At 60.4% G+C, this 50,781-nt stretch carries 38 protein-coding genes and 1 tRNA gene; 17 read left to right on the forward strand and 22 right to left on the reverse strand.

The window, feature by feature from the left end; translation table 11 throughout:
* Positions 1-704: alkaline phosphatase (locus tag AACS24_RS21860; protein WP_258223130.1), on the reverse strand; the 704-nt coding region annotated here is incomplete at its 3' end.
* A 332-nt stretch (positions 705-1,036) separates the two neighbouring features.
* Here AACS24_RS21860 and ylqF point away from each other — a divergent pair.
* Together ylqF and AACS24_RS07140 are read left to right on the forward strand one after the other, a co-directional pair.
* The gene (gene ylqF / locus AACS24_RS07135) at positions 1,037-1,987 is read left to right on the forward strand and encodes a ribosome biogenesis GTPase YlqF (protein WP_033114400.1); all 951 of its coding nucleotides are present in this window, start codon (positions 1,037-1,039) and stop codon (positions 1,985-1,987) included.
* A 294-nt stretch (positions 1,988-2,281) separates the two neighbouring features.
* Positions 2,282-3,430 carry an MFS transporter gene (locus AACS24_RS07140; protein WP_108572894.1) on the forward strand — a complete coding sequence of 383 codons (1,149 nt, stop codon included), beginning with the start codon at positions 2,282-2,284 and terminating at the stop codon, positions 3,428-3,430.
* 137 nt (positions 3,431-3,567) lie between these two features.
* Here the strand turns inward: AACS24_RS07140 and AACS24_RS07145 are convergent, their stop codons facing one another.
* The 3 genes from AACS24_RS07145 to dinG form a co-directional block, all read right to left on the reverse strand.
* Positions 3,568-4,464 carry a histone deacetylase family protein gene (locus AACS24_RS07145; protein ID WP_108572968.1) on the reverse strand — a complete coding sequence of 299 codons (897 nt, stop codon included), beginning with the start codon at positions 4,462-4,464 and terminating at the stop codon, positions 3,568-3,570.
* A gap of 81 nt (positions 4,465-4,545) precedes the next feature.
* Positions 4,546-5,205: a YccT family protein gene (locus AACS24_RS07150; protein WP_041209892.1), complete on the reverse strand. Its 660-nt coding sequence runs from the start codon at positions 5,203-5,205 to the stop codon at positions 4,546-4,548.
* Between the two features lie 158 nt (positions 5,206-5,363).
* Positions 5,364-7,436: an ATP-dependent DNA helicase DinG gene (dinG, locus tag AACS24_RS07155; protein ID WP_108572896.1), complete on the reverse strand. Its 2,073-nt coding sequence runs from the start codon at positions 7,434-7,436 to the stop codon at positions 5,364-5,366.
* 400 nt (positions 7,437-7,836) lie between these two features.
* Here dinG and AACS24_RS07160 point away from each other — a divergent pair, with 400 nt between their 5' ends.
* Both AACS24_RS07160 and AACS24_RS07165 read left to right on the forward strand, forming a co-directional pair.
* Complete coding sequence (locus tag AACS24_RS07160; RefSeq protein ID WP_108572898.1) at positions 7,837-8,961, forward strand: porin; 1,125 nt, start codon at positions 7,837-7,839, stop codon at positions 8,959-8,961.
* 160 nt (positions 8,962-9,121) lie between these two features.
* On the forward strand, positions 9,122-9,247 hold the full coding sequence (locus tag AACS24_RS07165) for a hypothetical protein (RefSeq protein ID WP_258223131.1): 126 nt from the start codon (positions 9,122-9,124) through the stop codon (positions 9,245-9,247).
* Positions 9,248-9,894: 647 nt separating this feature from the next.
* Here AACS24_RS07165 and tyrA read toward each other — a convergent pair.
* The 12 genes from tyrA to hinT all read right to left on the reverse strand — a co-directional run bounded on the left by tyrA (position 9,895) and on the right by hinT (position 22,187).
* The gene (gene tyrA, locus AACS24_RS07170) at positions 9,895-11,022 is read right to left on the reverse strand and encodes a bifunctional chorismate mutase/prephenate dehydrogenase (protein WP_108572900.1); all 1,128 of its coding nucleotides are present in this window, start codon (positions 11,020-11,022) and stop codon (positions 9,895-9,897) included.
* A gap of 70 nt (positions 11,023-11,092) precedes the next feature.
* The gene (locus AACS24_RS07175) at positions 11,093-12,166 is read right to left on the reverse strand and encodes a 3-deoxy-7-phosphoheptulonate synthase (RefSeq protein WP_108572902.1); all 1,074 of its coding nucleotides are present in this window, start codon (positions 12,164-12,166) and stop codon (positions 11,093-11,095) included.
* Positions 12,167-12,521: 355 nt separating this feature from the next.
* Positions 12,522-13,799: a glucose-1-phosphate adenylyltransferase gene (gene glgC, locus AACS24_RS07180; protein WP_033113376.1), complete on the reverse strand. Its 1,278-nt coding sequence runs from the start codon at positions 13,797-13,799 to the stop codon at positions 12,522-12,524.
* Between the two features lie 276 nt (positions 13,800-14,075).
* Positions 14,076-14,993, reverse strand: a complete 918-nt coding sequence (gene secF, locus AACS24_RS07185; RefSeq protein WP_181364337.1) for a protein translocase subunit SecF — start codon at positions 14,991-14,993, stop codon at positions 14,076-14,078.
* 156 nt (positions 14,994-15,149) lie between these two features.
* Positions 15,150-16,952 (reverse strand): protein translocase subunit SecD, encoded by a 1,803-nt coding sequence (gene secD, locus AACS24_RS07190; protein ID WP_033113378.1) that lies wholly within the window; start codon positions 16,950-16,952, stop codon positions 15,150-15,152.
* A 157-nt stretch (positions 16,953-17,109) separates the two neighbouring features.
* The gene (locus tag AACS24_RS07195; RefSeq protein ID WP_108572906.1) at positions 17,110-17,529 is read right to left on the reverse strand and encodes a hypothetical protein; all 420 of its coding nucleotides are present in this window, start codon (positions 17,527-17,529) and stop codon (positions 17,110-17,112) included.
* Between the two features lie 97 nt (positions 17,530-17,626).
* Positions 17,627-18,484 (reverse strand): DUF6279 family lipoprotein, encoded by an 858-nt coding sequence (locus AACS24_RS07200; protein WP_033113380.1) that lies wholly within the window; start codon positions 18,482-18,484, stop codon positions 17,627-17,629.
* 3 nt (positions 18,485-18,487) lie between these two features.
* Positions 18,488-19,309, reverse strand: coding sequence for a phosphotransferase (locus AACS24_RS07205; RefSeq protein WP_108572970.1), 822 nt, complete (start codon positions 19,307-19,309; stop codon positions 18,488-18,490).
* A gap of 13 nt (positions 19,310-19,322) precedes the next feature.
* Positions 19,323-19,919 carry a penicillin-binding protein activator LpoB gene (lpoB, locus tag AACS24_RS07210; protein ID WP_033113381.1) on the reverse strand — a complete coding sequence of 199 codons (597 nt, stop codon included), beginning with the start codon at positions 19,917-19,919 and terminating at the stop codon, positions 19,323-19,325.
* Positions 19,919-20,317 carry a YcfL family protein gene (locus tag AACS24_RS07215; protein ID WP_108572908.1) on the reverse strand — a complete coding sequence of 133 codons (399 nt, stop codon included), beginning with the start codon at positions 20,315-20,317 and terminating at the stop codon, positions 19,919-19,921. Before AACS24_RS07215 ends, lpoB begins: the two co-directional genes overlap by 1 nt.
* 83 nt (positions 20,318-20,400) lie before the next feature.
* Positions 20,401-21,837: a COG3014 family protein gene (locus tag AACS24_RS07220; RefSeq protein ID WP_181364338.1), complete on the reverse strand. Its 1,437-nt coding sequence runs from the start codon at positions 21,835-21,837 to the stop codon at positions 20,401-20,403.
* A complete protein-coding gene (gene hinT, locus AACS24_RS07225; protein ID WP_108572910.1) occupies positions 21,837-22,187 on the reverse strand; it encodes a purine nucleoside phosphoramidase in 351 nt (116 codons plus the stop codon). The genes AACS24_RS07220 and hinT overlap by 1 nt, the downstream gene beginning before the upstream one ends.
* A 240-nt stretch (positions 22,188-22,427) precedes the next feature.
* Here hinT and AACS24_RS07230 point away from each other — a divergent pair, with 240 nt between their 5' ends.
* Positions 22,428-24,440 (forward strand): methyl-accepting chemotaxis protein, encoded by a 2,013-nt coding sequence (locus AACS24_RS07230; protein ID WP_108572912.1) that lies wholly within the window; start codon positions 22,428-22,430, stop codon positions 24,438-24,440.
* A 69-nt stretch (positions 24,441-24,509) separates the two neighbouring features.
* Here AACS24_RS07230 and AACS24_RS07235 read toward each other — a convergent pair whose 3' ends face one another.
* Positions 24,510-25,385 (reverse strand): 6-pyruvoyl trahydropterin synthase family protein, encoded by an 876-nt coding sequence (locus AACS24_RS07235; RefSeq protein WP_181364339.1) that lies wholly within the window; start codon positions 25,383-25,385, stop codon positions 24,510-24,512.
* A 79-nt stretch (positions 25,386-25,464) separates the two neighbouring features.
* On the opposite strand from AACS24_RS07235, the gene AACS24_RS07240 reads away from it, so the two are divergent.
* The 4 genes from AACS24_RS07240 (at position 25,465) to AACS24_RS07255 (ending at position 29,062) form a co-directional block, all read left to right on the forward strand.
* On the forward strand, positions 25,465-26,808 hold the full coding sequence (locus AACS24_RS07240; RefSeq protein WP_108572914.1) for a dihydroorotase: 1,344 nt from the start codon (positions 25,465-25,467) through the stop codon (positions 26,806-26,808).
* 113 nt (positions 26,809-26,921) lie between these two features.
* Positions 26,922-26,998, forward strand: a tRNA-Pro gene (locus AACS24_RS07245).
* Between the two features lie 168 nt (positions 26,999-27,166).
* Positions 27,167-27,598, forward strand: coding sequence for a CC0125/CC1285 family lipoprotein (locus tag AACS24_RS07250; RefSeq protein ID WP_108572916.1), 432 nt, complete (start codon positions 27,167-27,169; stop codon positions 27,596-27,598).
* A gap of 204 nt (positions 27,599-27,802) precedes the next feature.
* Positions 27,803-29,062, forward strand: a complete 1,260-nt coding sequence (locus tag AACS24_RS07255) for a dicarboxylate/amino acid:cation symporter (protein WP_033113388.1) — start codon at positions 27,803-27,805, stop codon at positions 29,060-29,062.
* Positions 29,063-29,150: 88 nt separating this feature from the next.
* Here the strand turns inward: AACS24_RS07255 and AACS24_RS07260 are convergent, their stop codons facing one another.
* A complete protein-coding gene (locus tag AACS24_RS07260; protein WP_108572918.1) occupies positions 29,151-29,753 on the reverse strand; it encodes a DUF924 family protein in 603 nt (200 codons plus the stop codon).
* 251 nt (positions 29,754-30,004) lie between these two features.
* Between AACS24_RS07260 and AACS24_RS07265 the strand changes: the two genes are divergently transcribed.
* Both AACS24_RS07265 and AACS24_RS07270 read left to right on the forward strand, forming a co-directional pair.
* Complete coding sequence (locus AACS24_RS07265) at positions 30,005-30,919, forward strand: DUF808 domain-containing protein (RefSeq protein ID WP_108572920.1); 915 nt, start codon at positions 30,005-30,007, stop codon at positions 30,917-30,919.
* A gap of 84 nt (positions 30,920-31,003) precedes the next feature.
* Positions 31,004-32,806 carry a M3 family oligoendopeptidase gene (locus AACS24_RS07270; RefSeq protein WP_108572922.1) on the forward strand — a complete coding sequence of 601 codons (1,803 nt, stop codon included), beginning with the start codon at positions 31,004-31,006 and terminating at the stop codon, positions 32,804-32,806.
* A gap of 56 nt (positions 32,807-32,862) precedes the next feature.
* Here the strand turns inward: AACS24_RS07270 and AACS24_RS07275 are convergent, their stop codons facing one another.
* Positions 32,863-34,269: a nucleobase:cation symporter-2 family protein gene (locus AACS24_RS07275; RefSeq protein ID WP_108572925.1), complete on the reverse strand. Its 1,407-nt coding sequence runs from the start codon at positions 34,267-34,269 to the stop codon at positions 32,863-32,865.
* A 479-nt stretch (positions 34,270-34,748) separates the two neighbouring features.
* On the opposite strand from AACS24_RS07275, the gene ycfP reads away from it, so the two are divergent.
* Entirely contained in the window at positions 34,749-35,288 is a 540-nt protein-coding gene (ycfP, locus tag AACS24_RS07280) for an alpha/beta hydrolase YcfP (RefSeq protein WP_033113393.1), read from the forward strand.
* 75 nt (positions 35,289-35,363) lie between these two features.
* Positions 35,364-36,656, forward strand: a complete 1,293-nt coding sequence (locus AACS24_RS07285; RefSeq protein ID WP_033113394.1) for an NAD(P)/FAD-dependent oxidoreductase — start codon at positions 35,364-35,366, stop codon at positions 36,654-36,656.
* A gap of 82 nt (positions 36,657-36,738) precedes the next feature.
* Here AACS24_RS07285 and AACS24_RS07290 read toward each other — a convergent pair whose 3' ends face one another.
* The 3 genes from AACS24_RS07290 to AACS24_RS07300 all read right to left on the reverse strand — a co-directional run bounded on the left by AACS24_RS07290 (position 36,739) and on the right by AACS24_RS07300 (position 41,275).
* Positions 36,739-37,380, reverse strand: a complete 642-nt coding sequence (locus AACS24_RS07290) for an energy-coupling factor ABC transporter permease (protein ID WP_108572976.1) — start codon at positions 37,378-37,380, stop codon at positions 36,739-36,741.
* A gap of 95 nt (positions 37,381-37,475) precedes the next feature.
* Positions 37,476-38,273, reverse strand: a complete 798-nt coding sequence (pflA, locus tag AACS24_RS07295) for a pyruvate formate lyase 1-activating protein (RefSeq protein ID WP_042033423.1) — start codon at positions 38,271-38,273, stop codon at positions 37,476-37,478.
* 65 nt (positions 38,274-38,338) lie between these two features.
* Positions 38,339-41,275 (reverse strand): sensor domain-containing phosphodiesterase, encoded by a 2,937-nt coding sequence (locus tag AACS24_RS07300; protein ID WP_108572927.1) that lies wholly within the window; start codon positions 41,273-41,275, stop codon positions 38,339-38,341.
* Between the two features lie 135 nt (positions 41,276-41,410).
* On the opposite strand from AACS24_RS07300, the gene AACS24_RS07305 reads away from it, so the two are divergent.
* The 4 genes from AACS24_RS07305 to pbpC form a co-directional block, all read left to right on the forward strand.
* Positions 41,411-43,099, forward strand: a complete 1,689-nt coding sequence (locus tag AACS24_RS07305; RefSeq protein ID WP_108572928.1) for an FAD-dependent oxidoreductase — start codon at positions 41,411-41,413, stop codon at positions 43,097-43,099.
* Positions 43,100-43,285: 186 nt separating this feature from the next.
* A complete protein-coding gene (locus tag AACS24_RS07310) occupies positions 43,286-43,948 on the forward strand; it encodes a DedA family protein (RefSeq protein WP_108572930.1) in 663 nt (220 codons plus the stop codon).
* Between the two features lie 166 nt (positions 43,949-44,114).
* The gene (locus AACS24_RS07315; protein ID WP_108572932.1) at positions 44,115-49,004 is read left to right on the forward strand and encodes an alpha-2-macroglobulin family protein; all 4,890 of its coding nucleotides are present in this window, start codon (positions 44,115-44,117) and stop codon (positions 49,002-49,004) included.
* A gap of 10 nt (positions 49,005-49,014) precedes the next feature.
* Positions 49,015-50,781, forward strand: a 1,767-nt coding sequence (gene pbpC / locus AACS24_RS07320; protein WP_258223133.1) for a penicillin-binding protein 1C, incomplete at its 3' end; no start/stop codon positions are given.

A 50,781-nucleotide genomic window follows, 5' to 3' on the forward strand; every position in this document is an offset into this window, starting at 1 on the left:
TCGGCCTTGTTCAGCTCGTCCAGATTGCTGGCAAACTGGTAACCCTTGGCCTGCATCTCGGAGATGAGGTTGCGGCCATCCTCGCGCTTGCCCTTGTCGGCTTTAGGCAGGAAGAAGCTGCTGCCGCCACCGAGCACCACGTCTACCCCCCCTTTAAGGGCGCTGTTGTAACCGGCCCCGCCGGGCACCAGCTGGGCGGCGATGTCGGCTTCCAGATCCCGGTTGCAGAGGTGGGCATAGGTGGCAGCCGGGGTGGCGTGAGTCACCCGGGTGGTGGTGACCACCCCGGTACCGCGGCCGGCGGCCTTGGCCAGTTCCAGCAGGGTGGTGACCGGCTTGCCGGCGCTCTTGCTGCAGTTGCTCTCCTGAGTGGCGTTGCTGTCCATGCTGATAACGCCGTTGTTGCTCTTGATCCCGGTCATGTAGGCGGACATGGAGGGAGCCGAGTCGGTCACCTGAGAGTCGTGGGAGAAGGTCTTGATGAAGGCCGTCTCCGGCAGGGTATCGATGGTGAGGCTGCCCTCTTCACCGACACCGTAGATGCGGGCGGCGGTCAGGGTGTTGAGCCCCATGCCGTCGCCAAGGAAGAAGATCACGTTCCGGGCGCCAGAGCCGGGTTTGTTCTCCTGCGAGTTGTTTTTTGAGTTGCAGCCGGCGACCAGTGCGGCCCCCATCATCACTGCAACACCTGCCATTTTTTTCATCGAGGTTCGCTCCTTGTAAAACCTGAGCGCAGCCTAGAGGTCGCAGATGACACTTTTAGTGAGAGTGAATGACAATCCGGTGAAAGTGATATCTGAATGTGATGTTGTATCAGTCACTTATCTATCAATAATCGGACTCTGCAGCGCAGCCTGACAAGGCTGACAAACGGGAGGAAATCTGGCCGGTTTAGGGCTAGCTGGCTAGAATAGCCTGTCAAATCGGGGCGGGTGCAGGTAAAATGCGCCCCCTTGCGACGCCCTGCGTCCACCACCGCTCGCCGCTCGCTTCATTGCAAGCCCGCGCCCGCAGTCCCTAGATGAGAGTAACGGATATGTCCATCAACTGGTTCCCCGGTCACATGCACAAGGCCCGCAAAGAGATTGCCGAGGTCATGCCCCAGGTCGATGTCATCATCGAAATGCTCGACGCCCGCATCCCCTTCTCCAGCGAAAACCCGCTGGTGCCCGAGCTGCGTGGCGATACTCCGGTGATCAAGGTGCTCAACAAGGCGGATCTCGCCGACCCCGAGATCACCGAGCTGTGGGTGGCTCACATGGAAAAGGAGAAGGGGATCAAGGCGTTGCCCCTGACCCAGCAGGAGCCGGAGAAGATCAAGCAACTGCTGACCCTTTGTCACGAGATGCTGCCGGAGCGCAATCTGGAGCTGCGCGGCGTGCGCGCCATGATCATGGGTATTCCCAACGTGGGCAAATCCACCCTGATCAACACCCTGGCCGGGCGCATCATCGCCCGCACCGGCAACGAGGCGGGGGTAACCAAGTCCCAGCAGCGGATCAAGCTCGACAACCACGTCATCCTGACCGATACCCCGGGCTTTTTGTGGCCAAAGCTCAACCCACCCTCCTGCGGTTATCGGCTGGCCATCACGGCGGCCATCAAGGATACCGTCTATGACTATGCGGACATCGCCATGTTCGCCGCCGATTACTTCCTCAAGGCGTATCCGGAGCGGATCAAGGCGCGCTATCAGATTGAAGAGCTGCCCGAGACCGAGATCGAGCTGCTGGATCTGATCGCTCGCCAGCGCGGCTTCATGCGCAAAGGCGGGCTGGCGGATCTGCACAAGGCGTCCGAGATCCTGGTCAACGAATTCCGCTCGGGGATGCTGGGCCGCATCTCTCTGGAGACCCCGGAGATGGTAAGCGTCGAAATTGTGGAGGCCGATGCCGAGGCCGAGCAGAAGGCCAAAGAGAAGGCGGAGCGGGAAGAGGAGCGCCAGGCGCGGGCCCGTCGCAAGTACGCCAAGAAGCGTCAGCGTTAACCGGCATTGAGCTCGGTATTAAAGAAGAGGCGGCCCACGGGGCCGCCTCTTCTGTTTATGGCCGCAAAAGCGAGACAAGGCAGCGCGAAGGGATGATTTTCAACTGGCCATATCCCGGTTTTATGGCCAAATCTCTCGTTAATCAAAAGGATACCGCTGGTGTTAAATGGGGGCATATCTCGCAGCAATCACTGCGTGCAACAAAACCTTGCGACTTGGCTGCAGCGCCGATTGACAATGGATTTGGCAGTGGCATGATGCGCTCGGATTTTGACTCTCCTCACGGTTCTACTCATGACCACATACACCCGGCCAGTGCTGTTACTGCTCTGTGGCCTGTTGCTGCTGACCCTCTCCATCGCGGTGCTCAATACTCTGGTGCCGCTCTGGCTGGCCCATGACAATCTGCCGACCTGGCAGGTAGGCATGGTCGGCTCCTCCTATTTCAGCGGCAACCTGCTGGGGACCCTGCTGGCGGGCACCCTGATCAAGCGCTTTGGCTTCAACCGCAGTTACTACCTCTCATCGGTCATCTTTGCAGCTGGTTGTGTCGGGCTCGGCATTACCCTCGGTTTCTGGAGCTGGCTCGCCTGGCGATTCATTGCCGGCATCGGCTGCGCCATGATCTGGGTGGTGGTGGAGAGCGCTCTGATGTGCAGCGGCAACGCGCACAATCGGGGGCGACTGCTGGCTGCCTACATGATGGTCTACTACCTGGGGACTGTGCTTGGGCAGCTGCTGGTCAGCAAGCTGCTGACCGGCCTGATGGACGTGCTGCCCTGGGCAACCGGACTGGTATTGGCGGCTATTCTGCCGCTGTTGTTCACCCGCATCGTCAGTGAGCACAGCGAAGCACAGGGAACGACCCGGGTCTGGCCGATGCTGCGGCTGCGGCAGGCGCGGCTCGGGGTCGATGGCTGCATCATCTCCGGCATCGTGTTGGGGTCGCTCTATGGTCTGATGCCGCTCTACCTCAATCATCAGGGGGTGAGCGATGGGGAGATCGGCTACTGGATGGCGGTGATGGTGAGTGCCGGCATTCTGGGGCAGTGGCCGGTCGGCCGTCTGGCGGATCGCTTCGGGCGCCTGCCGGTACTGCGGGTACAGGTGCTGGTGGTGATCCTGGGTTGCGCAGCCATGCTGGGTGGCGTGGCGATGGGGCCGGCCCTGTTTATCCTGGGCGCTGCCGGTTTTACTCTTTATCCGGTGGCCATGGCGTGGGCCTGCGAGAAGGTCGAACACCATCAGCTGGTGGCGATGAATCAGGCACTGCTGCTGAGCTATACCATCGGCAGCCTGCTCGGCCCAGCCTATACTGCGCTGCTGATGCAGCACCTTTCGGACAACTTGCTCTTCATCATGATCGCCGGCGTGTCGCTTATCTATCTGCTGATGCTGCTGCGCCCCATGGGGAAACATCCGACGCCGGTGGCCCACGCCTGAACGAGAGCTGCAGCAGGGCGCCATCCTCGATTCCCGAATAAGGGATAAATACGGCGCAATGACGTTCGATATAACGTAGAGGCGGCCCTTGGGCCGCCTTGTTGTTGTCTGCAACGGTGGTTATCAGAGATTAACGGCTAGCCATAACGCTTTTTTGCCTCTTCAAACAAGGACATATGCAGCGGGATCAGCTGCTGCCAGTCGCGCCGGTAGCCACCACCCGGTACTGCCGCAATGGGCAAGCCGTGCTGCCGGGCGCAGTCAAATACCATGGCATCGCGCAGGCGCACCCCCTCATCGCTCAAGGCGAGATAGCCAAGCTCGTCGCCCCGGTGTACGTCCACGCCAGCCTGATAGAGGATGAGGTCAGGGGTGTAGAGCCGCAGCGCCAGGTTGAGCGCCTCCGCCAGCGTGGTGAGGTAGGCATCGTCCTGCATGCCGCTTGGCAAGGGAAAATCCATGTGGGAGGCGGGCTTGTGACGGGGGAAGTTGTGCTCCCCGTGCAGGGAGAGGGTAATGATGTCGCGCCGCTCTTGGCACAGGGCGGCACTGCCATCCCCTTGATGGACATCGAGATCGATGATCAGTACCTGCTCACAGCGCCCTTCGTCCAGGCAGGTCTGGGCGGCGATCACCAGATCGTTGAAGAGACAAAAGCCGCTGCCAATATTCCGGTGGGCGTGGTGATAGCCACCGGAGATCTGCAGGCCGCAACCCTGCTCCAGGGCGTGGCGGCTGGCGGCAATAGTGGCACCCACCGAGCGCAAGGTGCGTTCAATCAGCAAGGGAGACCAGGGGAAACCAAGTTGACGGATGGCGCTCGCATCGAGGGTGCCGGTGAGGGCCGCCTCCACATAGGCTGCATCATGCACTCTCTCTATCTGCGCACGACTGGCGGGCGCGGCCTCTGCCAGCGGATAACCGAGGCTGTCCAGCTGCTCAAACAGCGCCTGATACTTGGCCAGCGGGAAGCGATGGCGCTCTGGCAGGGCCAGGGCAGAGTAGAGGGGGTGATAGAAGATGCACAGTGACATGACGGCAGGGCCTTTGCAGATATGAAAAAGGGGAGCCTGGCTCCCCTTGTCTCTCCCGGCGATGCGGGATGAATCATCCAATTACTGCTGCTGGATAACCCAGATCTGGAACGCTTTGCGGGTCTCCGCATCGGCCTTGTTGTACCAGTTTTGCAGCTGTGTCAGGGCTTCCGGGTTGCTCTCGGCCTTGCTCGGAGCGACCTGAACCGGTGCACTGGCCGCGGCCATGACGGCAGCAGAGGAGATGGCGACAGTCTTGGGCTGGTTGAATGCCTTGCCCATGTTGATCAGCTCTTGCTGGTAGTCACGAGTCAGCTGGAAGCCTTCAACTTTCGGCATCACGAACTGCTCGCTGGCCACGGTCTGACCGCTGGCGGCGTCTTTCAGAGCAACTTTCTGATCCTTGACGAACTGCTTGGCTTCCATTTCATTGCGGGGCTTTTTGAAGTCCAGCACCAGCTTCTGGTTGTCGGCGGCAGTAAAGTTGAGCACCAGTGGTTCGGCAGTTACCAGCTTGATGTCGTTGCGGCTGGAGTAGTTCCCTTCAAAAGCAACAACCAGCTGATGTTTGCCAGCGCTGAGCGGGAAAGTGCTGGTTTTGTCGAGTAGTTTGGGGTTGATAGGTTGGCCGTCGATCAGCTGGGCAACATAAGGGGCACTTACTTCGACCTGGGTATTGGCCAGGGCGCTACCCGCAAACAACAGACCAGCCAGTGCCGGTACCAGAACAGTCAGTTTCATTTCATCTCCTTGAACAGTCAGACGATTGCCTGCTGAAAACAGGGGCTCATTTTTACAGGTTTGGCCCACTGCGGCAATTGCTCTTTGAGGTGGTCAAAATAGGCTCTGTTACCATCTTCTTTCTCATTAGCGTTGAGCGGCTCCGCGATTCAGGAGTGTCATTCAATACGCCGTTTGAACGGGGGCAGGGCATCGAGCAGCCCCTTGCCATAGCGTTTGGTCAGCAGGCGGCGATCGAGAATGGTGACCCGTCCCCGATCGGCCTCCTTGCGGATCAGGCGACCACAAGCCTGAATAAGCTTGCGCGACGCCTCCGGCACAGTCAGTTGCAAAAAGGGATTACCGCCCCGCTTCTCGACCCACTCGGCAGTGGCCTCTTCCACCGGCGAGTTGGGCACCGCGAACGGCAGCTTGGTGATGACCAGGTTGGTGAGGTAGTGACCGGGCAGATCCAGCCCCTCGGAAAAGCTGCCGGTACCGAACAGGATGCTGGCCTGGCCGCCGTCGCACTTCTGCTTGTGCAGGGTGAGCAGGGCGTTGCGGGAGGCCTCGCCCTGTACCAGCAAAGAGAGCCCCTTTGCCCTGAGACCAATGGCCACCTCGTTCATCTGTCGATAGGAGGAGAAGAGCACCAGGCTTGCCTCTTTGCCCGCCAGAATGCGGGGCAGCACGCTGATCAGCTCTGTGGTAAAGGCCGGCGAGTTGGGTTCGTGTTCCATCTTGGGCAGATAGAGCTCGGCCTTCTGATAGTCAAAGGGGGAGCGCAGGCGCAGATAGCGGGTGCCGTCGTGCTCTTTGAGCCCCACCTGATGGCGGAAATAGCTAAATGAAGAGAGGGCGGTGAGGGTCGCCGAGACCAGCACGGCCCCCAGACACTTGGACCAGAGCCACTCCTCCAGCAGATAACCCACCTCTATCGGTGAGGCGTGCAGCCAGATATCGCCATCGTCGCTCTTGGCCATCCAGCGGGCGAGCGGGGTCTTGCCGGTCGGGACATGGCGCCCCAGCATCTCCCACAAGGCGCAGAAACTCTCCAGCCGCTGCAGATGAAAACCGCTCTCGGCCAGTAGCGGCTCGGCCTCCTTGCGACGGATCTCGCCATCTTTCAGGGCTTCACCGATGGCTGCCTGCATTCTGTCCAGCGCTCGCAGCGCCTTCTTGCTCGACTCCTTGAGATTTTCCGCCAGCATCGGCAGCGGGTCTGGCAACACCCCTTCGCCAAAACGGTAGTGCATCTCGCTGCCAAACAGCCGGTCATTGCTGGCGAGCCACTGCTCCACCGCCTTGAGGTCGGGTTGGATGGATGCGAGGGCATCCTGCAACTTCAATTGCGGGTCGATAAGGCTCTCTTTATTGAGCGTTCGAGTCAGCTTGCCGGCACTTTGCACCAGTTTTTCCAGCCAGCGGCGGGAGCCTTTGACGCTGGCCGAGGCGGCGCCGTGATCCCGGGCAATGGTGGGCAAATGGTGGGCTTCGTCCAGCACATAGATGCACTCGTCGGGTGGCGGCAGGATGATGCCGCCACCCATGGTGAGGTCAGAGAGCAGCAGCGCGTGGTTGACCACCAGCACGTCGGCCGCATCCATGTCATTGCGGGCGCGGTGGAAGGGGCAGTGTTGATGGTGAGTCAGGGCTTTGTTGCAGGTGTGGCGATCGGCGGCGATACGGTCCCAACAAAGGTCGGGAATGGGTTTGGGCCAGTTGTCCCGATCGCCATCCCACTTGCCTTCGGTGTAGGCCTGCCATAGCGCCTGATAGCAACTCTTGTCGGCTTCTGACGGCTTGTGTTTGCTCAGACTGCCGAAGTCGAATTCGAAGTTGGCCATCTCGCTACCGCTTGCAGCCTGCTCCAGCAGATGTTCGCAGCAGTAGCGCTGGCGCCCCTTGACCAGCATAAAGCGAAACGGCAACTCGCTGTGGCGGTGATAGAAGGGGAGATCCTTGTGGATCAGCTGCTCCTGCAATGCCACGGTGGCGGTGGAGATCACCAGCTTCTTCTGGGTCAATCTCGCGACGGGGATCGCTCCCTGAGCATAGGAGAGGGACTTGCCGATACCGGTGCCTGCCTCGGCCACCAGAATACGGCGCTGCTTGTCATACTCCCCGGTCAGCGTCTTGGCTATCTCGGCAACCAAAAAATTCTGCTCTTTACGCGGCACAAAACCGGGCAAGCCATCCGAAATCTGGCGGTAGGTTTGACGAATAGTGGCTTTGAGGCGAGTTGACAGCATAAAGAGGAGGCCAGTTTGGTTGTTGCGCGGGGAAAGGCTAAGGATACCCGTATCCCCTTGTCGGGGTCGAGGGGCGCTCTTTCATCACCCTCATTTCGCACTGGTCTGATGAGGTTGGTTGTTTATCAGGGAGTTAGCTGCAATTACCTAAAAAACAGGCTGTGCAAGTATAAAAAAGCAGCAAAAAGCGTTGTAAACGTTTTCCTTTGATGGGCGGACAATGTGAGACCTGGCTCACATTTCTGTCTCGGTGACTATGCTTTTCATAAAAAGTTCCAAGTTTTTTCGTTGCGGTTGTGAAAACCCGGTGCTAGTCTCGCCGTCATAGTGATGCAAAGTACATCGCTAACACAGGGAATAACAAAGACTTAGTGTTTAATTACAGTAGGCATTGGAAACTATGAAAAAGACAATTCTGGCTATTGCTATCCCGGCTCTGTTTGCATCCGCAGCCAACGCTGCCGTTGTTTATGACAAAGACGGTGTGACTTTCGACGTATACGGCCGTGTACAGGCTAACTACTACGGCGATCACAACAAATCTGTTGCTGCAACTAAGGATTCTTGGAGCATCAACCAAGAGACCGGTCTTAACGAGAAGACTCCTGGTACTGCTGCCCATTACTCTGACGTTGACGGTGAGCTGATTGGTTCTTCCCGTCTGGGTTGGTCTGGCAAAATCGCCCTGAACAACACTTGGGCTGCTATCGCCAAGACCGAGTGGCAAGTTTCTGCTGAAAACTCTGACAACAAGTTCAACTCCCGTCACGTCTATGTCGGCTTCGACGGCACTCAGTACGGTAAGATCATCTTCGGTCAGACCGACACTGCTTTCTACGACGTTCTGGAACCGACCGATATCTTCAACGAGTGGGGCGATGCCGGTAACTTCTACGACGGTCGTCAAGAAGGCCAGATCATTTACTCCAACGCTATCGGTGGCTTCAAAGGCAAGCTGTCTTATCAGACCAACGATGATAAAGCAGTTGTTGTTACTGACGTAGGTCAAAGCATCAAAGAGAAAGCCGCATACGGTGACAACGTTAAGCGTAACTACGGTTATGCAGCTGCTGCTGGCTACGACTTTGACTTCGGTCTGGGCTTCAACGCTGGTTATGCCTACTCCGACCTGGAAAACACTGTAAGTGGCACCACCGGTGACAAGAAAGAGTGGGCTCTGGGCGCTCACTATGCCATCAATGGTTTCTACTTCGCTGGTGTATACACCGAAGGCGACCTGAAGTACAACTCAGCTACCGCTGGCGACAAAGACAAAGGCCGTGGTTATGAACTGGCTGCGTCCTACAACGTAGACGCCTGGACCTTCCTGGCTGGCTACAACTTTAAAGAGTCCAAAGTCAAAGCTAACACTGCCGGTTCCAGCTACAAGGATCTGGTTGACGAAACTCTGCTGGGTGTTCAGTACTCTTTCACTCCGAAGCTGAAAGCTTACACCGAGTACAAAATCCAGAGCATCGAGAAGCTGGACGACGAGTGGACTGTTGCTCTGCAGTACAACTTCTAATAAGAAGTTGCTGACAAGCAATATCCAAGCTTGAGTCTTTGATCAAGCGATAAAATGGCCGGATTGATATCCGGCCATTTTCTTTTTGGCGTCTTGCTGTCTTGATAGTGATTGGATGAGCGGCTGGGTAAGCCGCATAGCTGTCCCGGTTGTCAAAGCTGTGGTTACGATTAATCTCTCCTACTCCTACTCCTACTCCTACTCCTACTCCTACTCCTACTCCTACTCCTACTCCTACTCCTACTCCTACTCCTACTCCTACTCCTGCTCCTGCTCCTGCATGTAATGAATGTCTTCAGGCTAATAGCGTTACGTTCTGTTGAGTGAAAGCCCAAATTCAGGCGCAGCCTCCATCCGGTGGAGAATGGCAGTGCGAGGAGTTGGGGGAGGAATATATGTGCGGTATAAATAAAAATTTGGTCATTTGGTGAAAATACATAAATTAAATTTATGGCGACCTTCTTGGTCTGTTGACGGGGTCTGGATCATTGTGTTCAACGTAGTGAGGGATGTGGCCGACCTTAAAGGGTTGTCTAATTGAGAACCTTTTCGACGGATGCCAGACCCTTGGTGCATGTGTGTTGGTTTTACTCCTCCTCTGAGCCGTGGTAGAGGGCAATAACCGATATGGCTGATTGGGCCTGTGGCTTGTGGCTGTTCGGTTGTATTGCAATGCGATGTTTGATTGCCGATTGCCGCCAGATGGATGGCAAGCAAATGACCATTAGCAGTGGGCAAGAAACTGATGTCGCTATTTTCAGCTGATGTGCGGGGAAGAGAAGTGCGTGGTCTGCAAAAGGATCAACCGCTTGCGCTTTAGACTGGGGGGCTTTTGCCTAAAGTGCGAATAAATAACGTGCCGATAAATGGCGTACCAATAAAAAGGGAAGATGAGAGGCATCTTCCCTTGGTAATCGGTTGGCGCGGGTTCGATCAGCTGTGCTGGCGGCGATCGTTGGCTTGTGCCAGCAGGGTGCGGCTTTCGCGCAGGAACTGGTCGGCATGGTCACCAAAGAAGCCGGAAACCTGGCTGAACGCCTCGATAAAACCGTCCCTGTCTCCACGCTCCAGCAGACCCAGCGCCTCGCCGAAGTTCTGGTAGTAGCGCCGGATCATCGCCAGGTTCTGCGGCGACGACAAAATGATGTCGGCGTAGAGGTGGGGATCTTGGGCGAACAGCCGTCCCACCATGGCCAGCTCCAGCCGGTAGATGGGGGAGCTCAACACCAGCAGCCGCTCCAGATTGGCTCCTTCCCGGGAGAGGTGCCAGCCATAGGCAAAGGTGGCAAAGTGGCGCAGCGCCTGGATAAAGGTCATCGCCTCATCGTGGGCCTTGGCCTCCACCTGCTGCAGGCGGGCTCCCCAGATGGTCATCTGCTCCAGCAGCCACTGGCTGGCGGCTGCATCACGTCCCTGACAGCAGACGATCACCTGTTTGGCAAGGCTTGCCACATCCGGTCCGAACATGGGGTGCAGACCCAGCACAGGCCCCTGGTGCACCGCCAGCATGTGCTCGAGCGGAGCGGATTTGACGCTGGTGACATCCACCAGCAGGCAATCTGCGGGCAGGTTGCCGAGCCGGTCGATGATCTGGCAGGTGATGTCGATGGGCACCGCTACCATCACCAGCCCGGCGCCTTGCAGGATCTCGTCCGCTCTTGGCCAGTCGGCCTGTTCGAGGGTATCGACATGATAGCCCGAGAGGGTGAACATATGGCCAAACAGGCGGCCCAGCTGTCCCTGACCACCGATGATCACCACCTTGCCCAGATCTGGCTTCATACACTTGAAGCCGGTATCTTTTTCACTGGCGTAAGATTCGCGCATCACCCGGCGCAACACGTCTTCGATCAGATCGCCCGGCACTCCTTGTAATTCGGCCTCGGCACGGCGGCGGGCCAGCATGCTGGCCTCCCGATCCGGCGCGTAGATGGGCAGGCCGTGGCGGCTCTTCACTTCACCGACTTCTCCCACCAGCGCCAGACGGGCAGCCAGCAGATCGATTAGCTGCCGGTCTACCGCATCAATCTTGTCCCTGAGGGCATTCAACTCTTCTGCCATCTTCAGTCCCTGTGGGGGCCGCCAGCGGCGGCACCTTGTGATTCAATATGTTGCATCAAGATATCACGGCTTAACGGCCAGTTCTGCTCTTGAGTGGCGCCGCCAGCTGGCTGTGGCAACGGGCCAGCAGCGCATCAGTGGTCTCCCAATCGATGCAGGCATCGGTGATGGAGACACCGTAGCGCATCTCGCACTTGGGTTGCTCGCTCGACTGGTTGCCCTCGAACAGGTTGGATTCGAGCATCACCCCGATGATGGAGCTGTTCCCCTCCAGGATCTGGTGGATGACGTTGTCAGCCACCTTGGGCTGCAGACGGTGATCCTTGCTGGAGTTGCCGTGGCTGCAATCCACCACCAGCCCCGGTTGCAGGCCCGCTTTTTCCAGCGCCTCTTCCGCCAGCGACACATTGACCGAGTCGTAGTTGGGATGTTTGCCACCGCGCAGGATCACATGGCCATCCGGGTTGCCCTGGGTCTGCAACAGCGCGACCTGGCCCTGCTGGTTAATGCCCATAAAGGCGTGGGGAGAGGAGGCCGATTGCAAGGCGTTGATGGCGGTGCCCAGATTGCCGTCGGTGCCGTTCTTGAAGCCGACCGGCATGGAGAGGCCGGATGCCATCTCCCTGTGGGTCTGGGATTCGGTGGTACGGGCGCCGATGGCCGACCAGGAGAAGAGCTCGGCCAGGTATTGCGGGCTGATGGGGTCGAGCGCTTCGGTCGCCAGTGGCAGCTCCATCTCGGCCAGCGAGCAGAGCAGCTCGCGGGCGCGATGCAGGCCGAGCTCTACGTCGAAGGTGCCATCCAGATTGGGATCGTTGATAAAGCCCTTCCAGCCCACCGTGGTGCGGGGTTTCTCGAAGTAGACCCGCATCACAATGTAGAGAGAGTCCTGATAGGCATCATGCAAGGCCTTGAGTCTGGTTGCGTACTCTTTGGCGGCCTCCATGTCGTGGATGGAACAAGGGCCGCAGATCACCAGCAGCCGGTGGTCACGGCGATGAATGATGTCGGCGATGGTATTGCGGGCCCCTTGCACGAATGCCAGCGCTTTGGCGGAGATAGGCAATTTCTCCTTGAGCTGGGCAGGCGTGATCATCACTTGTTCGGACTGGATATGGATGTTGTTCAGGGGATCTCTTTGCATGATGTCGTTCTCTCTGGACTGAATTCTAAAAGCAGTCGTACATTTATATTTACAGTGGTACGTGCTTTGTTACGCAACCGCCCTCACCTTACCAAGTAAAAACAAACAATCAAGTGAAACAAGCGGGTTTACTGCCGTTTATGCAGATTAAAACGCGTTGACATAGGCGTTATGGTAATAAAATAGCGATGGATAGCGTGACGGAGTGTGATTTTTGTAATTAAATGTTTACGGTTCGCTAAGGAGAGCGCAAAAGGAGCATAAAGGGAGAGGTGGCTCGACACCGCAGAGAAACAAGAAAGGGGCCCTGATGGCCCCTTCGGATAGGGGCGAGAGCCCCGTTCAAGATGTGATATTACGCCTTGAGTTTGTCCAGCATCTCTTTGGTGACCAGTACAATGCCCTGTTCGGAGCGATAGAAGCGACGGGCATCCTCATCGGCGTTTTCACCGATCACCATCCCTTCCGGCAGCTTGCAGCCCTTGTCGATCACCACCCGGCGCAGACGGCAGCCCGGCCCGATCTCGACCCCGGGGAAGACCACGGCCTGATCCAGGGTGCAGAAAGAGTGAACCCGCACATTGGTAAAGAGCACCGAACTCAGGATAAAGGAGCCGCTGACGATGGTGCCGCCAGAGAACATCGAGTTGATGGTCATGCCGTGCTGGCCGTTTCTGTCCTGCACGAACTTGGCAGGCGGCGTCATGGTCTGGCTGGTCCAGATGGGCCAGTCCTGATCATAGATATCGAGCTCCGGAGTGACGGAGGCGAGATCCATGTTGGCCTCCCAGAAGGAGTCCACAGTGCCCACATCACGCCAGTAGGGGCGTTTCTCGGCATTGCAGCCGACGCAGGACATGCCAAACGGGTGAGCGTAGGCGGTGCCTTCCCGCACCACGCGGGGGATCACGTCCATCCCGAAATCGTGGTGGGATTCGTCGTTGGTGATGTCTTCATCCAGCAACTGATAGAGATAGTCGGCATCGAAGATGTAAACCCCCATGGAGGCGAGGGAGGTATCTTCCTTGCCCGGCATGGCAGGCGGGTTGGCCGGTTTTTCCACAAAGGCGTTGATCTTGCGATCGCCATCGACCGCCATTACCCCGAAGGCACTCGCTTCACTACGCGGCACTTCGATACAGGCAACGGTCACCTTGGCGCCCATGTTGACGTGGTCGAGCAGCATGGCGGCGTAATCCATCTTGTAGATGTGGTCGCCTGCCAGCACCACCACATATTTGGGGCCATGGTCGCGGATGATGTCCAGGTTCTGATAGACCGCATCGGCGGTGCCCCGATACCAGTTGACCTCGTCCACGCGCTGCTGCGCGGGCAGCAGGTCGATGAACTCGTTCATCTGATAGCGCAAGAAAGACCAACCTGACTGAAGGTGGCGCAGCAAGCTGTGGGATTTGTACTGGGTCACCACACCGACTCGGCGGATGCCGGAGTTGATGCAGTTGGAGAGCACAAAATCGATGATGCGGAATTTTCCGCCAAAGTGGACTGCAGGCTTCGCTCTGTTATCAGTTAACTGTTTGAGGCGACTACCCCGCCCTCCGGCGAGAACCAAAGCCATGGTCTCGTTCAGCAACTGTCTTGCTTTTGCTGTATTGGCAGGTTGTAACAACATCTTGTATCCCTTTGTAGATAAATCACTACAATCTTGCCGCTTTTGAGACCTAAAGAAAGTGCTTTCAGTCACATTTTTGCGGGGTATGCCGTAATAAAATGACTTTTTTGTTATTAATGTGTGGTTGTTTTTTCATCTTTTGCTGTCAATCTGCTCACTCGTAAATTTTCTTCGTAAAAAGAAGCTAACAGCGTTAAAAGAGGGGGCAGTAAAGAGGCCCCTGCCAGTGTGCAGGGGCCGGAAGGTGGGAGGTAAAAAGAACCGTAACAAGGGCGGTTATGCCGCCTCTGCCAGCGGCTCCTCACCCTTCTTCTGATAGGCCTGCGGGCTCAGACCCAGCAGCTCCTGCACGGTGGAGGCCACAGTGATGGAGGAGATGGTCCCCACCAGAATGCCGGTGAACAGAGTGAAGGAGAAACCGTAGAGGGTATCGCCGCCAAACAGCAGCAGTGCCCCGACGGTAAACAGGGTGGTGCCCGAGGTGATCATGGTGCGGCTGAAGGTGGCCTTGATGGCGACATCAGAACATTCGTGGATCCCCATCTGGGTGCGCGAGCTCAGCAGATCCCGCAAGCGGTCCGAAATCACTATGCTGTCGTTGAGGGAGTAGCCGATCACCGCCATCAGACCGGCGATGACGTTGAGATCAAACTCGATGTTGAACAGCGCCAGCAATCCCAGTGCCACGATGGCATCGTGGATCACCGAGATAAGGATGCCGATGGCCTGACGCCACTCGAAGCGAAACGCCAGATAGGCCGAGATGGCAAGGGAGGCGACCAGCACCGCCAGCATCCCCTGCTGGAACAGCTCGGCACCTACCTGCGGGCCGACGATGGTGGTGCGCAGCAGCTCGACCGGCATGCCCAGCTGCTGGGTCAGCATGGTGGCAAGCTCGGTGGCCTGCCAGGGCAGTTCATGCGGAGGCAGCTTGATCAGCCACTCGCCGGGGACACCGGCAGAGCTGAGTTCCACCGCGCTCGCCAGCGGGGAGGTGAGCATGGCGTTGAGCTCATGGGCCTCCTTGAGGGTCTGGATATGAAACTCCAGCAGGGTGCCACCGGTAAAGTCGAGGCCGAGGGCAAGTCCGTTGACCAGCAGCATGGCGATGCTCGCTACTGTCAGTACGATAGAGGCCCACAGGCCGATATAACGCCAGCGGGTCAGACCCATGGCAACAATCATTCTCAACATAGTTCTCTCCTTGGCCTGCCAGCGCCTGGCTGGCGGCCGCATCCCGACGTGCCTTGGCACTGCGGGGGAAATGTCTCTGATCCGGTGCGCCCGGCTGGCCATCTCCATGGCCGGCGGCGGAGCCGGATCCGCTCATCAGGGGGGCGGTTCGCCCTGTTACACCTTCAGCGTGCGCTCGCTGCTGCGGCCCCACAGGGGGTTGATGATGGCGCGTGTGCCCCAGATCCCGGTCACCATGCTGGAGATAAGCCCCAGAATGAGGGTGATGGAGAAGCCTTGCAGCGGCCCGGAACCGATGGAGTAGAGCACCACGGCGCAGATGAGCGTGGTGATGTTGGCATCGAAGATGGTGCGAAATGCCGAGCGATAGCCAAAGTCGATGGCGTTGGCCAGCGAGCCGCCGTCACGCAGGCGATCCTTGATCCGCTCGAAGATGAGCACGTGGGTATCCACCGCCATCCCCACCGTCAGCACCAGACCGGCGATCCCCGGCAGGGTCAGCACGGCCCCCGGCAGCACCGCCAGCATGCCGACCTGCATCAGCAGGTTGGCGACCAGCGCGGTGATGGCGACCCAGCCGAACTTGCGATACCAGGCCATCATGAACAGCATCATACCCGCCATGCCGAAACCGAGGGCGGTGAAGCCCGCTTCGATATTCTGCATCCCGAGGGTCGGGCCAATGCTGCGCTCTTCCAGGATCTTGAGCGGTGCGGTGAGAGCGCCGGCGCGCAGCAGCATGGCGAGCTCCTGCGCTTCCGGCAGACTGCCAATCCCGGTGATGCGGAACTGGTTGCCAAGGGCGGTCTGGATGGTGGCGACGTTGATCACCTCGCTCTGGGCGCGCAGCTTGCCCTGGGCATTGGTCTTGTACTCGGTGAAGACGGTCGCCATCGGCTTGCCCACATGCTGGCGGCTGAACTGATTCATCTTGTTGCCGCCCAGGGTGTCGAGCACGATGTTGACCTGCGGCTGACCCATCTCGCCCATGTTGGCCCGGGCATCGACGATGTGCTCGCCGGTCAATACTGGACGGCGCGCCATGCCAACGGCCTGACCGTTGCGATCGGCGATGTAGAAGTGGCTGTCAGCCTTGGCCTCGTAGAAGGCCAGCGACGCGGTCGCCCCGATCACCTCTTTCGCCTGCTTGGGGTTGTGCACACCCGGCAGCTCGATGCGGATGCCATCCTGACCCTGACGTTGTACCGAGGCCTCGACGATGCCGAGTTCGTTGATCCGCTTCTTGAGGATGGAGAGGTTCTGGGTCACGGCGTTGTTGATGAGCTGGGTGCGTTCGGCCTCGCTCAGCACCAGCTTGAGCTGGTTGCCGCTGCGGGTCATTTTCCACTGATCCTGACGGGTACCGGCGCTCTCCTTGATGATGGTGAGCCAGCCACTCTGATCGTCAGCTTCCGGCAGGGTGACATTGACGCTGCCAAGGTCGGCCCGGGCCACACCGGCACCGCGCAGATTGGCTTCACGGAAGCGGGTGCGCAGGGTGTCGACCAGATTTTTGGTCTGGGCATCGAGGACGAAATCGACATCGACCCCGATCAGCAGCTGGGAGCCGCCGCGCAGATCGAGGCCGAGCTTGATGGGATCGGCGCCAAGGCGGCTGATCCAGGTCGGGGCGTTGGAGTGGAACTCCAGCGTCAGCGCCGCGCTGTCGAGGCCCTGCTGCTCCAGCAGTTGTTTGGCTCGTTGCTGTTCGCTCTGAGTGGCAAAGACCAGCTCGACCCGCTCCGGTTGTTCGATGATCTTGGCCGGGTTCAGGTGGTTGTCGGTCAGCAGCATCTGCTGTTTGGTGGTCAGGCTCTGCTGACCGTGCAGACCAAGAGAGGGCTGCTCACCAAAGAAGGTGGGCAGCGAATAGAAGGTAAAGGTCAGCAGCATGAGCAGCAGTAGGGCGTACTGCCACTTGCTCATGCGGTTAAGAAGGGTATGACTGGTTTTTCTCATGGCAAATTGGCCTCTGTCAGGAGAATGGTGCGCAGGCCGATAGCATCAAGGCTCGGCAAGGCGCAGAAAAATGGATGCATCAAATGCGGATCAGGCCGAAGCGGGATCCGTCAGAAGGAGGAGATGAGCAAACAGTGGATGTGCCAACCCCTCGGGGTCAGGCGCTCAGATAGCTCTGGGTGAAGCGGTACTGCAGATACTGGCGCTGCAGCCGGTGGCGGTGAATCGTGGCGAAGGGATCACGAAAGAGCTGCTTGTGGTAGAGCTGGGCGGCCAGCAACAGCCAGCCAAGCAGCACCAGCAGAATTGCCTGGGCTGACCAGCTCTGGATCAGCTCGTAGACCACGCTCTTGGGCTGGTTGTCGCTGCGCAGGGATTGCTCAAAACGCAGCAGGTGATTCTGGTTGGTCGCAACAAACTTGATGACACCATCGTCGCTCTCGCTCGCTTGCGAGAGGCTCTGGATCTGTTGCTGATCGGGTAGCAGCGGGCCTTCCATCACATTGATGGAACAAAGCAGAGTGAGCGAGACAACGAGTGCCACCAGCCCCAGTTTGACTTTGTCGATAAGGCGCAAAAGGGTATTCCCGATAAATGGAAAAGGGAAACTACCACAGGCAGCGCAGGTGGGACAACCCTTGCCGCCCAATTAGGATTATTCTGAAGCCCCTTGGTCAGCTCCCGGTCATCTGCTGGAAATCGCGAGCATAGCCCTTGAGCAGTGAGTAGAGATGGGCCCGCTGGGCCAGATCCAGTGACTGACTCATGGCGCAGAGCCAGTTGACGGTGCGCTGGCGCGACTGCTCGGTATAACCGGTAAAGCGGCCATCCATCATGCCATCCCCCTGTGCCAGCAGTTCGGTCAGTTCGCGGGTGAAATCGGGGCTTTGGCGCTGCTGCATCAGCCTGTCCAGCTCTTTGGTCCAGGAGGTCTGGAACTCGAGCCAGGGGGGCATCAGCTCGTACTGCCACTCGGCCCACTGTGCCACCAGTGGCGCCTGCGCCGGTTTCACTTCGCCAATCCAGTACTCAAGGCGCTGGTTCATCTTGTCGCGAAACTCCGCCAGCATCTTCTCTTTGGGTTCGCTGGCAAACTCCTGCTGCCGCTCCTGCTGCCGCTTGAGCCGATCGGCCATGAAGCGGGTCACCTGCTCATCGCTGAGAGTGCTCGCCAGCCTGACGGTGCGGGGAATGGCGTTCTCCAAGGTGCGGGTCAGGCTCTGCTGCACCGCATCGAGATTGGTGGAGATCTGCTCCGGTGTCATGGGACTGGCCACCGCTTTGGCGAGGGTATCGAGATCCCGGGCATAGCGGGGCAGCTCGTGCTGGCGGTGCCATGCCATCAGCCCTTTGACCTCGCGGCTCAGCAGATCCTTCTGGGGGGAGGTGAGGACGAAATAGTCGTCCAGCTGCCAGATGATGGCGGTATCAATCCAGTAGTAGATGACCCGGGTCGAGCAGCCGGTCAGCAGCAGGGCAAGCAGTAGCAGCCCCCAGGTTTTTGGCTTGTGCCAGCGCACCTTGTTGATCATCTGTCACTCCAGTCGTTGCCGGTTGAGGGCAATCAGTGCGTCGTAGTCGGGCGAAGCGTCTTGTTCGGCCATCAACAGGGCCCAGAGCAGACCGATATAGTCGACCCAGGGGATGAACGCCTCGCTCTGAAAATCGGGCCACTCATGGCGTAGTAGCGAGCGCAGATAGTGCTCCTCCAGCGCTTTGCGCTGCTCTTCGGGCCAGTCGTGGGTGCGCTGGATGCTGGCCACTTCAAAGCCGGGATGGCCTGCCGCGCCGTACTCCCAGTCGATAACCCAGGGCGCGTGACCCAACAAGTTAGCCGGATTGAGATCATGGTGGCAAGGCCGCCAGCAATCGTCGGGTTCGCGGTTGGCAAGCAGGCTGCGCTCCAGCGTCGGTAGCCAGGTCGGTACCTGAGCCAACCGGGCGCGATAACCGGCGGCGTGGGCGCGCACCGCCATCACCACGGTGGGTAGGGGGAGGCGATGCAGCTTGCGCAGCACCTCAGCCAGCAAACGGGGCTGTTCGGCGACGGCGGGCGCGGCTTCGAGCCAGTTTGGCTCATCGCACCACTCGAGCAGCATCAGGCCGCTGGCGGGATCCTTGTAGTGACAGGGCAGCGCCAGCCCTTCGGCCATCGCTCCCTGATAGAGCTGCCATTCGGTGGCCCGGTCGATGCCAAGGCGCACCGGGTCCGGGTGGCCCTGACGCAAAAAGTAACTGCGCCCCGAAGGGAGGCGCAGTCGATAGTTGCTGTTGGTGAGGCCCGCGCCAAGCGGCTCGAGACTCCCGCCTCGCCATGGGACGGGCAGCGTGGCGAGCAAAGCGTCGGGGGCGAGCATCACCTGGTGAGCATTACCAGCCAAAGGTGGACTTCTTCGCCTGCTTGCGGATCTCTTTCTGGTCAGCCCAGAGCAGCTCGCCGCTTTGCAGATCCATCAGGTTCATGGTCATCTGGTAGTAGACATCCTTCACCTTGCCGTTGTCCTTGACGATGCTGGCGAGGTTGCCATAGACCATGTAGCGGGCGCCGGTCTGCTTGCCCAGCCGCACCATGGAGGCGGGATCCACCATGCCGCTGCTCTGCTGGTATTCGAGCTGCTGCTTGACGGCGGCGACCTTGCTCATGTCGACGAAGCGGAACTTGCCGGCCCGCAGCAACTTGGTGCGGATGGTGTCGGTGATCGCTTCGGTATCGATGTGCTCGGAGGTCTTGTTGCGGATGGAGTCCATGAACATCACCGGACGGCCGCCGGCGGTGATCTCGCTGGTGGCGGGGGAGGCCAGCATGGAATCCGCCATCTTGTCGGCGATGGCCTGCAGATCGCTGGAGCCGTAATCGACGGTGACCGTTTCGGTTTCGGTCGGATCACCGTAGCTGACCGTGGTGCTGGAACAGCCGCCCAGCAGCAAAGCGCCGGTCAGGATCAGCAGGGCATGATTCATTTTCATCAGTAGGATTCCTCAATCACTTCACGTACATAAATCCGGTAACCGCGGGCGGTCGGGGTCGGGGCCAGGGCTGACAGAGTGCGGGTCTGATAGCCGTGCAGCTTGAGCGGTGTCCAGCCACGACCGTCGCTGGCGACCTCCTGACCTGCCTCATCATACCAATAGAACATGTATTGCAGCTTGTTATCGCCGCGCTGGGTGCTGGCGGCGGCCACATTGACCTGCAGCAGGCCATTCTGTTCACGGCGGCTCAGCTCGGTCAGGGTGACGTTGACGTTTTGATGCTGCTCCGCCACCGCTGCGGCGCCCGGTGCCCCATAGAGCGCCACGCCGGAGGTGTTGGTGGCGCAGCCGGTCAGCAGCAGCGCGAGCCCGAGGGCCAACCCGTATGCTTTCATCTTGCTCTCCTTGATTGGAGTGAGTGGGGCAGCACTTGCGCCTGCCCGGTTAATCGTCTTGCTTATCTCTCTTCGCCGTCTGTTCAGAGCGGCATCACCCTAGTCGCCAGACCGGCGCCGAGGCGCTGAACCCACACCAGGGTGGTACGGCCGCTATGAATGGTCAGCGGCAACTGATGCTGGGCGGCACCCGCTCCCAGAGTGAGATTGACCTCACCTGCCGGCACCATCCCCTGCCAGCTCGATGCCTGCGCCGGCAGTGTCAGCCAGCTGCGGGTATCAGCCCGTTCCGAGAGGGTATTGAAGATCCCCACCAGAATATTGCCTACATCACCCCCCTCTTTGGCGGCGGTGCGGCGCATCTGCTCCTTGGCCACCAGCCGCAGCGCCTGGCGGGTCAGCATACCGGGCAGCCGCTCCTGCAGATCCTTGGCGGCCAGCGCTTCCAGCCTGACCAGCTCGCTGGTCTGCTCAACCCGTTTGCCGAGCGTGACCGTGAGCGGCCCCGTGTCGCTGGCCCGATTATCGTAATAGGGGATGGCCACGGTAAAGGTGCGAAAATCGCCGTGGGAGGTGGAGATGGGCAGCGGCAGGAAGAGTTCGCGCCGCGCCGGGATCAGGCCATCTTCAAACAGCACCACCAGTTGGCCCTGATTTTTAGCGGGTGGTGGCGCTTTGCGACCCACCTTTTTCTCGGTCGCGCGGATCTCGTCCGGTGCGCCGCGCAGCACCGCCAGACGCAGCAAGGCATCCTGCAGGCTGCGGTTGTCCGGCGCTATCTGGTAGCCGCGCTGGTAATCGACCCAGGCGTCGTTGAGATCCCCCGCAGCCTCATAGAGCACGGCGGAGAAGTAGAAGGTATAGGCGTTCTGGAAACCGTTCTTGACCTTGCCGATCAGCCGGTCGAGCTCGGGTGCGCCGCGCGACATCAGCTGGCGCATCTCCCCCTCGGTCTCGGCCTCTTCGCTCTCATCCTTCGCTTTGCGCACCTCGTCAGCTCGCCGTTTCAGGGCCTGCTCCTGCACCTGATTGGCCCGGCGTACCTCCACCAGGGCGCCATCGGCATCCCCTCGTTGCAGGTAGTTGAGGGCCAGATAGTGGTGCAGCATGGTGCGTTCGTAATCGGGGGTGAGGTAGGCCATCGACTGGTCGTTGGTGAGCAGGCTGCCCACCTGATCCAGACCGTGGCTCAGCCGGTATTCGGCCTGATTGTCTTCCCACTGAAGGCGGCTGTCGGCGGCAGAAAACGCCTGCTTGCTGCCCGCATCCTGACCGGCGAGCCAGGCGATGCGACCCTCTTCAAGGCGATCGAGGACAAAGGTGTCATCCCCGAGGGTGGAGTCGCGCACCTCGGGTAGCGCCTCGGCGGCATGGCCCAGCAGCAGCTGGTTGCGCAGCGGCACCATCTGATCGGAGTAGGAGACGAACATGTCTTGCCAGCGGGAGGCGCAGCCCCCCAGCAACAGCAGGGCGCCGCAGAGCAACAGGGCGCTGCGGCAGGTTGAGATGTAGCGAGTCATTACAGGCTGAGCAGCGGTCCCAGCGGCTGGCCACCGACCAGATGCATGTGGATGTGGTAGACCTCCTGCCCGCCGTGGCGGTTGCAGTTCATGATGAGGCGGTAGCCATCCTCGGCAATACTCGCGTCGGCGGCGAGCTTGCGCGCCACGGTGAACATCCGGCCAAGAGCCAGTTCGTGCTCCGGCTCCACGTCGTTGACGGTGGGGATCAGCACATTGGGGATGATCAGCACGTGGGTCTTGGCCTTGGGCTGGATGTCCCGGAAAGCGGTCACCAGATCGTCCTGATAAAGGATGTCGGCGGGGATCTCTTTACGGATGATTTTGCTGAAAATGGTTTCTTGCGCCATGGCTAACTCCCTTATGAGAAAAAGAAAATCGAATTTGGATCCCAAGCGGCTCCGCGCTGCACGGCAAGTGTGACACAAGCCGAGATTTGACACAGCTGATGTCCCATTCCCTTCAGTTATTGTTAAAAATACCGATAGCCGGAGGGACGTCATCTGTAGCGCCTGTTCAGGGTGGTCTGCAGGGTATCAAAAGGACGGGGTACTCAGGCAAGGGACTTTTGCATATACAGCGGGATAATAATGAAACAATCAATGTCGGATCTCTCCATCTTGCAGCGGGTCTATCTCGGCTTCGCTATTCTGGTGGCCGTGATGGTGGCCAGCTCACTGCTCACATTTCGTAGTCAGGAGACCCTCGGCGGGGCGCTGGAACAGGTTACCCAGCAGTCGATGCCGCTGGTGATCGCCAGCAGTCAGACCCAGATCTCTCTGCTCAGCGCCAACAAGTGGCTCGGGGATGTGCTGACCGAGCAGGACCCCAAGCAGCTGCCGGCCGAAGTGGCTGAGCTGAAACAGGCCAAGGCGCAGGTCGACAAGACTCTGGCCGCCTTGCGTCAGCAGGTGGCCGAACACCCCGAGCTGCAGGGCGAAATGACCGCCCTTGGCGAGCAGGTGGCGCGTTATCTGGAACTGACCGATACCCTGCCCGGCGAGCACGAGGCGCTGCTCACCCGGCTGCACAAGGTCAATCTGGCCAAGGGGCAGTTTCAGGTCAGCCTGCCCCAGTTCAAGAAGAATCTGGGTGACATGATGATCACCATCGACGACAGCTTCATCAAGATGCTCTCCGAGACCCTGACCACCAAGCTCTCCGCCATCGAACTCTCCACCATGGATGCGCTCAACCAGACTATCCCGGCTCCCATCGAAGGGGCGCTCAAGCGCAACAAGATGCAGATCGAGGGGTTCAACAGCACCATCAAGGATCTGCAGGGTGAGCTCAAGAATTTCGAGAACGACATGGGCCATTATGTTCACGGCTTCGTGCGCGACACCACCGCCAGTGAAGGGGTGCTGGCCCAGTATCTGGCGCTGATGAAGCAGCAGGAGCTGATGCGGGAGAAGAGCAAGCAGGCCAGCGCTCTTATCGTCGAGATCCAGAACCGGCTGGAGCGGATGACCGCGAGCAGCCAGCAGCTGATGAACGGCAGTATCCAGCATGCCAAAGAGGTGCAGCGCCAGAGCACCCTGACTCAGGGGGCGAGCATCGTGGTCGCCATTCTGATCGCCATGCTGGTGGCCTACACCCTGGGCAAGGCGATCCGCCGTCCGCTGCGTGAGCTGCTGCGAGTCCTCTCCGAGGTGACTCGTGGTGACATGACCCAGCGCATCGGCTTTCACAGCAAGAACGAATTTGGCCAGCTGGGCAGCCAGCTCAACCTGCTGATCGAGCAGATGGGGGAGGTGCTGGCCCAGCTCTCCAACGCATCAGCCCAGCTTAACGATGCCGCCCATGGCAACCGCCATACCACCGAATCGGTGCGGGCGGATCTGGAGAAACAGCGTCAGGAGACCGCCTCGGTCGCCGCCGCCATGACCCAGATGGAAGCTTCGGTACGCGAGGTGGCGCAGGCTGCCAACCAGACTCTGGAGCGGGTGATGGATGTGGAGAAGGCCTCCGAGATGGGGCGCAAGGTGATGGCGGGCAATATCACCACCACCCATCAGCTGGCGGGCAAGCTGCAACAGACCGGCAAGGTGATTGGCGATGTGAGCAACATGAGCAGCCAGATCGGCAACATTCTTGACGTCATTCGCGGCATCGCCGAGCAGACCAACCTGCTGGCTCTCAATGCGGCCATTGAGGCGGCGCGTGCTGGCGAGCAGGGGCGCGGTTTTGCGGTGGTCGCCGACGAGGTGCGCAGTCTGGCGGGGCGCACCGCGCAATCCACCAGCGAGATCCAGACCATGATCGAGAACCTGCAGCAGGGGGTCGCCAGAGCGGTGACCGTGATGCAGGAGTGCTCCCGCGAGATGGACAGCTGCATGGATCAGAGTTCTCACGCCAACAACGCCATGGAAGAGGTGCAGGGAATCGTGGTGCTTATCAGCGACATGTCGAGCCAGATTGCCTCCGCCGCCGAGCAGCAGCAGGCGACCAGCGCCGACATCGCTACCAACCTCAACCGTATCTCCGATATCTCGGATCTCAACTACCAGGGGATCGAGCGGGTGGCCCAGACCAGCCAGCAGCTCGACTCCCTCGCCGAGCAGCAGGAGAGCCTGGTCAAGCGCTTCCGCCTGAGCGCCTGATGGCAACAGGCTGAAACAACAAGGCCCCGCAGTTGCGGGGCCTTGTTGTTTGCGGCAGTGACAAGAGGATCAGGCGTAGGCGATAGCGCCCTTGCCGACCCCTTCATAGGCAACAATCTTGACGAACTTGTCGCCCACCATCTTCTTCACTTCGCGGGCGATATAGCAGGCCAGCAGCTCGACCGTGGTGTCGGTGTCGATCATCTCCACCTCGGCGCTGGGGATGGCCAGCTGGAACAGCCCCTGCGGCGCCACATATTTGAAGCCGATGTGATGCTCGCCAAGCTGGGCATTGGCGCGGGGGCTCAAGGCGAGCTCGGTCAACGCCACCTTGTCTTCCTCGGTGCCGAGGTAGATATCGCCCCAGCGTTCGGCCCAGTTGAGCTCTAGCTCACCATCGCGCTCACCATCGACGTGGATCTCGATGGGGGAGCGGTGGCCGTGGGCGATGCGCTGGCAGTTGCCATCGTGCTTTTTCAGGCCGTGGCTGTAGTGGTAGAAGGCACCGTCGATGGCTTCGTGGCGCAGGGTCAGGGAGAGATCCTTGATATTGCCCGGCAGCCGTTTGGCCAGTACCGCCAGCAGGTAGCGAGTCACCGACTCTTTATCGACCAGAGGTGCGGGGATAAAGGCGAAGCCCTGGGTCGGGCAGCGCAGGTGGATGGAGCGCCCCGGGCGCAGCAGATCCACCGTGCTCTCGTCGCCGTCCAGGGTTTCGATGTGGATCAGCGGGCACTCGGTCGGCACCAGCAGCTTGTGGTCCACCTCTTCATCGATGATCGATTTGATCAGCTTCTTTACCCGGCCAAAGTCCAGCAGCATGCTCATTTCGTTGAGCTCACCGCTCATCTCGATATCTACCAGCCAGCTCTCGCCGACCATGCCGCGGCGTTCGCACAGGTAGCTGGAGTCGATCACGGTCAAATCTCTTACAAATAACTTCATCAGTCAGGCCTTGCTACAGAGAAAGGGCAGTTTGCGATATTATGACCCGCGATTATCGGCAAAGGAACTGGAACCCCCCATGAACAAACTGCTTATCAAAAATGCCACCCTGGTCAACGAAGGCCGCATCTATGCCTCCGACGTGTTGATCGAGGGGGAACGGATTGCCCGCATCGCCCCGGATATCGAGGCGCCCGATGCGCTGGTCATCGATGCCGCAGGTCGTCACCTGATCCCCGGAATGATCGATGATCAGGTCCACTTCCGGGAGCCGGGATTGACCCACAAGGGGACCATCGCCAGCGAATCCCGCGCCGCCGTCGCCGGTGGCACCACCAGTTTCATGGAAATGCCCAACGTCAATCCCCAGACCACCACCCTCGAAGCCCTCGAAGCCAAATACCAGATCGCCGCCAACTCCTCCGTTGCCAACTACAGCTTCTATCTCGGCGCCACCAACGACAACCTGGAAGAGATCAAGCGTCTCGATCCCAAGCAGTCCTGCGGGGTCAAGGTGTTCATGGGCTCCTCGACCGGCAACATGCTGGTGGACAATCAGGAGACCCTGGCGGCCATCTTCCGCGAGAGTCCGGTGATGATCGTCACCCACTGCGAAGACACCCCGACCATCGCCAAGGCGGAAGAGGCGGCGCGGGCCAAGTGGGGCGAAAATGTGCCGATGAGCGAGCACGGCCGCATTCGCAGTGACGAGGCGTGCTACAAATCCTCCAGCATGGCGGTGGCGCTGGCCAAGCAGTACGGCGCCAAGCTGCATGTGCTGCATCTGACTTCGGCCAAGGAGCTGTCGCTCTTTACCGCCAGCCACGATCTGAGTGAACTGAAAGACAAGAACATCACTGCCGAGGTGTGTGTTCACCATCTGTTCTTCAACGAGGCCGATTACGACACCCTGGGCAGCCAGATCAAGTGCAACCCGGCGGTGAAGAGCGCGGCAGATCAGCACGCGCTGCTCGATGCGGTGCGCAATGACGTGCTCGATATCATTGCCACCGACCATGCTCCCCACACCTGGGAAGAGAAGCAGAACAGCTACTTCAAGGCGCCGTCTGGCGTGCCGCTGGTACAGCACTCCCTGCAGGCGCTGCTGGAGCTCTACCACAATGGCGTCTTCACCCTGGAGACTATCGTCAAGAAGACCTCCCACGCGGTGGCCGAGCGCTTCCAGGTGCAGGATCGCGGCTACATCCGCGAGGGCTATTTTGCCGATCTGGTGCTGCTGGATCTGGGCAAGCCCTACGTGGTCAACGATGACAACATCCTCTACCACTGTGGCTGGTCGCCCTTCAACGGCTACCGTTTCCACAGCACGGTAGAGATGACTCTGGTGAATGGCCAGATCGCCTGGCAAAACGGGCAGGTCACTGACCAGATCCTGGGCAAGCGGCTGACCTTTAACCGCTGATTGTTCGCAAAGCAGGCGAACGCACCATTGTCGGGGAATTGGCGGCGTTTCTTTGTTGACAGGGCTGGGCCATCTCCATAAACTCAGCCCCCGTCAGCTCAGACTGACTTCGTCGGCGTGTAGCGCAGCCAGGTAGCGCACTGTCATGGGGTGTCAGGGGTCGGAGGTTCAAATCCTCTCACGCCGACCATCATTCCCCGGAAAAGGCCTTGTCAAACGACAAGGCCTTTTTTCTTTTCTGCTTTGCGCCGTTGCTGCGATTGTCTATCCCCCTTGCGCTGTGCTGTAGTAGCGACACAGTTCTGCCCTGACGGGGGTTATCGTGTCTCTCTCTGCATCCATCTGGCGACCTCGGGTTTTGCTCTCCCTGCTGCTCGGTGGCTGTGCCACGCCATATCAGCAGGAGAAGTCGTTCTGGAACGGCCGCACCGGTTTTTCCGAGACCCGCCTTGCGCCCGACAAGTGGCAGTTGGAGTTTGTCGGCAACGATCTGGTGGACAGGGAGACGGCCCGCAAATATGTGCTCAAGCGGGCAGGGGAGCTGGCGCAGCGGGAGGGTTACCCCATGCTGCAGGTGGAGGAGCTGACCATTGCGCGCGATGCGATAAGGGTGACCCCGGAGCGACCCATGTTCGGCTTTGACGAGGATGAGCCGGACACCTTCATGGCGCAGATGCAGGTACAACACACCATCTCGGCCCTGCTTACCTTCCGGTTGCTAAAGCGGGCAATTAATGAACAGTCGCTTTCCACCAAATATCTTGCTGATATTAAAATAAACGGTGATTAATATCGGTTTGTTGCAAGATCCATATCACATACATCTAACAGCAGCATAAAATTCTGGAGTAAGCCTCTAGATTTACCCCCTGCTTTTAGGCATTCTCCCAGCATACCAGCCGCCAGGAATCAACGGCTCGGATCACAAAAACGGACTGTAGTGGCTCCCATGCCACTGTCAACGGCTTGCACCAATCAAAACCGGGACTCCCCCATGAAAATGAATAAACTGACGGTCGCCATCCTCATTTCGATGTTGCTTGGCATCCTTACCGGCCAGGGCTATCGCCTGTTTGCTGCCGATCAGGCGGCAGACTTTGCAAACAACATCACGATCCTGACCGATATCTTCCTGCGACTGATCAAGATGATCATCGCACCATTGGTCTTCACCACTCTGGTGGTCGGCATCGCCAAGATGGGCGATACCCGCACCGTGGGTCGTATCGGTGCCAAAACCCTCGGCTGGTTCATGCTGGCCTCCCTGCTCTCCCTGAGCCTGGGTCTGGTGATGGTCACCCTGATGCAGCCGGGTGTGGGCCTCTCTCTCTCCCTGCCCAATGATGCCGCTACCTCAGGCATCTCTGCCGGCGCGATTACCCTGAAAGATTTCGTGACCCACGCCATTCCGAAAAGCGTGGTCGAGGCGATGGCCACCAACGAGATCCTGCAGATCGTGGTCTTCTCCCTGTTCTTTGGTCTGGCCGCTGCGGCGCTGGGCGATCTGGCCAAACCGGTGGTGGTGCTGATGGCCAGTGCTGCCGAGATCATGCTGAAAGTGACCGGTTACGTGATGAACTTTGCGCCGTTCGCCGTGTTTGGCGCCATTGCCGCCATGGTGGCCAAAGAGGGACTGGGTATTCTGGTTACCTACGGCAGCTTCATGGCCCAGTTCTACATCGCCCTTGGCTGCCTCTGGCTGCTGCTGATCGCCATGGGTGGCGCCTTCCTGCGTGGTCGCATCATCAAGCTGCTGGCGATGATCCGCGAACCCATCCTGCTTGCCTTCTCTACTGCCAGCTCTGAAGCGGCCTATCCGAAGACCCTGGATCGTCTGGAGAAGTTCGGTTGTGACAAACGCATCGCCAGTTTCGTGCTGCCGATGGGTTACTCCTTCAACCTCGACGGCTCCATGATGTACTGCACCTTCGCGGTGATGTTCATCGCTCAGGCTTATGGCATCGAGCTCTCCACCGCCCAGCAGATCACCATGCTGCTGCTGCTGATGGTCACCTCCAAGGGGATGGCCGGGGTGCCACGCGCCTCTCTGGTGGTGATTGCCGCGACTCTGAACCAGTTCCACATTCCGGAAGCGGGCATCCTGCTGCTGCTGGGTATCGACCACTTCCTCGACATGGGTCGCTCTGCCACCAACGTGCTGGGCAACGCCATCGCCGCCAGCGTGGTCGCCAAGACCGAAGACAGTCTGGGCGAGACCGAAGAGCTGGGCGAGAGTGCTCCCGCTAAGGCATAACCATGGCTTGAGCTGACCAGAGGGTTGGCCGGTGCAAAGAGAAATCCCCATCATGACCATGGCGGGGATTTTTTTATGGCTGGCCGGTTTAGAAGCCCGAACCGGGTTGCAGCAAAAACGCCGCCTCTTCCTGCGTCGAGGTGCGACCAAGAGTGACGTTGCGGTGGGGGAAGCGGCCAAAGCGTTCGATGATCACCTGATGGCGGCGGGCAAAGTCGGCAAAGCCCGCGAAGGTCTCGTTCGTTGAGGAATGCGCCTGCTCGGCGGCCAGCTCCTCGAACAGGGCCACGCTTCTGGCTTGCTGCTCGCGGGACTCCGCGTGTTCCAGCGGCAGATAGAAGAAGACACGCTCCAGCGGTGAGAGCTGTCGGTCCATACCAAGGGATAGCCCCTTGAGGCACTGCTCGCGGGCGAGCGGATCCCGGGCAAAGGCGGTGGGTGTGCCGCGATGGATATTGCGGGGCAGCTGGTCGAGCAGCAGGATCAGCGCCAGCCTGCCGTGGGGCAGATCGGCCCAGTCGGCCAGCTCCCCGTTGGCGGCCGCCTCTGCTTGCGCGCCAAAGCGCCGGGCCAGCAGGGCATCGGTCTCGCTACTTTTGCCCCACCAGAGCGGGGCTTGTCGTTTGGCACGCAGGGCGTCGTCGGCCGGGTCGCCAAACCAGAAATCGAGCAGAGGCTGCCAGGGTTGCATGGGGACTCCTTGCTGGTGTGTTGAGGTGGGCCAATAACAAATGGCTCCGGGGTGCTGCCGAAACGGTAGCTTCTCGTTACACTGTGCCATCTTTTGCCCGAAAGAAGTAACCCCAGATGGTGAGCGACTGTTGCTTGGCGCGGCCGATGATGGCCTGCCATCGCCATGAGGTGGCCCTGCTGACCCAGGAGGTCATCAGACCCTACACCTCTCTCCCGGGGTTGTTCTCACTGATATAAGGAATCTTTGATATGGCCGGAACCAGTTTGTTGGCCCTCCTCGATGATATAGCCAGCGTGCTCGATGACGTGGCGCTGATGACCAAGATGGCGGCGAAGAAGACCGCAGGGGTGTTGGGGGACGATCTTGCCCTCAATGCGGAGCAGGTCTCCGGAGTGCGTGCCGAGCGGGAGCTGCCGGTGGTGTGGGCGGTGGCCAAGGGCTCATTTCGCAACAAGTTGATTCTGGTGCCCGCCGCCATCGCCATCAGTGCCCTGGTGCCCTGGCTCATTACCCCGCTCTTGATGCTGGGGGGGGCCTACCTCTGCTTTGAAGGTGCCGAGAAGCTGGCGCACAAGTTTTTGCCTCATAAGGAGGAGGGAGAACATCATGCCGGCCCCATTCCTGACGATCTGGTGGCTTTCGAGCAGCAGAAGGTGAAGGGGGCGATCCGCACCGACTTTATTCTCTCCGCCGAGATCATCGTCATCGCCCTTGGCACAGTACAGGGGGCGAGCATCGCCCTGCAGCTCTCGGTGGTGGCGGGTATCGCCCTGCTGATGACCATCGGGGTTTATGGGCTGGTCGGGTTGATTGTCAAACTGGATGATATCGGCCTGCACCTCCTGAAAAAGCCGGATGGCGGGGCACTGCGCCGTGCGGTCGGGCAGGGACTGCTGAGTACGGCGCCCAAGCTGATGCATCTGCTGGCGCTGGTGGGGACGATCGCCATGTTTATGGTGGGCGGCGGCATTCTGGTGCATGGCTGGCCTTTTGCCCATCACCTCATTGAAGGTGCCGCCGCTGTTGTCGCCACTCTGCCTACTGTGGGGGCCGTACTGGCAGTGGTGACGCCGACTCTGCTCAACGCCGTGGCCGGTGTGGTGGCGGGCCTGCTGCTGGTGCTGGCGATGACTTTGGTGAGCAAACTCAAGCCAGCCAAATAAGCGTCTGCACTATCTTTCGGGGCCGCCAGCGAGAAGCGCTGGCGGCCACATCTCCCTGTTTGACATCTTCAAAACGAGCCTTCGATGCAAGCAACCCGATACCTTCAGCAGTGGCACAACCACCATATCTATTCCGCTCTCGACTGTCCCGAGCTTGAGGCCGACATGGCCGAAGCCCGTGCTGCCCTAGCTCCACTGGCGGCACTGGTCGCCAATCTGGCCGACCTTGCTGGGGATGCGCGGCAAGATTGCCTGCGGGAGGTGCGCCTGCGTGCCCGCCGCATTCGTCATATCGGCTGGAATGTGGCGATTCTGGCGGCCTGCCGGGGCAGTCAGGATGCTCGCGATACCCTGGCCAAGCAGCTGGCGTCCCGTGCTCGCGCCCTCAATGCCGATCTGTTCAAGACGCTGGCGCCGGTGGAGGACCTGATGCTGGCGCTGCCGGAGGCCGAATTTGGCCTGCTGATGGCGGATCCCCTGCTTGGCGAGGAGGAGTATCGCCTGCGTCACGAACGCAGATTGCAGGATCAGCGTCTGCCGGTGGCGGCAGAGCAGCTGGTGATAGGTCTTGGTACCGATGGTCTGCACGCCTGGGGCAACCTCTACAACGATCTGGTGGGTAAGATCCGGCTGGTGATCGATGGCCGCGAGATGGGACTGGCGGAGGCGAGCAATCTGCTCTCCAGCCCGCTGCGCTCCTTGCGCCGGGAAGCATTTGATGCCATCAGCGCTGGCTGGGAGGGAGAGCAGGAGACGGTGGCCGCCATCCTCAACGCCATCAACGGCTGGCGGCTGGAGCTCTCGCGCCAGCGTGGCAGTGAGCGGCTGCTCGATGCACTCGATCTCTCCTGTCATCAGAGCCATATCGAGCGCGCCACCCTGGATACGCTGATGAGCGAGACCTGGCAGGCCCGAACCCTTGGTCAGCGGGCGCTGGAGCTGATGGCCGCACGCCTTGGCATCGACGATCCGGGGGCCGAGGATCTCTTTGCGCCGCCTCCGGCTGCCAGCAGCCGCGAGATCCCGTTTGAGGAGGCGATCGAGCTGATTGCCGCTGCCTTTGCCCGCTTCGATCCGGAGATGGGGGAGTTTGCCCGGATGATGGCCGAGAAGGGGTGGATCGATGCGGCCCCTACGCCAAATCGCCGCACCGGTGCCTACTGCACCAAGTTTGCCGAACCGGTCGAGCCGCGGGTCTTCGTCACCTATGCCGGCACCATGGACAATGTCATTACGCTGGCCCATGAGCTGGGCCACGCCTGGCACAACTGGGTGATCCGCGATCTGCCGATGAGTCAGCGCAGCTATCCCATGACGCTGGCCGAAACGGCCTCCATCTTTGCCGAGACTCTGGTGCGCAGCGCCCTGTTCGAGCAGGCAGAAAGTCCCGAAGAGCAGTTGGCGATTGCCTGGGCCGAGGCCGATGGCGCAGCTACCTTCCTGGTCAATATCCCGGCCCGTTTCGATTTCGAGCAGGCCTTGGTGGCCGAACGGGAGCATGGCTATGTTGCACCGGCCCGCCTCAAGGCGCTGACCGACGAGGCGTGGGGACGCTGGTATGAGGGGAGCCTCTGTCGTTATCACCCCATGTTCTGGGCGGCCAAGGCGCACTTCTCCATCGCCGGGCTGGGTTTTTACAACTACCCCTATCTCTTTGGCTATCTCTTCAGCCTCGGTGTGTATGAGCAACTGATGAGTCGCAAGGCGGCGGGAGACGACAATGTGGCGCAGGCGTACCGCGATCTGCTGCGCGATACCGGCCGCATGAGTGCCGAGGCGCTGGTGGCAAAACATCTGGGGCAGGATATTCGCCAGTCGGCCTTCTGGCAGGGGAGTCTGGCGCAGGTGGCGCAGGCGGTAGAGCGCTTCGCACAGCTGCCAGCCTGATTGGGTAAGCGGTGATGTGAGTGACAGGCCCCGGACCGGTCTCCGGGGCCTGTTGGTTATGCCTGCTCCTGCTTCGGTTTGACCGGGCCGACCAGCAATGGCTTGGTCTGGTGGGTCAGATCCGGTTGATAGCCGTTGAAGAAGAGGTTGAGCACTACCGAGCTGATGGTGGCCAACAGGATGCCGCTATGAAACAGCGGCTGCAGTGCCGCCGGGAAGTGTTGGAAGAAAGAGCCGGAGACGGTCGGGATCATGCCGATCCCGAGGCTGATGGCGACAATGTAGAGATTGTGGCGGTTTGTGTTGTAGTCGGCCCGCGCCAGAATGCGAATGCCGGTTGCCAGCACCATGCCGAACATTACGATGCCGGCGCCTCCCAGCACGAAGGGAGGGATGGAGGCGACCATCACCGACATCTTGGGGATAAGGCCAAAGGCGAGCAGGATCCCCCCAGACATCACGCAGACCCAGCGGCTCGATACCCCAGTCACGCTCACCAACCCGATATTCTGGGAGAACGAGGTGTGGGGGAAGCTGTTGAAGACACCGCCTATGATGGTGCCGATGGCATCGACCCGCAGGCCGCGTACGATATCGCCGCGACTGGCAGGATGGCCTACGATGTCGCCGAGCGCCAGAAACATCCCCATCGACTCGATAAAGGTGATGAGCATGATCACCGTCAGGGTGGCGATGGAGATGGGATCGAAGGTGGGCCAACCAAAAGCAAACGGCACTATGGGGGCAAACCAAGCCGCCTCACCAAGACCGTCGAGACTCACCTCACCCATGGCGATGGCTACTATGAAGCCGAATATGATCCCGAGCAGCACCGAGATATTGCTGAAAAAACCTTTGGTGAAGCGGGTCACAGCCAGAATGAAGGCGAGCACCACAAAGCTGGTGCCGATATAGCGCAGGCTGCCATATTCGGGGTTGCCCTTGCCTCCCGCCATCCAGTCGATCCCCACCTGCATAATGCTGATGCCGATGGAGGTGATGACCACCCCGGTCACCACGGTGGGGAAGAGCGGCATCAACCGGCCTATCAGGGGCACCAGCAGGGTCGAGATGATACCCGCGGCTATGGTGGCGCCGAAGATGCCGGTGAGCCCCAGATCCGGATTGGCACCGATGGCCAGCATGGGCATCACGGCGGCAAAGGTGACCGACATGATGACTGGTAGCCGGATCCCGGCGAAACGCCCGATACCGACACACTGCAGCAGGGTGACGATGCCGCAGCAGAAGAGATCCGAACTGATAAGGTAGGAGATCTGCTCCTTGGGCAGTCCCAGACTGCCGCCTATCACCAGTGGGACGGCGACGGCGCCGGCATACATCACCAGCACATGCTGCAAGCCGAGGGTAAATAGCTGGCCGGCGGGTAGCATACGCTCCACTTCGTCATCGGGACGTATTCGTTTTCCCGGTCGGGAGGAGGGGGGATTGGTCTCGTTCATCAACAGATCTCTCCTTGGCGAGCCCCGGCAACGGGCTGGGGCAAGATAGCGAAAGCCGCGGCTTTCCCGGTCACAGATGTTATCGCGTGCGTGGATCGCCGGACTCATCGGGATGGGCAAGAGAGAGGGATCCGGTGCAGGCCATGGTCAGTGCACAAAACATGCTCAATCGTGACTGGTGGTGAAAACGTTTGGCTTTTTTGAGGGTTCAATCACATCCGGATCGGGATCAGGCACAATAAGAGTGACAAAGGGCGCTGCCGGGCGTCTCAGATTGGTAATGGCGGTATCATTTTTGGCCACCGGCTCTCACTTTGATAGGGCAGGTCTGCGTATTGCGCCTGACAAGGGCTCCCGCGCAGCATCTTGTTGCAGGGGCTGGCGTGATCCAAAGCAAGAAAGTTGGATGTTTTGGTGGCGCGTGAGGCTGCCGCTGGGGTAGTTTCGATAAAACCGACACAGATCCTGAGGTCTTATCCATGATCATCTACCTGCATGGCTTTGATGCCACCAGCCCCGGTAATCACGAGAAAGTGCTGCAGTTGCAGTTTATTGATGATGATGTGCGTTTCGTGCACTACAGCACGGTTCACCCCCGTCATGATATGAGCCACCTGCTCAAGGAAGTGAAGAAGCAGCTCGACATGAGCACAGATCCCAAGCCCCTTATCTGCGGTGTCGGACTCGGCGGCTACTGGAGCGAGCGCATCGGCTTTTTGTGCGGCATTCGTCAGGTGATCTTCAACCCCAATCTGCACCCCGAAGAGAACATGCAGGGCAAGATCGACCGGCCGGAGGAGTACGAGGATATTGGCACCAAGTGTGTAACTGAATTTCGTAAGAAAAATTCAGGAAACTGCCTGTGCATCCTTTCCGTTCAGGATGAAGTGCGCGATAATCGGGACACTGAACGTGAATTGAAGAACTATTACGACATCGTGTGGGATGATCGCGAGACCCATAAGTTCAAGAACATCTCGCACCATCTGCAGCGGATGAAGGCCTTCAAAGAAGCCTGATCCATCACGTCGACCGATTTCGTTTTAGGGAGCCAATGGCTCCCTTTCGTTTTGAGGAACCGAGGAAAAATCATCATGATGAATATTGTCGTTGTAGGCGGCGGCGCCGGTGGTCTGGAGCTGGCCACCAGTCTGGGTCGCAAGCTTGGCAAGAAGAACAAGGCCAAGATTACTCTGGTCGATCGTAACCGTACCCACCTGTGGAAGCCCCTGCTGCACGAAGTGGCCACCGGCTCCATGGACGCGGGCATCGATGCCCTGAGCTACCAGTCTCACGCCAAGAACCACGGTTTCGACTTCCAGCTCGGCACCCTGACCGACATCAAGCGCGACGAGAAACGTATCGTACTGGCTCCGATCCACGACGACAGTGGCGACATCGTGGTCAACGAGCGCGAGCTGCCTTACGACTATCTGGTGATGGCCATCGGCTCTGTTTCCAATGACTTCAACACCAAGGGGATCAAGGACCACTGCATCTTCCTCGATAGCCCCTCCCAGGCGCACCGCTTCCACAACAGCATGATGAACCGCTTCCTGCAGTTCGCGACCGAATATAAGCCGGGCGACAAGGTGAAGATTGCCATCGTCGGCGGCGGCGCCACCGGCGTCGAGCTCTCTGCCGAGCTCTACAACGCGGTCGAGCAGCTCTATGCCTACGGCTTCAAGAACCTGACCACTGACAGCCTGAAGGTGACGCTGGTGGAAGCGGGCCCCCGCATCCTGCCGGCCCTGCCGGAGCGCATCAGCGGCGCTGCCCATCAGGAGCTGGTCAAGCTGGGTGTGGATGTGCGTACCGCCACCATGATCACCGAAGCGACTGCCGAAGGTCTGCATACCAAGGATGGCGAGCTGATTGAAGCGGATCTGATGGTGTGGGCTGCCGGTATCAAGGCACCAGATTTCATGAAGGATATCGCCGGTCTTGAGACCAACCGCATCAACCAGCTGGTGGTGAAAGAGACCCTACAGACCACCCGTGACGAGAACATCTTCGTCATCGGTGACTGCGCCGCCTGCCCGCAGCCGGATGGCAAGTTCGTGCCGCCGCGCGCCCAGTCTGCCCACCAGATGGCCAGCCAGGCGTTCAAGAACATTCTGGCCAAGATGAACGGCGGCGAGATGAAGCCCTACCTCTACCACGACCACGGTTCGCTGGTATCCCTCAGCCGCTTCTCCACCGTGGGCAGCCTGATGGGCAACCTGATGCGCGGCTCCATGATGGTAGAGGGCTACATCGCCCGTCTGGTTTACATCTCCCTCTACCGGATGCACCAGATCGCCCTGCACGGCTACGTCAAGACCGGCCTCATCATGCTGGTGGGTCGCATCAACCGGGTACTGCGTCCGACCCTGAAGCTGCACTAAGCCGGGATTTGCCACAATTCTGAATAGCAAAAGGAGAGGCCATGGCCTCTCCTTTTTTATGCGCGCAGATCGGGGAAAGGAGTTATTTGCCCAGATAGGTGCGATCGAAGAAGGTGTTGACCCAGTGGGGGCGGTAGATGGCGAGCACCGTCATCGCCATGCCGTTGAGCAGGGCTTCGGGGAAGAGCAGCAGCGGCCAGATGGAGAGGTAGTCTGCCGTGATGATATGCCAGGGGTAGCTGCCGCTTATCCCCATCAGCAGGGCGCTGGCTGCCACCTTGACCGAGATGGCGAGGGCGCCGCCAAGAAAGGCGGCAACGAAGATATAGACAAAGAGATGGCGGGGCAGCCAGGCCCAGCTGGCCAGAAACAGCAGCCAGCTGCTGGCTACCGGCAGGGCAATGCCAACCAGCGCCTGCCAGCCAAAATCGGCCAGATTGGTCACGCCGAAGTAGTCGAGTACCAGCAGGGTCAGGCAGGGGGCAAGCAGGGCCAGCCGCCAGCCCAGCAGCAGGGTGAGGGTGGTGAGCCCGAGAAAATGCACCTCCAGTCCGTCGTGCAGACCGGCGCGCAGCGTCCAGAGCGGGATGAGGGCGATGGCGCTTCCCAGCAGCAGATGCTGGTAGAGGGGGTTGTCATGAAGCAGTTGCCACAGGGTGCGGCGCAGGCTGAAAGTCAGTAGCAGCAGCCAGATCAGAAGAGCGGCGAGTTGTCCTTCACTCATCATTCGTTCACTCACGAGGCAGTCAGATTACGTCGGGCAGCCAGATCCCTGCCACCCGAAAACAGAGCAGGCTGACGAGTCAGCCTGCTTGCACATCAATATTTCACGTTGTTGTGGTACTTGCCAAGGATCCCCTTGACCCGTTCCATGGTCTCCTTGCTGGGGGGCTTGATCCCGCTCAGCTCGTAAGGATCACCCAGCACGTCCCACTTGTGTTTGCCGAGTTCGTGATAGGGGAGCAGCTCCACCTTCTCGACGCTCTCGCCCAGCTCGGCGATGAACTGACCCAGCCCTTCGGCGCTCTCGTCGTCGTCGCTCCAGGTCGGCACCACCACGTAGCGGATCCACATGGTCTTGCCTTTGGCCGCCAGATAGCGGGCAAACTCCAGAGTGTATCTGTTGCTGACGTGGGTCAGCGGAATGTGTTTCTCGTCATTGATCTGCTTGATGTCGAGCAGCACCAGATCGGTCTGGTCGAGCAGCTTGTCCACCTGTTCGTCGAGATGACGGACGAAGCCGTTGGTATCGAGGCAGGTGTGGATCCCTTTCTCTTTGCAGGCGGTAAAGAGTTCGGTGATGAAAGCCGGTTGCAGCATGGCTTCACCGCCGGATGCTGTCACGCCACCACCGGAGGCATTCATGAAGTGGCGATAGCTGGTGATGTCACTCATCAACTCCGGCACTGTCACTTCGCGGCCACCCTCGGTATCCCAGGTATCGCGGTTGTGGCAGTACTTGCAGCGCATCAGGCATCCTTGCATGAATACGATAAAGCGTATTCCCGGACCGTCGACGGTACCGCAGGTTTCAACGGAATGGATCCGGCCAATGGCGCCGTGACTCTCGGCTTGTTCACTGATTTCAACGGCAGGGATCCGGTTAATGACTGACATAGACAACTCCAACGATTCGAGCAGGCCGTTATTTTATTACATAAACCCCTATTGATCCTACACCTTTAGTCCGGCCCGTTGCCGTCCAGCAGCTGTTCCAACTCCCTGATGGTGAGCGGGCGGCTGGTGAGGAACCCTTGATAATGCTGGCATCCCAGCTCTCGGAGAATGGCCAGTTGCGCCTCCTCCTCCACCCCCTCGGCAGTGACGGTAAAGCGGAATACCTGAGCCAGATCGAGTATCGCCTTGACGATGGCCCTGTCCTGCTCGCTGTGCACCAGGGTCTGGATGAAGCTTCTGTCGAGCTTCACCTCATCGGCGGGCAGATCGCGCAGATAGGCGAGCGACGAGTAGCCGGTGCCAAAGTCATCGATGGAGATGAGGATGCCGAGCTCCTTGAGCTGGCGCATGCGGGCGATGCTCTCGATGCGATTCTCCAGCACCACCGATTCGGTCACCTCCAGCAGCAGGCGGGAAGGCGGGATGCCGGTATCGCGCAGAATGTACTCCACCTGCTGGACGAAGCCCTGGGTGTGAAACTGGCGGGCGCTAACGTTGACTGACAGGTGAGGTATCTGCAGGCCGCGGTTGAGCCAGAAGCTGTATTGCGCGCAGGCGGTTTTCATCACCCAGTAGCCGATTTCGAGGATCAGGCTGGTCTCCTCGGCGATGGGGATGAACTCGCCGGGGGGCACCATGGTGCCATCGCTGCGCTGCCAGCGCAGCAGCGCCTCGACCCCTGAGAGGGTGCCGTTATCCACCCGATATTGCGGCTGGTAGTGCAGTTGCAGTTCATGGTGGCGCAGGGCATCGCGCAACTGGTTGGTGAGGGTGAGGCGGTTTTTCTCCTGCTCGGCCATCGCTTCGGTAAAGAAGATGTAGTTGCCCTGACCGGCGCGCTTGGCCATGTGGGTGGCCGTGTCGGCCTGTTGCATCAGGGTGAGGTGATCCATGCCGTTGCCGGCAAAGAGGCTGATCCCGACCGAAGCGCTGCAGTGCAGCTTGTGATCGGCTATCTCGAACGGAGTGCGAAACAGCCCCATCAACTCGCGGGCGAAGTGCTCAGCCAGAATTTTGGCGGTCACCTCGCCCTGCCCGAGCTGGGTAAAGAGCAGGGCAAATTCATCCCCCGAGATGCGAGCCTGCACCAGATTGTCCTGCGGCAGCTCCCTGAAGCGGTGCACCACCGCCTGCAGCAACAGATCGCCACAGGCATGGCCAAGGGAGTCGTTGATCGACTTGAAGTTGTCGAGATCGACCAGCAGCAATGCCCCCCACTGACCATCGGACGTCTCCAGTGTGCGCTGCAAAATGGTGTTGAGGCTGCGGCGATTGTGCAGGCCGCTGAGATCGTCGTAGTAGGCGAGCTGCTCTATGTGTCTGGCCGCCTCTTTCTCCTCGGTGATGTCGTAGAAGCTGCAGATGAAGTGGCTGAGTTCCCCCCGCTCATCCTTCACGCCGCTCACCATCAGGCGCACCGGGAAGAGGTGGCCATCCTGATGCAGGCAGCGCTCCTCACCCAGCCAGAACTCCTGCTCGGCCACGGCCCGGCTGACATCCTCTTTCAGGTGATCGCCATAGTAGGTGGGGCGCAGTTTGCGGATGGAGTGGCCAACTACCTCCACCTCGCCAAATCCGGTGATGCGGGTAAAGGAGTGGTTCACCTTGAGGATGATGCCGTTGTGATCCATCACCAGCAGGCCGTCGTGGGTATTGAAGGCCACTTCGGCCAGGCGTAGGGCATCGTCGGTCGCAAGACGTTGCAGCTCGATGGCGGCCCGCTCGTGCTGGCTGCTCAAGAGATCCAGCAGCGGCTCAGGATCACTCAGCGTCTCGTCGAGCAGCAGGGTGAGCTGGCCGGTTGGCGTGCCCCCGGCGTTGTGCAGCGGGATGCCGATATAGGCCCTGGCATTGAGGGCCAGCAGACGGTGCGCCTTGGGATAACGCAGCGCCAGATCTTCCACATAGATGGCTTGCCCGTGCTGGAACAGCTCCCTGCCGGGGCCCGGATCCATCTGCAGGGGCTTGAGGGCGGAGAAGGTCTCGTCATTGAGGACGCAGCGGGGAATGATCCATAGATCCTGCCCCCGTGGCTGGAACTCGCCGATCCAGCCGGCACGTGCACCGCTGGCGGCTTTGGCCCACTGCAGCAACGTTTTGCAGTAGTCGATGCCGGTGAGCTGGTGCAGCTCGGCAGGCAGGGCGAGGTCGCTTGCGCTCTCCTCCTGCACCGGTTGCCAGTGGCCAAGCAGCTGGGCGCAGTGGCGCACCAGTTGCAGCATCTCGTCGCCAAGAGGGGTGGGGTCGAGATATTCGATGCTGAGCACGCCAAAGAGCTTGTCCTGCTCCAGCATGGCACCGTCGAGGCGCGAGCTGACGCCGGCACTGACCAGATAGAGGTGGTTGCTCAGCATTGGCTGATGAGCTGCTTCCGAGAAGCTCAGGGATTTGCGGGTGCGCAGGGCACGGATATAGCGGCTGTCGCCACGAATGGGATAAATGCCATCAACGCCCAGGGTAAAGACGGGCGTGAGCTGCTCGCAGCCCAGATCGCCGTTGGCCTGATAGTGCCAGAGAATGAGTCGATCGGCGCCCAGACTTTCCTTGAGGGTTTCCAGCAGGAGGGCATACTGTTGCTGGCTCGCCATCTGGCTAAGACGCGGCAGTTGTAGCGCCAGCTCGGAGACCGGCTCCAGGTGACGATGCTGCAGGCAGATAAGCCAGAAGCCATCCTGCTCGTGGGCGATGGCAATGTGCCAGAGCTGGCCGCCAAAGCGCAGGGAGAGTTTGCCGCCATGGCCATTGGCCAGCATCTGCTCGATGGGCTGGCGTAGTTCGGCAGGCAGCTGGGCAGGCCAGGGGGCGCGCGGTTCGTCGAGCCAGTAGAGCGGCGTTTGCATCACGTCGGTCAGGGCGACCAGCCGTTGACTGCGCAGATCCAGACGAAAGAAAAGGGGAGTCTGGAGGGCAGGGGGAAGATGACTGAGAGCGGTAGACGACATGAACGAACAACATCCTGTTAAGCAACCGTCGGGGCTGCAAGAATACTGCAAAATCGAGGGAAACAAAATTTCATTGAAATCTAAATTAGAGATTGCTAATTTATTGACCAGTATCTTCTAGGAGGAGTCTTGCAGATGAAACGGATCCTGATTATCGGTGGGGTTGCGGGGGGCGCATCGGCGGCGGCCAGAGCACGCCGGCTGAGCGAAGAGGCGGAGATCGTGATGTTCGAGCGGGGCGAGTTTGTCAGCTTTGCCAACTGCGGTCTGCCCTACCACATCGGTGGCGATATCCCCAATCGGGATGCCTTGTTGCTGCAGACTCCCCAGAGTTTCAAGCGTCGTTTCAACGTCGATGTGCGGGTCTTCCACGATGTGATTGAGATAGACAAGGTGGGCAAGACCCTACTGGTGCGCAACCTGCAAACAGGTGAAGAGCAGCGCGAGCATTACGATGTGCTGCTGCTGAGCCCGGGTGCTGCGCCGATCCGGCCGCCTTTCCCCGGTATCGATAGCCCCCGGGTGCATACCCTGCGCAATATCCCCGACATGGACCGGATTCTGGCCTCTCTTCACCACGACCAACCGCGCCACGTCACCGTGGTGGGCGGCGGTTTTATCGGGCTGGAGATGATGGAGGCGCTGCATCAGCGCAAGCTGGATGTCACCCTGCTGGAGCTCTCCGATCAGGTGATGGCGCCGGTGGACAGGGAGATGGCCAATATGCTCCATGCCCGCATTCGTGAAGAGGGGATCGACCTGCGCCTGCGCACCGGCCTCTCTGCCATCGAGAGTCTGGATCTGCCCGCCGAGAAAACCGCTGCCGTGGCTACCGCCAACAGCGGTGGTCTGCGCCTGACCCTCAATGACGGCTCCCATCTTGATACCGGTCTCTTGATCCTCGCCATCGGCGTCAAACCGGAAACCCTTCTCGCCGCCAAGGCGGGGCTGGAGCTGGGCCCACGGGGCGGCATCAAGGTGGATGCCGGTATGCGTACCTCGGATCCCTTTATCTATGCGGTGGGGGATGCAGTGGAGGAGATTGACTTCGTCACCGGCGAATCAGTGCTGATCCCGCTGGCTGGCCCGGCCAACCGGCAGGGGCGCATTGCCGCTGACAATATGCTGGGCCGAGCCGAAACCTATAAGAAGACTCAGGGTACTGCTATCTGCAAGCTGTTCGATCTGGCGGTGGCGAGCACCGGGCTCAACGAAAAACGGCTGGTACAGCTGGGGCTGCCGTTCGAGAAGGTCTATGTCCACCCGGGCAGCCACGCCGGTTACTACCCGGGCGCGCATCCGGTCAGCCTCAAGCTGCTGTTTGCCCCGGATGGCAAGATTTACGGTGCCCAGGCGGTGGGCAAGGATGGCATCGACAAGCGCATCGACGTGCTGGCTGTGGCCCAGCGCGCCGGTCTCACCGTGTTTGACCTGCAGGATCTGGAGCTCACCTATGCGCCGCCCTTTGGCTCGGCTAAGGATGTAATCAACATGGCCGGCTTTGTGGCGAGCAATCACCTGAAGGGGGATACCCTGCTCTGCCACGTGGCCGAGGTGCAGGCTCGCAATCCTCACCAGCAGGTAGTGGATGTACGCAACGGCCCCGAACTCGACAAGCTGGGCCGCATTCCGGGTGCCATGCATATTCCGCTCGACGAGCTGCGCAGCCGTCTGCACGAGTTGCCCAAAGAGAAAGAGCTGCTTATCAGCTGTCAGGTCGGGCTGCGCGGTCACGTCGCTTGCCGCCTGCTGAGCCAGCACGGCTTCAAGGTGAAGAACCTCTCCGGCGGCTTTAAAACCTGGCAGATGGCTACTGCCGAGTAACCCCTTTCTGTGCCTGTTTGCCCCTCTCCCTTGTGCGCGCAAGATGAGGGGCTTTTTCTTTTTGCCGCTCGGCGCCATTTCGCCGCATTTTTTTCTCTCTGCGAGACAAAATTAACGTTTTGTTCATGGGGGGAGTGCTATAACCCCTGCCTCGTTCACGGTGAACGTTGTGGTAGGGAGTAAGAGATGCTGGATATGTTGATGGCCATTTGGCATCAGGACTTTGACGCCCTGATCCAGATGCAGGCGGTGCCCATGCTCATCTGTTGTCTGATGCTGGTGCTGTTTCTGGAGTCGGCATTTGTCTTTCTCCCCCTGCCGGGAGATAGCCTGGTGCTGCTGGCCGGCGGGCTGGTGGGGATGGGGGTTCTGGGGACGGAAGTGACGCTCATCTATCTGCCACTGGCGGCAGGGTTTGGCTCCGTGCTTGCCTATCTGCAGGGCAGGGCGCTGCAGCGTACCCGCTTTATGGAGCATATCGAGCGGATGTTGCCGCCCGATAGTTTGCCCAAAGCGACCCGGTTGCTGAATCGGTATGGTTTTCTGGCCATGTTTGCCTCCCGCTTTATTCCGTTCGTCCGGGTGCTGACCCCCATGCTGATGGGGATAGGTCGCCTGAGCGTGCTGCGCATGTGCGTGGCGAGCTTTGCCAGCGCCGTGCTCTGGTCACTTTGTCTGAGTCTGGTGGGCAAGCTGGCGATGACGGTGCCTTTTTTTGTTGCCCATAGCGAACTGCTGACCCGCATGCTGCTTATCACCTCTCTGGTGCTCTTCCTTATCGCCGTCACGGCCATCCTCTTTCGCTGGTTCAAGGGCGGCGCCAAAAGAGAGCAATCCCCCCTCCGTTGAGCTCGCTCTGCTGAGTGTTCGGCCGCTCTGAAAGGGCGGCCGTTGTCGCAGCAAGATGGCCTCCGCCTGTCGCCGCGAGAATCCTCTTTGTGTCAGGGGCGCTCGATGCTTTATCCTGTTTGCTGCCTCGCTGCTGTTGCAGCGGATCCCAGCCAGGATGGAATCTATGCGCCTCTTTCACGCTCGCCCGGTTTCCCGTCGCTCTGCCCAAGGAGCACTCCCTCTGAATCGACGCCGCTGGTCGGCCCTGCTGCTATCCGGGTTGGCCGGTTTGCTGCTGGCCGGTTGTGGCCCCGACAAGCCTGTCGCCAATGGGCCGACTACAAAGCCTGCCGCGCAGCAGGAAACGGGCGCCCCAAGCACCGTGGTGCAGGCCAATGCCCGTCAATATCGGGATGCCCCGGCGCTGGCGCTGGTCTTCTCCGGCCCCCTGGTGCCCAAGGCAAACTGGCAGAGTTGGCTCGGGGTCAGTGAAGGGGGCAAGCAGCTGCAGGGGGAGTGGATCCTCGCCGACGATGGTCGCACCCTCTATTTCCCGAACGTTCAGCCAGACAAGAGCTACGAGGTGAGCCTCAAGTCGGGGTTGGGCCCAGGGCCCCAGAGCTGGACCCTCAAGACCCGGCCGCTGGAGGCGGGCGCCTCGTTTACTGCCAGCGGCATGGTATTGCCGCTGCGCGACGAGCTGCGTCTGCCCATCAGCGCGGTCAATGTGGACGAGGTCAATATCGACTTCTTTCGGGTCGATGCCGAATACTTGCCACGTTTCCTGGCGGAATATCGCCCCGGTTCCGGCATGGGCAACTGGGAACTTGAGCAGATCACCAAGCGGGCCAAGCGGGTGTTCAGCGGCCGTTACGCGCTGGAGCTCGATGCCAACCGGCGCGAGTCCCGCCTTATCAATGTGAAGGAGCCGCAGCTGGCCGAGGCCGGCGTCTACTTTGCGGTGATGTCGCCCCTTGGCAATTACGACTGGCGCAAGGAGACCACCTATTTCGCGGTGAGCGATATGGGGCTCAGTGCCCGCCGTTACAGCGATCAGCTGGAGGTGTTCGTCAGCTCCTTGGCCAGCGCCGACCCCCTCAAGGATGTGCAGCTCTCTCTGCTCGACGAGAAGGGCAACCGGCTGCAGGTGCAAAATACCGATCCGCAGGGTCATCGCCGCTTCGATCAGGTGCAGGGGGCCCGCCTGCTGCTGGCTGAGCAGGGCAACCATCTGGCGGTGCTGCGCCTCGACGGGGCGGCGCTCGATCTCTCCACCTTCGATCTCGGCACTCAGCCCTGGCAGGCCCAGCAGTTGTATCTGTTCAGTGGGCGCGATCTCTATCGCCCCGGTGAGCGTCTCGACAGCGAGATCCTGCTTAAAGGGCAAGATGGCCAGCTGTTACCGGGGATGGCGGTGGAGCTGGAGGTGAAACAGCCGGACGGCCAGCTGCTCGAACAGAAACGGCTGCTGCCGGACAATCTTGGCGCCGCCCACTACGGCCTGCGCCTGCCAGACGATGCGCCGCTCGGGCGCTGGACCATCAACCTCAAGACCGCCGGCAGCAGCCGCTTCGAGTGGCCTTTTCTGGTGGAGGAGTTCTTGCCGGAACGGCTCAAGCTGCAACTTGGCAAGGGGCCGGATGGTGAAGTCACGGATCTGGACGCGGCTCTCACCCTGCCACTGCAAGGGGACTATCTCTACGGTGCGCCAGCGAGTGCCACCAAGGCCAAGGCGGAGGTGAAGTTAAGCCGCGCCACCATGCCCTTTACCCAGTGGCAGGAGTTCACTCTGGGGGACGTACTGCTTGCCGAGCAGGCCAGGGATCTTGAGCCGCTGAATCTCACCCTCAATGCGCAGGGGCAGGGGACTTTTTTGCTTGCTGATGAACTCGATGGGGTGCGCGCCCTCGGGCCGCTGGAGGTGGCCTATCGGGTGTCGCTCTCCGAGCCCGGCGGTCGCGCCGTCAATCGCAGCCGCACCCAGTATGGCTGGCCTGCAGGCAGCCAGTGGCCGGCGCTCAAGGCCGATTTTGTGGCGGATCGGGTAGAGGGGGGCAAGCCGCTCCCCTTCCAGATCCTCAACCTCGATGAGCAAGGCCAGCCGGTGGCGGGGGCGGTGAAAGTGCGCCTCATCAACGAGTACCGCGACTACTACTGGCACTACGCCGATGGCGAGGGGTGGAAGTACGAGTTCAACAGTCAGCCCTATCTGGAGCAGGAGCAGACCCTGCAGCTGGATGGCAAGGGGCCGACCCCGCTCACGCTGCAACTGGCGGCGGGCTGGTATCGGTTGGAGGTTGAGAACAGTCAGGGCCATCAATCCAGCCTGCGGGTGGAGATAGGCAGTTACGCCTGGGGCGGTGGTGGCGAGCAGGCACGGCCTGACAAGATTGCCATCACTCTCGACAAACGCGCCTATCAGGCGGGCGACAAGGCCAAAGTGACTCTGGTAGCCCCGCGCCCCGGTAAGGGGTTGCTGCTAGTGGAAGATGGCGACGGCCTGCGCTGGTGGCAGCGTATCGAGCTCAAGGGGGCCGGTGGCGATGCCAAGGATGCCCGCGGCGAGTTCGAGATCCCGGTCAGTCCCGAGTGGCAGCGCCACGATCTGCATATCTCGGCCCAGATCGCCGCGCCAGACAGCGCCTCCAAACCGGTCAGCAGCCAGCAGGGGCAGAGCCTGCGCTCGGTCGGACTGGTGCCGCTCACGCTGGACCGGGAAGCGCGTCGTCTGCCGCTTACCCTGAGCGCGCCAGATAAAGCGGTGCCGCTTACCCGGCTGGAAGTGACCGCCACCTCCACCCCCAACAGTCAGGGACGGGTGCTGCTGGCTGCGGTGGATCGGGGCGTGCTCAATATCAGCGACTACCAGCCTCTCGACCCGTTCGAGATCTTCTTTGGCCGCAAGCGCTTCGCGCAAGATTTGTTCGACAACTACGGCCAGGTGATCCCGCCGCAGGATGGCAAGCTGGCCCGCCTCAACTACGGTGGCGACCGGGCGCCGCTGAAAAAGGGCGGTGCGCTGGAGAGCCGGGTCGAAATAGCCGCACTGTGGAGCGGCGAGGTGAGTTTTGACCAGCAGGGCAAAGCGGTGATCCCACTTGAGCTGCCCAACTTCAACGGCGAACTGGCGCTGATGGCGCTGGCCTGGAACGAACAGCAAGTCGGGGAGGCCGAGCGCGCCGTCAAGGTAGTGGCGCCCTTGGTGGCCGAAATTGGCTGGCCGCGCTTTGGCGCCAGAGGGGATGAGACCCGGGCGCTGGTGCAGCTGCGCAACATGAGCGGCGAGGATCAGACCCTCTCCCTTGTCTGGACCCTCAATGGCGGGCTCAAGGCAAATGGCGAGCTGCCTGGCACCCTTTCCCTTAAAAATGGCGAGGAGCAGTGGCTGACCCTGCCGCTCACCGTGACCGGAGCGAGCGGCGTGGCAAGCCTGCAGTTGGCGGCCAGCGGCAAGGATTTTGCCATCAGGCGCGACTGGTATCTGCCGCTGCGTTCCCCCTGGCCTGCCGAGACTCGCCAGCGCTATCAGATGTTGGCTCCCGGCCAGCAGATGAGTTTTGCGCCAGCTGAGCTGGCCGGGCTGGATCGCGCCAACCTGCAGGGGCTGCTCAGCCTCTCCGGTACCCCGCCCTGGGATCCGGCAGCCCAGTGGCAGGCGCTGGCCGATTACCCTTACGCCTGTCTGGAGCAGACCTTGTCCCGTGCTTGGCCTTACTTGCTGACCACGGCGGATGAGCGCACCGCCTGGAGCAAACCCGCAGAGGGCAAGAAACCGGCGAGCGAGGCAGATGTACAGCGCGCCCTGCTGCAGCGGCTGCAGCGGTTGCAACTGCCAAGCGGCGGGTTTGGCCTATGGGATGGTCGTTCCGACGAGGAGCAGTGGCTCACCGCCTATGCCGCCGACTACCTGCTGGCGCGCAAGGAGGCGGGTGACGCCGTGCCGGAGGCAATGCTCAATCAGGCTCTGAACCGGCTGCAAAGCTATCTCACCGACAGTCAGTATGGTGAGCGCTGGAGCAGTGCCCCCGAGCACAGCCGTCTTGCCTATCAGGCCTACAGCGCCTATGTGCTGGCCCGGGTGGGCAAGGCACCGCTTGCCACCTTGCGCCTTATCTGGGAGCAGCAGGCGGATCACGCCAGATCCGGTTTGCCGCTGCTCCACCTCTCGCTGGCCCTCTCGGCCATGGGGGATGAGCAGAACGCTGCCAAGGCCCTCAGTCGGGCATTGGCGACCGAGCGCGGTGACGACTACTTGGGGGATTACGGCTCACCGCTGCGTGATCAGGCCCTTGAGCTCTCCTTGCTGCGCCAGCACAAGCTGGCTGCGGAGCGCTGGCCGGCCCTCAGTGCCAAGGTGGCAGATACCCTGGCTCACCGTCAGTGGCTCAGCACTCAGGAGCGGCTCGCCTTGTTGCGACTCGCCCGCTTTGATCCGGCCGCCGACTGGCAGGCCAAGGTGACTTCCTCTCTTGGCAGTGGATCCCTGAGCGGTTCGGCCCCGCTGCAGCTGGGCGCCCCCGAGGCGCTGGCGGCCAGTGCGGTTACCAACGAGGGCAAGGGATCTCTCTATGTGCAGCGCACTCTGGTCGGTTATCCCGAACAGGCACCGGCACGGATCAGCAAGGGGATGAGCGTGACCCGCAGTTGGTTCAACAGCGATGGTCAGCCGTTTGATCCCGCCAAGGTGAAGGTCGGCGATCTGGTGGTGGTGCGGCTCAACGTCAGCAGCGAATCGGCGGTGCCTGATGCCCTGCTGGTAGAGATGGTTCCTGCTGGCTTCGAGCTGGAGAACCCGGCCCTTGGCAACAGCATCAAGCTGGAAGAGCTCTCCATTGAGGGGAAACCGGCGTGGCAGAGCGAGTGGAACGACTACCTCAAGCATCAGGAGTTTCGCGACGACCGTTACACGGCGGCGCTGGATCTGAGCGAGGGGAGCAACCAGCAGCTGGTCTACCTGATGCGGGCGGTAACGCCGGGTCGCTATCAGGTACCGCCGACCCAGGTGGAGGATATGTATCGGCCTGAGCTGCGAGCTGTGGGTGAGGATATCCATGAGGTAACGATTTCTGAGTAGCTGGCGCTTGATGAGTCGCAGACGCCCTCTGAGCAACGTTCCTTCCAGTGAGCGGGTTCGCCCGCTCACTTTCTGGCATCGTGGCTGGCTGAAATTGGGTCGCAGTGGCCGCGCTGGCTGGCGCTGGCTTGGCCGTCTGCCACGCTGGCTGCGTTTCTCGGTGCTGGGAGTTGTAGCACTGCTCCTGTTATTGCTGGCGCTGGATAGACTCTTCCCGCCGCCGCCGCTCGACCCTGCCTACGCACGGGTGGTGCTCGACATGAAGGGGCGACCGCTGCGCGCCTTTGCCGATACCAGCGGCGTGTGGCGTTACCCCGTGACCCTGGAGCAGGTCTCCCCCCGCTATATCGAGGCACTGCTCGGCTACGAGGATCGCTATTTCTGGCGTCATCCCGGGGTCAATCCGGTGGCCATGGTGCGTGGGGTCTGGCAGTGGCTGCGTTACGGGCGCGCTGTGTCGGGCGGCTCGACCCTCACCATGCAGGTGGCCCGCCTCATCGAGCCCTACCACAGGAGCGTGCCCGGCAAGCTGCGCCAGATGGCGCGCGCACTGCAGCTGGAGTGGCACTACGACAAGCGCACCCTGCTCACCGTCTATCTCAACCGGGCGCCGTTTGGCGGCAATCTGGAGGGGGTGCAGGCGGCAAGTTTTGCCTATCTCGGCAAGAGCGCCGCCAAGCTGACCTATGCCGAGGCTGCGCTGTTGGCGGTGCTGCCGCAGGCTCCCAGTCGCAACCGGCCGGACCGGCATCCCGAGCGGGCCCGCGCCGCCCGCGACAAGGTGATGCAGCGACTGGTGGCACAGGGCGTCTGGCCCGAGCCGGCGTGGCTGGAGGGGCGCATCGAACCAGTGCTGGCTCGCGGCCACTTTACGCCGATGGAGGCGCCGCTGTTTGCCCGCCTTGCCGCCGATAATCAGGCGGGGGCGCTGGTGCACACCACCATAGACGGCGATCTGCAGCGCTGGCTGGAGGGGCGGGTGGCGAGCTATATCCGACGCTTCCCCGAGCAGACCTCCGCCGCCCTGCTGTTGGTGGACAACAAAACCATGGCGGTGCGCGCCTATGTGGGCAGCGCCGAGTATGGCAATTTGCGCCGCCACGGTTACCTCGACATGGTGCAGGCGATCCGCTCTCCCGGCTCCACCCTCAAGCCCTTTATCTACGGTCTGGCCATGGACGAGGGGTTGGTGCACTCAGCCTCCCTGCTCTCCGATGCGCCAAGGCTGGGCTCGGAGTATCGCCCCGCCAACTTTTCCGGCGCCTTTCAGGGGCCGGTGACCCTCACTCAGGCGCTGCAGCAATCCCTCAACGTGCCGGCAGTGCAGGTGCTGGAGGCGCTCGGGCCGGACAAACTGGTCAGCCGCCTCGACAACGCCGGGGTGCGGCTGGCGCTCTCCGACCAGCCCAATCCGGCCATTGCGTTGGGGGCGGCAGGCATTCGGCTCGAGCAACTGGTGGCGCTCTACAGCTCGCTCACTCGGCAGGGGCAGGTAGCTATGCCAGTCTGGCTGGCAGGGCAGCAGGCGGTGTCACGTCCATTGCTGAGCCCGGGGGCCGCCTGGATCATCTGGCAAATATTGAGCGCGCAGGGGCGGGCTGATCAGCCTTTTGCCAGCGAGGCGACCGGTCGGGTCAATCGACTGGCCTGGAAGACCGGCACCAGCTATGGCTATCGCGACAGCTGGGCGATGGGGGTCTCCGGTCGCTGGACTATCGGCGTCTGGCTGGGACGCCCCGATGGTACCCCCATGCCCGGTTTTTACGGTCAGAGTGCA

Origin of the sequence: Aeromonas sp. HMWF016 (assembly GCF_963878195.1) — a bacterium.
Lineage (GTDB): Bacteria > Pseudomonadota > Gammaproteobacteria > Enterobacterales > Aeromonadaceae > Aeromonas > Aeromonas lacus.

Excerpts from the sequence above, each read along its gene's own strand:
- AACS24_RS07175 (WP_108572902.1), bottom strand. The coding sequence starts at position 12,166 with ATGCAAAGAGATCCCCTGAACAACATCCATATCCAGTCCGAACAAGTG.
- lpoB (WP_033113381.1), bottom strand. The coding sequence starts at position 19,919 with ATGAAAATGAATCATGCCCTGCTGATCCTGACCGGCGCTTTGCTGCTG.
- AACS24_RS07290 (WP_108572976.1), bottom strand. The coding sequence starts at position 37,380 with ATGAGTGAAGGACAACTCGCCGCTCTTCTGATCTGGCTGCTGCTACTG.
- AACS24_RS07255 (WP_033113388.1), top strand. The coding sequence starts at position 27,803 with ATGAAAATGAATAAACTGACGGTCGCCATCCTCATTTCGATGTTGCTT.
- AACS24_RS07270 (WP_108572922.1), top strand. The coding sequence starts at position 31,004 with ATGCAAGCAACCCGATACCTTCAGCAGTGGCACAACCACCATATCTAT.
- pflA (WP_042033423.1), bottom strand. The coding sequence starts at position 38,273 with ATGTCAGTCATTAACCGGATCCCTGCCGTTGAAATCAGTGAACAAGCC.
- AACS24_RS07305 (WP_108572928.1), top strand. The coding sequence starts at position 41,411 with ATGAAACGGATCCTGATTATCGGTGGGGTTGCGGGGGGCGCATCGGCG.
- AACS24_RS07285 (WP_033113394.1), top strand. The coding sequence starts at position 35,364 with ATGATGAATATTGTCGTTGTAGGCGGCGGCGCCGGTGGTCTGGAGCTG.
- AACS24_RS07145 (WP_108572968.1), bottom strand. The coding sequence starts at position 4,464 with ATGTCACTGTGCATCTTCTATCACCCCCTCTACTCTGCCCTGGCCCTG.
- AACS24_RS07230 (WP_108572912.1), top strand. The coding sequence starts at position 22,428 with ATGAAACAATCAATGTCGGATCTCTCCATCTTGCAGCGGGTCTATCTC.
- ycfP (WP_033113393.1), top strand. The coding sequence starts at position 34,749 with ATGATCATCTACCTGCATGGCTTTGATGCCACCAGCCCCGGTAATCAC.
- AACS24_RS07310 (WP_108572930.1), top strand. The coding sequence starts at position 43,286 with ATGCTGGATATGTTGATGGCCATTTGGCATCAGGACTTTGACGCCCTG.
- secD (WP_033113378.1), bottom strand. The coding sequence starts at position 16,952 with ATGAGAAAAACCAGTCATACCCTTCTTAACCGCATGAGCAAGTGGCAG.
- tyrA (WP_108572900.1), bottom strand. The coding sequence starts at position 11,022 with ATGGCAGAAGAGTTGAATGCCCTCAGGGACAAGATTGATGCGGTAGAC.
- AACS24_RS07160 (WP_108572898.1), top strand. The coding sequence starts at position 7,837 with ATGAAAAAGACAATTCTGGCTATTGCTATCCCGGCTCTGTTTGCATCC.
- AACS24_RS07265 (WP_108572920.1), top strand. The coding sequence starts at position 30,005 with ATGGCCGGAACCAGTTTGTTGGCCCTCCTCGATGATATAGCCAGCGTG.
- AACS24_RS07220 (WP_181364338.1), bottom strand. The coding sequence starts at position 21,837 with ATGACTCGCTACATCTCAACCTGCCGCAGCGCCCTGTTGCTCTGCGGC.
- AACS24_RS07215 (WP_108572908.1), bottom strand. The coding sequence starts at position 20,317 with ATGAAAGCATACGGGTTGGCCCTCGGGCTCGCGCTGCTGCTGACCGGC.
- ylqF (WP_033114400.1), top strand. The coding sequence starts at position 1,037 with ATGTCCATCAACTGGTTCCCCGGTCACATGCACAAGGCCCGCAAAGAG.
- AACS24_RS07300 (WP_108572927.1), bottom strand. The coding sequence starts at position 41,275 with ATGTCGTCTACCGCTCTCAGTCATCTTCCCCCTGCCCTCCAGACTCCC.
- AACS24_RS07260 (WP_108572918.1), bottom strand. The coding sequence starts at position 29,753 with ATGCAACCCTGGCAGCCTCTGCTCGATTTCTGGTTTGGCGACCCGGCC.
- AACS24_RS07205 (WP_108572970.1), bottom strand. The coding sequence starts at position 19,309 with ATGCTCGCCCCCGACGCTTTGCTCGCCACGCTGCCCGTCCCATGGCGA.
- AACS24_RS07200 (WP_033113380.1), bottom strand. The coding sequence starts at position 18,484 with ATGATCAACAAGGTGCGCTGGCACAAGCCAAAAACCTGGGGGCTGCTA.
- AACS24_RS07235 (WP_181364339.1), bottom strand. The coding sequence starts at position 25,385 with ATGAAGTTATTTGTAAGAGATTTGACCGTGATCGACTCCAGCTACCTG.
- hinT (WP_108572910.1), bottom strand. The coding sequence starts at position 22,187 with ATGGCGCAAGAAACCATTTTCAGCAAAATCATCCGTAAAGAGATCCCC.
- AACS24_RS07275 (WP_108572925.1), bottom strand. The coding sequence starts at position 34,269 with ATGAACGAGACCAATCCCCCCTCCTCCCGACCGGGAAAACGAATACGT.
- glgC (WP_033113376.1), bottom strand. The coding sequence starts at position 13,799 with ATGTTGTTACAACCTGCCAATACAGCAAAAGCAAGACAGTTGCTGAAC.
- AACS24_RS07240 (WP_108572914.1), top strand. The coding sequence starts at position 25,465 with ATGAACAAACTGCTTATCAAAAATGCCACCCTGGTCAACGAAGGCCGC.
- AACS24_RS07150 (WP_041209892.1), bottom strand. The coding sequence starts at position 5,205 with ATGAAACTGACTGTTCTGGTACCGGCACTGGCTGGTCTGTTGTTTGCG.
- AACS24_RS07315 (WP_108572932.1), top strand. The coding sequence starts at position 44,115 with ATGCGCCTCTTTCACGCTCGCCCGGTTTCCCGTCGCTCTGCCCAAGGA.
- AACS24_RS07140 (WP_108572894.1), top strand. The coding sequence starts at position 2,282 with ATGACCACATACACCCGGCCAGTGCTGTTACTGCTCTGTGGCCTGTTG.
- dinG (WP_108572896.1), bottom strand. The coding sequence starts at position 7,436 with ATGCTGTCAACTCGCCTCAAAGCCACTATTCGTCAAACCTACCGCCAG.
- secF (WP_181364337.1), bottom strand. The coding sequence starts at position 14,993 with ATGTTGAGAATGATTGTTGCCATGGGTCTGACCCGCTGGCGTTATATC.